Annotated in this window: 48 protein-coding genes and 1 pseudogene (2 of these 49 cut by a window edge); 29 read left to right on the top strand and 20 right to left on the bottom strand. The window is 70.8% G+C overall.

All coding sequences use genetic code 11. The annotated features are described in order from the left end of the window. Positions 1 to 362, top strand: partial view of a hypothetical protein gene (locus tag ACRRSS_RS36065; protein WP_435975145.1) — the final stretch only. The gene continues 649 nt to the left of window position 1, outside the view; 362 of the gene's 1011 nt are visible here — the last part of the coding sequence; the start codon falls outside the window, past its left edge; it ends in the stop codon at positions 360 to 362. Between the two features lie 27 nt (positions 363 to 389). On the opposite strand, the gene ACRRSS_RS36060 is transcribed toward ACRRSS_RS36065, so the two are convergent. Further along, on the bottom strand, positions 390 to 2450 hold the full coding sequence (locus tag ACRRSS_RS36060; protein WP_435975144.1) for a PhoX family protein: 2061 nt from the start codon (positions 2448 to 2450) through the stop codon (positions 390 to 392). Between the two features lie 967 nt (positions 2451 to 3417). On the opposite strand from ACRRSS_RS36060, the gene ACRRSS_RS36055 reads away from it, so the two are divergent. Then, positions 3418 to 4719, top strand: a complete 1302-nt coding sequence (locus ACRRSS_RS36055; RefSeq protein ID WP_435975143.1) for a VWA domain-containing protein — start codon at positions 3418 to 3420, stop codon at positions 4717 to 4719. Here the strand turns inward: ACRRSS_RS36055 and ACRRSS_RS36050 are convergent. Next, positions 4686 to 5813, bottom strand: a complete 1128-nt coding sequence (locus tag ACRRSS_RS36050) for a sensor histidine kinase (protein ID WP_435975142.1) — start codon at positions 5811 to 5813, stop codon at positions 4686 to 4688. The two genes, ACRRSS_RS36055 and ACRRSS_RS36050, sit on opposite strands and share 34 nt — an antisense overlap. Beyond that, entirely contained in the window at positions 5810 to 6466 is a 657-nt protein-coding gene (locus ACRRSS_RS36045) for a response regulator transcription factor (protein WP_435975141.1), read from the bottom strand. The genes ACRRSS_RS36050 and ACRRSS_RS36045 overlap by 4 nt, the downstream gene beginning before the upstream one ends. Positions 6467 to 6577: 111 nt before the next feature. Between ACRRSS_RS36045 and metG the strand changes: the two genes are divergently transcribed. Continuing rightward, a complete protein-coding gene (gene metG, locus ACRRSS_RS36040; RefSeq protein WP_435975140.1) occupies positions 6578 to 8191 on the top strand; it encodes a methionine--tRNA ligase in 1614 nt (537 codons plus the stop codon). 145 nt (positions 8192 to 8336) lie between these two features. After that, positions 8337 to 10193: an NlpC/P60 family protein gene (locus tag ACRRSS_RS36035; RefSeq protein ID WP_435975139.1), complete on the top strand. Its 1857-nt coding sequence runs from the start codon at positions 8337 to 8339 to the stop codon at positions 10191 to 10193. Between the two features lie 15 nt (positions 10194 to 10208). On the opposite strand, the gene ACRRSS_RS36030 is transcribed toward ACRRSS_RS36035, so the two are convergent. From ACRRSS_RS36030 to ACRRSS_RS36015, 4 genes are all read right to left on the bottom strand, one after another. After that, positions 10209 to 10559 carry a DoxX family protein gene (locus ACRRSS_RS36030; RefSeq protein WP_435975138.1) on the bottom strand — a complete coding sequence of 117 codons (351 nt, stop codon included), beginning with the start codon at positions 10557 to 10559 and terminating at the stop codon, positions 10209 to 10211. A gap of 96 nt (positions 10560 to 10655) precedes the next feature. Then, complete coding sequence (locus ACRRSS_RS36025; protein WP_435975137.1) at positions 10656 to 11252, bottom strand: Uma2 family endonuclease; 597 nt, start codon at positions 11250 to 11252, stop codon at positions 10656 to 10658. Between the two features lie 69 nt (positions 11253 to 11321). Then, the gene (locus ACRRSS_RS36020; RefSeq protein ID WP_435975136.1) at positions 11322 to 11588 is read right to left on the bottom strand and encodes a DUF397 domain-containing protein; all 267 of its coding nucleotides are present in this window, start codon (positions 11586 to 11588) and stop codon (positions 11322 to 11324) included. Then, entirely contained in the window at positions 11585 to 12460 is an 876-nt protein-coding gene (locus tag ACRRSS_RS36015) for a helix-turn-helix domain-containing protein (protein WP_435975135.1), read from the bottom strand. The genes ACRRSS_RS36020 and ACRRSS_RS36015 overlap by 4 nt, the downstream gene beginning before the upstream one ends. A 154-nt stretch (positions 12461 to 12614) precedes the next feature. On the opposite strand from ACRRSS_RS36015, the gene ACRRSS_RS36010 reads away from it, so the two are divergent. The 12 genes and pseudogenes from ACRRSS_RS36010 to ACRRSS_RS35955 all read left to right on the top strand — a co-directional run bounded on the left by ACRRSS_RS36010 (position 12615) and on the right by ACRRSS_RS35955 (position 25795). Beyond that, the gene (locus ACRRSS_RS36010) at positions 12615 to 13046 is read left to right on the top strand and encodes an ATP-binding protein (protein WP_435975134.1); all 432 of its coding nucleotides are present in this window, start codon (positions 12615 to 12617) and stop codon (positions 13044 to 13046) included. Positions 13047 to 13345: 299 nt separating this feature from the next. Further along, positions 13346 to 14245: a helix-turn-helix domain-containing protein gene (locus ACRRSS_RS36005; protein WP_435975133.1), complete on the top strand. Its 900-nt coding sequence runs from the start codon at positions 13346 to 13348 to the stop codon at positions 14243 to 14245. Between the two features lie 31 nt (positions 14246 to 14276). Next, complete coding sequence (locus ACRRSS_RS36000; protein WP_435975132.1) at positions 14277 to 15221, top strand: hypothetical protein; 945 nt, start codon at positions 14277 to 14279, stop codon at positions 15219 to 15221. Between the two features lie 690 nt (positions 15222 to 15911). Further along, complete coding sequence (locus ACRRSS_RS35995) at positions 15912 to 16355, top strand: hypothetical protein (protein ID WP_435975131.1); 444 nt, start codon at positions 15912 to 15914, stop codon at positions 16353 to 16355. Between the two features lie 164 nt (positions 16356 to 16519). Continuing rightward, positions 16520 to 17002, top strand: coding sequence for an SseB family protein (locus tag ACRRSS_RS35990; RefSeq protein WP_435975130.1), 483 nt, complete (start codon positions 16520 to 16522; stop codon positions 17000 to 17002). Beyond that, positions 16999 to 17646, top strand: coding sequence for a hypothetical protein (locus tag ACRRSS_RS35985; protein ID WP_435975129.1), 648 nt, complete (start codon positions 16999 to 17001; stop codon positions 17644 to 17646). The genes ACRRSS_RS35990 and ACRRSS_RS35985 overlap by 4 nt, the downstream gene beginning before the upstream one ends. Next, positions 17646 to 22277: pseudogene (locus ACRRSS_RS35980) on the top strand (putative T7SS-secreted protein). The gene ACRRSS_RS35985 and the pseudogene ACRRSS_RS35980 overlap by 1 nt, the downstream one beginning before the upstream one ends. A 17-nt stretch (positions 22278 to 22294) precedes the next feature. Then, positions 22295 to 22615: a hypothetical protein gene (locus ACRRSS_RS35975; RefSeq protein ID WP_435975128.1), complete on the top strand. Its 321-nt coding sequence runs from the start codon at positions 22295 to 22297 to the stop codon at positions 22613 to 22615. Positions 22616 to 23593: 978 nt separating this feature from the next. Beyond that, positions 23594 to 24034 carry a hypothetical protein gene (locus ACRRSS_RS35970; RefSeq protein ID WP_435975127.1) on the top strand — a complete coding sequence of 147 codons (441 nt, stop codon included), beginning with the start codon at positions 23594 to 23596 and terminating at the stop codon, positions 24032 to 24034. A gap of 140 nt (positions 24035 to 24174) precedes the next feature. Next, entirely contained in the window at positions 24175 to 24678 is a 504-nt protein-coding gene (locus ACRRSS_RS35965; RefSeq protein ID WP_435975126.1) for an Imm50 family immunity protein, read from the top strand. Beyond that, on the top strand, positions 24665 to 25108 hold the full coding sequence (locus ACRRSS_RS35960) for an Imm50 family immunity protein (protein ID WP_435975125.1): 444 nt from the start codon (positions 24665 to 24667) through the stop codon (positions 25106 to 25108). The genes ACRRSS_RS35965 and ACRRSS_RS35960 overlap by 14 nt, the downstream gene beginning before the upstream one ends. 153 nt (positions 25109 to 25261) lie before the next feature. Beyond that, on the top strand, positions 25262 to 25795 hold the full coding sequence (locus tag ACRRSS_RS35955; protein WP_435975124.1) for an SMI1/KNR4 family protein: 534 nt from the start codon (positions 25262 to 25264) through the stop codon (positions 25793 to 25795). Positions 25796 to 25966: 171 nt separating this feature from the next. On the opposite strand, the gene aspS is transcribed toward ACRRSS_RS35955, so the two are convergent. Further along, positions 25967 to 27763, bottom strand: a complete 1797-nt coding sequence (gene aspS / locus ACRRSS_RS35950; protein WP_435975123.1) for an aspartate--tRNA ligase — start codon at positions 27761 to 27763, stop codon at positions 25967 to 25969. Between the two features lie 172 nt (positions 27764 to 27935). Between aspS and ACRRSS_RS35945 the strand changes: the two genes are divergently transcribed. Beyond that, the gene (locus tag ACRRSS_RS35945) at positions 27936 to 30176 is read left to right on the top strand and encodes an ATP-binding SpoIIE family protein phosphatase (protein WP_435975122.1); all 2241 of its coding nucleotides are present in this window, start codon (positions 27936 to 27938) and stop codon (positions 30174 to 30176) included. Between the two features lie 112 nt (positions 30177 to 30288). Next, the gene (locus tag ACRRSS_RS35940) at positions 30289 to 31104 is read left to right on the top strand and encodes an MBL fold metallo-hydrolase (RefSeq protein WP_435975121.1); all 816 of its coding nucleotides are present in this window, start codon (positions 30289 to 30291) and stop codon (positions 31102 to 31104) included. Between the two features lie 19 nt (positions 31105 to 31123). Here ACRRSS_RS35940 and ACRRSS_RS35935 read toward each other — a convergent pair whose 3' ends face one another. The 3 genes from ACRRSS_RS35935 to ACRRSS_RS35925 form a co-directional block, all read right to left on the bottom strand. After that, positions 31124 to 32209 carry an AI-2E family transporter gene (locus tag ACRRSS_RS35935; protein ID WP_435975120.1) on the bottom strand — a complete coding sequence of 362 codons (1086 nt, stop codon included), beginning with the start codon at positions 32207 to 32209 and terminating at the stop codon, positions 31124 to 31126. Between the two features lie 235 nt (positions 32210 to 32444). After that, a complete protein-coding gene (locus ACRRSS_RS35930; protein ID WP_351894925.1) occupies positions 32445 to 33407 on the bottom strand; it encodes a pirin family protein in 963 nt (320 codons plus the stop codon). 115 nt (positions 33408 to 33522) lie between these two features. Beyond that, positions 33523 to 34014, bottom strand: a complete 492-nt coding sequence (locus ACRRSS_RS35925) for an SseB family protein (protein WP_435975119.1) — start codon at positions 34012 to 34014, stop codon at positions 33523 to 33525. Between the two features lie 348 nt (positions 34015 to 34362). On the opposite strand from ACRRSS_RS35925, the gene ACRRSS_RS35920 reads away from it, so the two are divergent. The 3 genes from ACRRSS_RS35920 to ACRRSS_RS35910 all read left to right on the top strand — a co-directional run bounded on the left by ACRRSS_RS35920 (position 34363) and on the right by ACRRSS_RS35910 (position 38094). Beyond that, entirely contained in the window at positions 34363 to 36192 is a 1830-nt protein-coding gene (locus tag ACRRSS_RS35920) for an acyl-CoA dehydrogenase (protein WP_435975118.1), read from the top strand. A 189-nt stretch (positions 36193 to 36381) separates the two neighbouring features. Further along, on the top strand, positions 36382 to 37689 hold the full coding sequence (locus ACRRSS_RS35915; protein WP_435975117.1) for a M18 family aminopeptidase: 1308 nt from the start codon (positions 36382 to 36384) through the stop codon (positions 37687 to 37689). 60 nt (positions 37690 to 37749) lie between these two features. Beyond that, entirely contained in the window at positions 37750 to 38094 is a 345-nt protein-coding gene (locus ACRRSS_RS35910; RefSeq protein ID WP_435975116.1) for a hypothetical protein, read from the top strand. Here ACRRSS_RS35910 and ACRRSS_RS35905 read toward each other — a convergent pair. After that, positions 38091 to 39899 carry an NHL domain-containing thioredoxin family protein gene (locus tag ACRRSS_RS35905; RefSeq protein WP_435975115.1) on the bottom strand — a complete coding sequence of 603 codons (1809 nt, stop codon included), beginning with the start codon at positions 39897 to 39899 and terminating at the stop codon, positions 38091 to 38093. The genes ACRRSS_RS35910 and ACRRSS_RS35905 overlap by 4 nt on opposite strands. 104 nt (positions 39900 to 40003) lie before the next feature. Between ACRRSS_RS35905 and ACRRSS_RS35900 the strand changes: the two genes are divergently transcribed. Continuing rightward, positions 40004 to 40495 carry an LURP-one-related/scramblase family protein gene (locus ACRRSS_RS35900; protein ID WP_435975114.1) on the top strand — a complete coding sequence of 164 codons (492 nt, stop codon included), beginning with the start codon at positions 40004 to 40006 and terminating at the stop codon, positions 40493 to 40495. Between the two features lie 16 nt (positions 40496 to 40511). Here ACRRSS_RS35900 and ACRRSS_RS35895 read toward each other — a convergent pair whose 3' ends face one another. Beyond that, positions 40512 to 41714, bottom strand: coding sequence for a trans-sulfuration enzyme family protein (locus ACRRSS_RS35895; RefSeq protein WP_435975113.1), 1203 nt, complete (start codon positions 41712 to 41714; stop codon positions 40512 to 40514). A gap of 63 nt (positions 41715 to 41777) precedes the next feature. Here ACRRSS_RS35895 and ACRRSS_RS35890 point away from each other — a divergent pair, with 63 nt between their 5' ends. Next, a complete protein-coding gene (locus tag ACRRSS_RS35890) occupies positions 41778 to 43346 on the top strand; it encodes a PLP-dependent aminotransferase family protein (protein ID WP_435975112.1) in 1569 nt (522 codons plus the stop codon). Positions 43347 to 43401: 55 nt separating this feature from the next. Beyond that, on the top strand, positions 43402 to 44010 hold the full coding sequence (locus tag ACRRSS_RS35885; RefSeq protein ID WP_435975111.1) for a hypothetical protein: 609 nt from the start codon (positions 43402 to 43404) through the stop codon (positions 44008 to 44010). A 102-nt stretch (positions 44011 to 44112) separates the two neighbouring features. On the opposite strand, the gene ACRRSS_RS35880 is transcribed toward ACRRSS_RS35885, so the two are convergent. Then, complete coding sequence (locus ACRRSS_RS35880; RefSeq protein WP_435975110.1) at positions 44113 to 44916, bottom strand: carbon-nitrogen family hydrolase; 804 nt, start codon at positions 44914 to 44916, stop codon at positions 44113 to 44115. A gap of 155 nt (positions 44917 to 45071) precedes the next feature. Here ACRRSS_RS35880 and ACRRSS_RS35875 point away from each other — a divergent pair, with 155 nt between their 5' ends. Further along, entirely contained in the window at positions 45072 to 45899 is an 828-nt protein-coding gene (locus ACRRSS_RS35875; protein WP_435975109.1) for a maleylpyruvate isomerase family mycothiol-dependent enzyme, read from the top strand. 55 nt (positions 45900 to 45954) lie between these two features. Here the strand turns inward: ACRRSS_RS35875 and ACRRSS_RS35870 are convergent, their stop codons facing one another. The 5 genes from ACRRSS_RS35870 to pdhA form a co-directional block, all read right to left on the bottom strand. Continuing rightward, a complete protein-coding gene (locus ACRRSS_RS35870) occupies positions 45955 to 47271 on the bottom strand; it encodes an MFS transporter (protein ID WP_435975108.1) in 1317 nt (438 codons plus the stop codon). After that, positions 47268 to 47909 (bottom strand): GntR family transcriptional regulator, encoded by a 642-nt coding sequence (locus tag ACRRSS_RS35865; protein ID WP_351894898.1) that lies wholly within the window; start codon positions 47907 to 47909, stop codon positions 47268 to 47270. Before ACRRSS_RS35865 ends, ACRRSS_RS35870 begins: the two co-directional genes overlap by 4 nt. A 199-nt stretch (positions 47910 to 48108) precedes the next feature. Next, positions 48109 to 49515, bottom strand: coding sequence for a dihydrolipoamide acetyltransferase family protein (locus ACRRSS_RS35860; protein WP_435975515.1), 1407 nt, complete (start codon positions 49513 to 49515; stop codon positions 48109 to 48111). Between the two features lie 31 nt (positions 49516 to 49546). Further along, complete coding sequence (locus ACRRSS_RS35855) at positions 49547 to 50527, bottom strand: alpha-ketoacid dehydrogenase subunit beta (RefSeq protein ID WP_351894895.1); 981 nt, start codon at positions 50525 to 50527, stop codon at positions 49547 to 49549. Positions 50528 to 50529: 2 nt separating this feature from the next. Then, positions 50530 to 51723 carry a pyruvate dehydrogenase (acetyl-transferring) E1 component subunit alpha gene (pdhA, locus tag ACRRSS_RS35850; RefSeq protein ID WP_351894893.1) on the bottom strand — a complete coding sequence of 398 codons (1194 nt, stop codon included), beginning with the start codon at positions 51721 to 51723 and terminating at the stop codon, positions 50530 to 50532. A 344-nt stretch (positions 51724 to 52067) separates the two neighbouring features. Here pdhA and ACRRSS_RS35845 point away from each other — a divergent pair, with 344 nt between their 5' ends. The 3 genes from ACRRSS_RS35845 (at position 52068) to ACRRSS_RS35835 (ending at position 54528) form a co-directional block, all read left to right on the top strand. Further along, complete coding sequence (locus ACRRSS_RS35845) at positions 52068 to 52727, top strand: response regulator (protein WP_030555738.1); 660 nt, start codon at positions 52068 to 52070, stop codon at positions 52725 to 52727. A gap of 142 nt (positions 52728 to 52869) precedes the next feature. Next, complete coding sequence (locus ACRRSS_RS35840; RefSeq protein ID WP_435975107.1) at positions 52870 to 53322, top strand: pyridoxamine 5'-phosphate oxidase family protein; 453 nt, start codon at positions 52870 to 52872, stop codon at positions 53320 to 53322. Between the two features lie 156 nt (positions 53323 to 53478). Next, positions 53479 to 54528, top strand: coding sequence for a phosphotransferase (locus tag ACRRSS_RS35835; RefSeq protein WP_435975514.1), 1050 nt, complete (start codon positions 53479 to 53481; stop codon positions 54526 to 54528). Between the two features lie 160 nt (positions 54529 to 54688). Here ACRRSS_RS35835 and ACRRSS_RS35830 read toward each other — a convergent pair whose 3' ends face one another. Then, the gene (locus ACRRSS_RS35830) at positions 54689 to 56305 is read right to left on the bottom strand and encodes a protein kinase domain-containing protein (protein WP_435975106.1); all 1617 of its coding nucleotides are present in this window, start codon (positions 56303 to 56305) and stop codon (positions 54689 to 54691) included. 277 nt (positions 56306 to 56582) lie between these two features. Between ACRRSS_RS35830 and ACRRSS_RS35825 the strand changes: the two genes are divergently transcribed. Continuing rightward, positions 56583 to 57671, top strand: the 5' portion of a protein-coding gene (locus tag ACRRSS_RS35825) for a protein kinase domain-containing protein (protein ID WP_435975105.1). It continues 564 nt past the right edge of the window; 1089 of the gene's 1653 nt are visible here — the first part of the coding sequence; the start codon lies at positions 56583 to 56585; the stop codon falls past the right edge of the window.

Genomic DNA, 57671 nt, shown 5'->3' with positions numbered 1-57671 from the left:
TGGCCCGGGTCGAGGAGTACCGGTACATCGCGGACGGCGCGCTCGGCCGGGGCCCGGTACGCGGCTTCGACCAGCACTGGAAGCACGAACTGGCGGTGACGGAACTGCGCCGCACGCACGCCCGGTGGATCGGCGGCAGGGACCCGGGCCGCCCGGTCGCGCCGGAGGAGGTCGGCGACCTCAACTTCCTCGTCCACGCGGCCTGCTACGCGGGCCAGGTGGAGATCGCCCGCGAACTGCTCGGGATGCTGGGCGTCCGGGCGGCCTGGGTGCCGTGGGCGTACACGGGGGACCCGGAGGAACAGTTCGTACGGTTCAGGGAGGGCCTGGGGGTGTCGGGCGGGAGCCCGGGGGCGGAGTGAGGCTCTCCGCCCCCGGTCCCTCGTGCGTCAGACGCCGATGTCGCGGCCGTCCGTGCGCCAGACGGCGACGACCGACGGGCGGACGATCCTGCCGGGTCCGTCGGGCCACTCCGACTTCGGGTTCTCGACGGAGGCCCCGTCGATCTCGCCCGGGTGCTGCACGGCCACCAGGACGCGGCGGTCCTGGATGATCGGGCCGCAGGTCTCGGCACCCTTGGGCACGGTCAGGAACTGCTTGAGCTCACCGCGCCGCTCGCCCTGCGTGGCCACGCCGAACAGACCGTCGTGCGAGCCGAGCTGGGCACCGTCGGTGGAGATCCACAGGTTGCCGTACGGGTCGAACGCCACGTTGTCCGGGCAGGAGATGGGGGAGACCTTCTCCTTGGGGTAGCCGGCGAAGTAGGTGGCCGGGTCGTTCGGGTCACCGGCGACGAGGAAGAGGCGCCAGGCGAAGCCGTCGGAGGACGGGTCGTCCCAGTTCTCGGCGAGTTCGAGGATCTGCCCGTGCTTGTTGAGGTTGCGCGGGTTGGCCTCGTCGGCACCCGGGTTGGTGCCCTTGCCGCGGTTGGTGTTGTTGGTGAGCGCGACGTAGACGCGACCGGTGCGCGGGGACGGCTCGACGTCCTCGGGGCGGTCCATCTTCGTCGCCCCGACCTTGTCACCGGCGAGGCGGGTGAAGACGTACACCTCGTCGGCGGTCATGCCGGGGACGTGCGAGACGTCGCCGGTGGCGAGCGGGATCCACACGCCGGAGCCGTCGAACTCGCCGTCGTTGGGGTGCTTGCCGGTGCCGTCGATCTCGGCCGCCGGGGAGTCGCCGGTCAGCTTGGCGACGTACAGCGTGCCCTCGTCGAGCAGCGTCAGGTTGTGCTCGCGGGCCGCCCGCGAGCCGCCCTTCCTCATCCGCTTGCTGGAGACGAACTTGTAGAAGTAGTCGAAGCGCTCGTCGTCGCCCATGTACACGACCGGACGGCCGTCGGCGGTGAGACGGGGCTGCGCGGCCTCGTGCTTGAAGCGGCCGAGCGCGGTGCGCTTGCGGGGCGTGGAGTCGGGGTCGTACGGGTCGAGCTCGACGACCCAGCCGAAGCGGTGGACCTCGTTGGGCTCCTGCGCGAGGTCGAAGCGCTTGTCGAACCGCTCCCACTTGCGCTCGGTGGCGCCGGTGCCGACGCCGTACCGCTTGTCCGTGGCGCTGGACCCGTTGGCGAAGTACTGGTTGAAGTTCTCCTCGCCGTGGAGGGTGGTGCCCCACGGGGTGGTGCCGCCGGCGCAGTTGTTGAGCGTGCCGAGGACCGTGCGGCCGGTCGGGTCGACGGAGGTCTTGAGCAGGTCGCTGCCGGCGGCCGGGCCGGTCACCCGGAACTCGCTCGTCGTGTGCAGACGCCGGTTCAGGTAGTGGCGGTTGACCGGGGTGAGCTTGCCGGAGCGGCGCTCCTCCTGGACGACGACGACCGAGAGGCCGTGCGCGGCCCAGGCGATCTCGACCTGCTCGCGGGTCGGGTTGGCGGCGTCGTAGCCGCGGAACATCAGGACTTCGTCGGTGTACTCGTGGTTGGCGACGAGGACCTGGCGGTCGCGCTCCTCGTCCAGCGGCAGCAGGGAGAGGAAGTCGTTGTTGTAACCGAACTGCCCGGCCTGGGCCTTCGCCGTCTGCTTCTCGGAGTCGAAGGCGGGGGCGCCGCGGAGGATGGGCTCGCCCCAGCGGATGACCACGTTCTGGGAGTAGCCGGAGGGGACGGTGACCTTGTCCGCGGTGTTGGGCGCGACCGGGGCGAAGCGGAGACCGCGGGCACCGTCGGTCTTGACGGGGCCGGGTCCGTGACCGTGACCGTTGCCGTGGGCGACGGCCTCCGGGGCCTCGCCGAGCACCGCGGCGCCGCCGACGGCGGAGGCGACGGTCACGACGGCGGCGGCGCGCAGCGCGGATCGACGGGAGAGGACACCGGCTATGACGTCACCGGCGTACTCGTTGTCACTGGTGTTGGGCACCTCGTGGAAGCAGGCGTCACCACACCGGTAACGGCAGGTGAGAGCGGAACGGCCGCCTCCGTGGGGGTTCGTGCTCAGCAGCGGCAGCAGTTTGCGCACTTCGTCCTCCTCCGGCGCACACTGCGCCGACATGCTGTCGGGATGTCTACGGCCGCGACGCTATGTGCGCACACCTGCACAGGGACTGCGACGGAGTGAACGCCGAATGAATCCCCGGCAACCGAGGGCTACCGGGGCGCCGGAGAGGGAGGAGGTGGCCGCTAACCTTACGTGTCCGCCCTGGCCAGGGATGAAATTCCCGAAACGCCCAGTACGGACATTCACACGCACCCATCTCATGCGAAAGGGTTCGCCCATGGGTATTCGGAGCATGCTGCGCAAGGTATTCGGCCGGGACCACGAGGAATCCCCGGCGACCTCCGTCCCGCCCCAGACGCGTGAGACCCCGTCCACGTCCCCGGACACCCCGGAGGCCGCGGCCCGCCGCGCGGCGGACGACCTGGTGGCGGCGTCGTTCGACAACCCGCAGATCCCCCGGGCACGCGCGAAGACACCTACGGCCGGGGAGAAGACGGCTGCGGCTGGGGCTGCGGCGGCTGCACCCGCGGCTGAGGTGACGGCACCTGCGGCTGAGGCGAAGACGGCTGAGGCTGGGGCCGGGGCTGCGACTGAGGTTGCTGAAGCGCCGGTTGCGGAAGCGCCGGTTGCGGCGGAGACGGTCGCCGCCGAGGCGGAGACGCCGGTCGTCGAGGCAGCGACGCCGGTTGTCGAGGCGGAGACGCCGGTTGTCGAGGCGGAGGCGCCTGCGGCTGAGGCCGAGGAAGCGCCGGTCGCGGCGGAGGCACCGGCCGAGGCGGAGGCGCCTGCGGCTGAGGCCGAGACCCCGGTTACCGGGACCGAGACGCCTGCCGCCGAGGCGGACGAGGAGCCGGTCGTTGAGACTGAGGCGCCTGTTGTCGAGGCGGAGGCGCCTGTTGTCGAGGCGGAGGCGCCTGTTGTCGAGGCTGAGGTCTCGGAGACGGAAGCCGAGGAGCCTGCCGAAGCCACCCCGGATGCCACGGCTGACGTGGCGGCCGAAGCCGACGCGGAGCCTGACGCGGCCGTCGAGGCGGCGCCCGTCGCCACCGTGGCCGACGCGGAGCCGGCGGCGGCCGAGCCGCAGACCGTGGAGTCGGCGGAGACGCCGGACACCGACGAGCCGACCGCGTCGGCCACCACGGTGGAGGCGACCGCCGTAGCGGTCACCGACACCGACGAGACGCCGGAGGCGGAGCCCGCGACGGCTCCCGTCGCGAAGACGCCCGCACCGGCTCCGGAGAAGGAGCAGGCGGAGGAGCAGGCGGAGGCGGAGCCCGTCGCCGTCGCTCCGGCGGAGGCGGCCGTGGCGGCCGTGGTGGCCGCAGACGCGACTCCCGCCGCCGACGCGACCCCCGCTCCCGCCCCGGCCGAGCCGGAGGCCGTCGTGGTCGAGGCGCCCGCCCCGGAACCGGAGCTCGCCGTCGCGGCGGCGGAGCCGCAGGCGCAGGCCGACGAGGCCGCCGCCGCGCTGCCCGAGCAGGCCGAGCAGGCCGAGCAGGCCGACGAGGTTCCGGCGCAGCCGGAAGCCGAGGCGGCCACGGAATCCGTGGAATCCGTGGAATCCGTGGAATCCGTGGAGGCCGTGGAATCCGTGGAGGCCGTGGCGGCCGAGGGCACCCCCGTCGGCACCCCCGCCCTCCCCCTCCCCCGGCTCAAGGCCGCCGCCCCGCACCTCGTCGACGCCTACAAGGCCGCCGGGGCCCAGCTCGGCAAGCAGGGGCTGACGGGCGCGCGAGCCGCCGTGTACCTGGTGGTGGACCGGTCCGGTTCGATGCGCGGGTACTTCAAGGACGGCTCGGTGCAGCGGCTCGCGGAGCAGGTCACCGCGCTCGCGGCGCACCTCGACGAGGACGCCACCGTCACGACGGTGTTCTTCTCCACGGACATCGACGGCACCGTCGACCTGACGCCGGCCTCCCTCACCCCCACCCGCGTGGAGGAGGTCAACGCCACCCTCGGTCGCCTGGGCCGTACCAACTACCACCGCGCCGTGGAGGAGGTACTCGCCCACCACGAGAAGGCGGACCCGGCGCGCCCCGCCCTGGTCGTCTTCCAGACGGACGGCGCGCCGGAGTCGAAGACCGCGGCCACGCAGGCGCTGGCCGAGTCGGCGGGACGTTCGCTGCACTGGCGGTTCGTGGCCTGGGGCGAGGAGGACAGCAAGGCCTTCGACTTCGTCCGGAAGCTCGACGCCACTCCTCGTACCGCCGCGTTCTTCGCGGGTACGACCCCGGTCGAGACCCCGCACGCCGCCTTCTACCGCGGGCTGCTCGCCGGTCTGGAGCTCTGAGGACGGGCCGTGGTGACGGTGACCGGCACGGTCACCGTCACCACGAGCCCGCCGCCCTCCTCCGCGTCCCGCGCCACCGCCCGCACGCTCCCGCCGTGCGCCACGGCGATCGACCGCACGATGGACAGTCCGAGCCCGGCGCCCGGCCCCATCCGGTCCCGGCCCTCGCCCCGCCGGAAGGGCTCGAAGAGTCCGTCGACGTCGTCGGCGGGGACGACGGGCCCGGTGTTGGTGACGGTCAGGACGCCACCGGACACCGCCACACGGACCTCGCCTCCCGGCACGTTGTAGGCGACCGCGTTCGCGACGAGGTTCCGTACGAGCTGCCCGAGCAGCACCCGGCTGCCCCGTACGACCCCGCCGCCGGCCGCCGCCACGACCGCGGCGCCGTACTCCTCCTCGACGACCTCGCCGAGCGGCACGTCCTCCCGTTCCGCGAGCCCCCGTTCGCTGCGGGCGAGGAGCAGCAGACCGTCGATGAGCCGTTCGCTGCGCCGGTTGGCGTCGAGCAGGACGTCCCGTACCGCGCAGTCGTCGTCGAGACCGACCTGGATGGCGACGCGCTGGGTGGCGAGGGGGGTGCGCAGTTCGTGGGAGGCGTTGGCGATGAACCGGCGCTGGCTGTCGAAGGCGGTCTCCAGGCGTCCGAGCAGCGCGTCGATGGTGTCGCCGAGTTCCTTGAGCTCGTCGTCGGGCCCGCTGACGGCGATCCGGTCGTGCAGGTTGCGTTCGGAGAGGCGGCGGGCGCGGGCGGTCATCTCGTGGACGGGCCGCAGGACGCGGCCGGCGGTCCACCAGCCGACGGCGACGGCGCAGCAGGCGGTGACGAGCAGGGCGAGGCAGGACCACAGGAGCATCTGTTCGCCGGCGGCGCGGCTGATGTCGTCGCCCAGCCGGTAGGCCTCCACGACCGCGGCGCCGTCCGTGCGGGACACGATCGCGTCCGTCGCCCAGTCCGTCCCGGCGAGGACGAGCAGGTTCACGACGAGCAGCAGCACCGTGCCGAGGACGAGGAAGGCACCTCCGTACACGAGCGCGATGCGGGTGCGGATGGTGGACCCGGCGCCCAGGTAGGCGTGGTGGGACGGGGTCACAGCCGGTACCCCACGCCCTGCACGGTCCCGATCAGACCCGGCTCGCCGAGCTTGGCGCGCAGCTTGCTCATGCAGACGCGTACGGCCCCGGTGAAGGGGTCGGCGTGGACGTCCCAGGCCCGGTCGAGGAGCTCTTCGGCGGAGACGACGGCGCCCTCGGCCTCCAGCAGGATCTGGAGGACGGAGAACTCCTTCGGGGAGAGGTCGAGGTCCCGCCCGTCGCGGCTCGCGGTCCGCCGGACGGTGTCGACGCGGAGCCCGTACCGCTCCAGGAGCGGGGGCAGCGGCGGCCGGGCGGAACGGCGTCGCAGGGCCCGTACGCGGGAGACCAGCTCGGGGAACTCGAAGGGCTTGCCGAGGTAGTCGTCGGCGCCGAGGTCCAGCCCCTCGACCCGGTCGTCGACGCCCGTGGCGGCGGTCAGCATGAGGATGCGGGTGGGGGAGCCGGCGGCGACGAGCCGCCGGGCGACGTCGTCGCCGTGCACGCGAGGCAGGTCGCGGTCGAGGACGAGGACGTCGTACGGGTGGAGGTCGAGGTGGTCGAGGGCGGCGTCGCCGCTGTGGACGGTGTCGACGGCGAAGCCGGCCCGCCGCAGGCCGACGGCGACGAGCGCGGCGAGGTCCCGCTCGTCCTCGGCTACGAGTACACGCATGCGGTCCATCCTCCCCAGCCCGCGCCCACCGCCGGGCCCCGCCCCCGGGCCACTCGCGCCCGGCGCGTATCGATGTGAGTGGATCTTCGTACGACCGTTAGGATTTCGACCATGGCGGCCACTGGATCCGAGAAGCAGGGGGCGAACGGCGTGAAGTCCTTCTACGTATCGACCCCCATTTACTACGTCAACGACGCTCCTCACCTGGGCCACGCCTATACGACCGTCGCAGGCGACGTGCTCACGCGCTGGCACCGTCAGCGCGGCGAGAAGGTGTGGTTCCTCACCGGCACGGACGAGCACGGTCAGAAGATCATGCGCACGGCCGAGGCGAACGACGTCACGCCCCAGGCCTGGTGCGACAAGCTCGTCGAGGAGGCGTGGAAGCCCCTCTGGGAGCACCTGAACATCGCGAACGACGACTTCATCCGCACCACGCAGAAGCGTCACACCGACCGCGTGCAGGAGTTCGTGCAGGACCTGTACGACAAGGACGAGATCTACAAGGGCGGGTACGAAGGCCCGTACTGCGTGGGCTGTGAGGAGTACAAGCTCCCCGGGGACCTCATCGAGGCCGAGGACGGCACGAAGCTGTGCGCCGTCCACAAGAAGCCGGTGGAGATCCTCAAGGAGGAGAACTACTTCTTCAAGCTGAGCGAGTACGGCCCGAAGCTCCTGGAGTTCTACGAGGCGAACCCGGGCTTCATCCAGCCGGAGTCGGCCCGCAACGAGGTCGTGAACTTCGTCAAGCAGGGCCTGGAGGACCTCTCCATCTCGCGCTCGACGTTCGACTGGGGCGTCCCGGTGCCGTGGGACGAGAAGCACGTCATCTACGTGTGGATCGACGCGCTCCTGAACTACGCGACGGCCGTCGGGTACAACGAGAACCCGGCGAAGTTCGACGAGACCTTCCCGGCGAACGTGCACCTCATCGGCAAGGACATCCTCCGCTTCCACGCGGTGATCTGGCCGGCGATGCTGATGGCGCAGGGCCTGCCGGTCCCCGGCCGGGTGGCCGCGAACGGCTGGCTGATGGTCGGCGGCGAGAAGATGTCGAAGTCGAACCTGACCGGCATCAAGCCGCAGGACCTGACCTCGCACTTCGGCGTGGACGCGTACCGCTGGTACTTCCTGCGGGCGATCGCGTTCGGCCAGGACGGCTCGTTCTCGTGGGAGGACTTCTCCGCCCGCTACACGAGCGAGCTGGCCAACGACTACGGCAACCTGGCCTCCCGCGTGGCCGCCATGGTCGGCAAGTACTTCGACGGCGCGCTGCCGGCCTCGGCGGCCGACGGCGAGGCGGAGAAGGCGGTCCACGAGGGCCTGGCCAAGGCCGTCGCGACGGCCGACGCGAAGATCGGCGAGGAGCTGGACTTCCAGGCCGGCATCCTGGCGATCTTCGACTTCGTGAAGCAGGTCAACGGCTACATCACGGAGCAGGAGCCCTGGAAGGTCGCGAAGGACGAGTCGGAGGAGGGCCGGGCGCGCCTGGCGACGATCCTCTACACGGCCGCCGAGTCCCTCCGCGCCGTCGCGGTCCTGCTGAACCCGATCATGCCGGACACCTCGCAGGCCCTGTGGGACTCCCTGGGCGCCGAGGCGTCCCTGGGCGCCCTGGCCGCGCAGCCGGTACAGGACGCGGCCACGTGGGGGCAGCTCCCGGCGGGCGCGACGGTGACGAAGGGCGCGGTGCTGTTCCCGCGCCTGGAGGAGAAGAAGGACTGAGTCCCTCCGCTCCTGTCCGTACGGCTGTGGCCGCCGCCCCGCCCGGGGCGGCGGCCACAGCCGCGTGAGCGCGCGGGTAGGGTCCCCCTTCTGATCATCAGACCGGCCGGTGAGGCCGGTCCGTCCGCGCCGGGGGGCCTCGACCATGTCCACATCCACGCCCGCTTCCGCATCCACGGGCGCGTCCACGCCCGCGGCCGGGTCCACGACCGCGCCGAGCCGCCGATCGGCTCTCGCCGTCCTCGCCGGAGTGGCGGCGGGCGGCTCGCTGCCGTTCGCCGCGGCCACCGCCGCCGTCGCCGCGCCGGCGGCGGCGGGAGCCACGACGGCCACGACGGCGGGGGGCACGACAGCCGCGCCGGCGGCCTCCGCCGCCCCCACGGTGCCCTCGGCGCCCGGCGGAAAGCTCCCGATGGTGGCCGACCCCGGCGACCCGTGGCACTTCGCCGCCCATCCGTCCGGCGCGCTGACCACCCGCGTCCTCCCCGGCACACCCGCCTGCCTGGAGGTGTCCGACGAGGGCGGGGTGCTCGCCGTCCTCACCACCGGCGCCAAGACGGTGACGGTCCGCGGACCGAAGCGCTGGTTCACGGAACAGAAGAAGCCCTTCACCGACCGCTTCCACCGCACACCGGACGAGGGCTGGGGCGTCTCCCCCGGCGGCGGCACCTGGTCCTCCCACAACGGCGTCGCCGCGAACTACTTCCTGGAGACCGGGCGGGCCGTCATCGCCCTCACCGATGACAACGCCAGCCGGCACGTCTTCCTCTCCGACCGCCAGGTCGGCGACTTCGACGCCTCCGCCCGCTTCTCCTTCGACACGGTCCCCACCGGCGCTCCCGTCTCACTGGCGCTCTCGTTCGGGGTCCAGGACGTCGACAACCACTACCGGGCGCGCCTCGAAGTGACCCCCGCCGGTGACGTACGCCTCGCCCTGGAGAAGGAACTCGCGGACGACACCACCACCTTGGGCGCCGCCGTCACGGTCGGCACCGGCTTCGCCGCCTTCGACCACTGGTGGGTGCAGGTGGAGAAGAACGGTCCCCTGATCCGGGCCCGCGCCTGGCGCGACGGCACGGACACGCCGGAGGGCTGGCGCCACACCGTGCGCGACCCAGAGCAGCGGCCGGACAAGGTCTTCGACTCCGGCGCCCTCGGAGTCCGCGCCTTCGCCTTCAAGGGGGCCACCGTGCCGCTGGAGGCGCGGATCTACGACTTCGTGGTCGCCTCCGCCGACTGGCCGGACCCGCCGGTGGTCTGCCACGACACCTGGGTACGGGTCCTGCCCGAGCCCTTCGACGGCAGCTGGTCCCCGGCGCTGGAGCAGCGGATCCGTACCTGGGCCGGGGACACCTCGCCCGACGCCCTCGCGTACGCCTCCATGTTCCGGCCCTACGCGCCCACCGTGACCGACCCCGCGCTCCAGGGCGCGCGGGTGCTTGGCACGTCCGGGTACAGCGATACGGACGGGGCCGGGCTGCGCTATGTCGGCGCCGACTTCCACGAGTACATGGGGCTCGCCTGGACCTTCCCCGCCAGCGGCGAGAGCACCGAGGTCCCGGATGCGAAGTGGAAGGGCAACCTCGACTGCTCGGGCTTCGTCCGCATGGTCTACGGCCACCACATGGGCATCCCCATGGTCCTCCACAAGCAGTACAACGGCCTGAACCTGCCCCGTGAGTCGAAGCGGCAGGCCACCTCCGGCCCCGGCACGGTCGTGGCCAAGGGCACCGACGCGCCGCCCTCGCTCGCCGCGCTGCGCGTCGGTGACGTGGTGTTCTTCGACGCGACCACCGACCCGGCGGACAAGGAGGCCACGGCCGGGGTCGTCGACCACACCGGCATCTATGTCGGCCGGGACCAGCACGGCGGACTCCGGTTCGTCTCCAGCCGCAGGACACCGAACGGCCCGACCATGGCCGACCTGGGGGCCAGGTCGATCCTGAACGGCGCGGCGACCGACCTGTACACGAAGTCCCTGCGGGTGATCCGCCGGTTCTGACGGCCCGCGCGACGGTCAGGCGACCACGAGGACCGCGACGACGGGCGCCATGTAGACCAACGGGAAGGGCACGTGGCCGTACGAGCGGGCCCGGAGCACGGTGACCACGGCTCCGGCGAAGTACAGGACGAGCCCGACGGCCGCCAAGGTCCCGACGAGGGGCACGAAGAACCCGACGACCAGCCCCACGGCGCCGGCGACCTTGGCGGCCCCGAGCCAGTTCCACCAGGCCCGGGGCACCCCGTACGCGGCGAGCGGCTCGACGACGAACTTCGCCCGGAGGAAGACCGACGCCCCGGAGAACCCGGCCATGAACGCGGCGACGGCGGTGACGACGACGGCGGTGGTGGTCATCTCGGCGAACATCTCGGGCTCCTCGTCCGGCACATGCCCGGCTCGACCGAGCCGGACACAGCACTGACGGAGCGGGGACGGGATGTGTGACGGCCCGCGCGAAGAACCTCAGCGAACCCAGTTCTTCAAGGGCTCCGTGTCCAGTTCCATCCCCACCGGCTCGGGCAGGGTGACCGTCTTGCCGAAGGGCACGGTCGCCACCATCTCGTACCGCTCCCCGTCGGGCTGGGAGTGGACCTTGACCTCGCACGTGGTCCTGTCGATCAGCAGGTACACGGGGATACCGGCCTCGGCGTAGGCACGCGGCTTCTCGACGCGGTCGCGCTGCCCGGTGTCCGAGTCGCCGGACGTGACCTCGACGGTCATAAGGACGCCGTCGGGGCCGGCCCACTCGCCCTGGCCGACGAAGGTGTCGCTCGGCGCGAGGCAGCCGTCGGGACGGGCGTTGCCCTTGCGGTACTTCTCGACCCTCAGGCCCTGGTCTGGGTAGAGCCACCGGTCCGCGTCGGCCTGGATGCACAGACGCGTCAGCCACTCGATGATGCGCCCGTGGCAGCCGTCCGGCGCGGCCTTCTCCACGATCCTCCCGTCGATGAACTCCAGACGCAGTGACTCGTCGACACGCTCACCGGCACGGGCAAGCTCTTCGAACCCCTCCTGCGTCAGGACACTCACGGCAGACTCCTCATGCCGACACCGTGGCATATGCCAAGAGCCCGGGACCGAGAGATCCGGGCTCTTCACACGTGTGGGTTACGGAAGCGGGTGGCGGGGTCAGCGGGCCTTCGCGTACGAGACGAAGCCCGCCCAGGCGCCGGGCAGGAACGCGAGCTGCGGGCCGTCGAGGCACTTGGAGTCGCGGACGTGGATGGTGGCGGGGGTGGTGGCGACCTCGACGCAGGACTCACCGTCGGTGCCGCTGCTGTAGGTGCTCTTGCGCCAGGCGACCTCGATGCAGGACTCACCGTCGTTGCCGCCGCTGTAGCTGCTCTTGAACCACGCCAAATCGGAGGCGTCCCCGGCGGAGGCCTTGCGGATCATGTCTCTCCCAGCAGTTGCTCGATGAGGGCCGACGACTCCCTGGGCGGGAGGGCCTGGGCTCGGATGGTGCCATATCGCAGCTCAAGGATGCGGAGCTGCCTCAGATCAGAAACAGGCCGACCGCTGAACGCTCCATCGGAGCGCCCCACCGCCGTGCCGTCCGCGAACTTCAACAGTTCGATCCTGCCGTCCAGTCCGGAATGCACCTCGCTGTGCGTCGGCATCACCTGGAGCGTGACGTTGCGCAATCGCCCCACCTCCAACAGACGTTCGAGCTGTCCCCGCCACACCATTGTGCCCCCGAGAGGGCGCCTCAGCGGCGCCTCTTCCAGCACGAAGCTGAGCGCAGGCGCAGGGTCCCGCTCGAAGACGGATCGTCGTGCCACACGAGCAGCCACCATGCGCTCCACATCGTCCCGCGAGTACGGAGGCTGCGCCGCCTCGATCGCGGCCCTGGCGTGCTCCGGCGTCTGCAGCAGACCGGCGATGATGTTGCACTCGTACACCCCGATCTCCACCGCGGTACCCTCCATCTTCGCCAACGCCCGCACCTTCTTCGGGTACCGGACCTTCGCCACGTCCTCCTTCATCGCCGAGAGCAGGCCACCCGCCCCCAGTACCTCGTCCGCCCTGTCCAGGAACTCGGGGCGCGGGATCCGCTTGCCGCTCTCGATCTTGTAGATGAGGTCCTCGCCGTAGCCCGTGGCCGTTCCCAGCTCGGCGGCCCGCATCCCCACCGCCTCCCTCCGCAGCCTCAACTGCCGACCCACGGTGGCGACCACGGCCACGCCCCAGTCGTCATCCGGGTCGACCTCCCACCCCGGTTCGTCCGCCTCGGTCTTGAGCCGCTGTGCCGCACCGTCCACCGACATTCCGCACCCTTCCCTCGCCCCTTCGTGGCGCGACGCCCCTACCCGTGAAGAGGGTCCGGACAGCCCGGACAGCAGTGGACAAGCTCCGGACAGTGGCTCTACGCATCGACGTCGTCACTGTTCACGGTAGCCAGGAGCGGCCACGCTCGGTGACGTGAATCAGCAGAACGTGACGCAAGTCCACGCGCCCACAAGCCACTTCAGCGTCCTCCTGTCCCCCACGCCCCGAGGGGCCCGGCTCGCCCGGCTGCTCGCCGTCGCGTGGATGCGGGATCACGAGATGCCGTACGGCGTGACGGAGGCGGCGACCCAGGTCGTCGCCGAGCTCGCCGCGAACGCCGCGACGCACGGCCGGGTCGCCGGCCGGAGCTTCCGGCTCGCACTCCTGTCACGGCCGGGCGCCCTCCGCGTCGAGGTGACGGACACCCGGGGCGAGCGCCTCCCGCACGTCCAACCGGCCTGCGCCGAGGGTGACTCCGGACGGGGACTGGTCCTGGTCGAGGCACTGGCCGACCGATGGGGCGTCGAGCCCGGTCCCGTACCGCGGAAGACCGTCTGGGCGGAACTCGACCTGCCACACCGCTGACCGATCCTGACCTGCGCAAAGGGCGTGGTCACCGGATCCCGTGATCCCGGCCTCCGGCCGGGTGGACGGTCTCCCAAGAAACGACCACCGGGAGAAAGAAACCCAACCAAGCCCCACCCCTCCTCCCGCTGGGGCCGGTCTCACTCGCGAGGGTGAATATGCCCAACTCGGCTGGCTTTGTAGTGGGTTGCTTGATCTACGCTCTGCCCAACAGATCCGGACGCAGACATGCGTCGGCCCTCGCCGGGACGGCAATCCCAATGCGAGGGCCTGACCACCACGGAAGAGATCGCTTCCCGATGGCTATCGAAAACCCTAGCGCGCAGGCCCTTGCCACGTCCCGCAGCGGCTCGAAGAACCACCCTTCCCGGGGTACTTCCTGCGGAGTGGTGCACGAGAACACGCATCACTCCACTCACTTCACGGTGGTCGGCAACCACCTCGCGCAGCACACCGACCTCTCGCTGACGGCGATCGGACTCGCGACCCACATCCAGTCGCTGCCGGCCGGATCGCCCGTGGACATCAGGTCGCTGGCCCGGCGCTTCCCGGAGGGGACGACGCGGATCGCCGCCGCTCTGCGCGAGCTGGAGGCCCACGGCTACCTGCGGCGCACCAAGGAACGCACGGCGGCCGGGCGGGTCGTGACTCGCACGGTCTCCTGCAACCGACCCGGCCGCACGGGCGGCGGCCCACGCCGCACGAGCGCCCCGTCGCCCCGTCCCGCCAAGCGCGACGACCCCCCTTCGAGGCCCGAGGCGGGACCTCCACCACGCCGACGCGAGCAGCGCGAACCCCGCCGACGGACCTCCCTGCCGGCCGTTCCGCAACCCGCCTACCTCACACCCGACCAGCTCCAGACGGCCATCGGCGTCCTCTCCGGCCTCCGTCGCACGGACCCCCGCCTGCTGATCTCCGCGAGCGAAGCCGAGCACCTCGCGCCAGGCGTCGTGACCTGGCTGGAACGCGAGTTCACACCCGAGTCCGTCCACCGCGCACTGACCACCGCCCTCCCGCCGGAACCCCTCCGACGCCCCGCCGCCCTCTTGGCCCACCGCCTGACGGCCCAGCTCCCACCCCTACCGCCGTTCCGCACCCCGGAGGACCCTGCCGCCCGCCACCCCCTCCAGAACTGCGACACATGCGACCGCGCGTACCGCGCCCCAGAACCCGGCACCTGCGGCGGCTGCCGCACCTGACCAACCCGCCGACCCCGCCCTGAGGAACCCCGTGGTCAACCCACCGCACGAAGCGATGCACCACATCTTCCGGCACGATCTCCACCTCTTCAGCCGCCTGAAAGACGTGCTGGATCTCCCCCTGCCGGCCGTCGTCGACGCGGTCGTCCTGCCCAACGACCTCACCGAGACCCGACCGGTCGAACGCCGCGTCGACCCCCTGCTGCGGCTCGTCAGCGCCAAGGACGGCTCCCTCCTCCTCGCCATCGAGGTCCAGGGCAAGAAGGACCCGTCCAAGCCCGCGAGCTGGGCGTACTACGTCTCGTACCTGTGGACGAAGTACGCGCTGCCGACCGCGCTGCTGGTCGTCTGCCAGGACCGCGCCACGGCGGAATGGGCCGCCCGGCCCACCGCCAGCGGACCGGCGTACATGCCGACCCTCAGCATCCGGCCCATCGTCGTGGGTCCGCACAACATGCCCGTCATCACCGATCCGGTCAGGGCGGGCGAGGACCTCGCGCTGGCCACCCTGGCGGCCATCACGCACGCGGGCGATCCGGACATCGGTGCCATGCTGAAAGCACTGTCCACCGCTCTGCGGGACGTTCCCGAGAGCGTCGCCGACCCGATCATCGAATTCACCGCACAAGGGCTGAGCAAGCGCCCGGCCCAAGACCTCTGGAGGACGCTGGTGGCCGTGGACCTCTCCTTCTACAAGTCGTACCTCTCGGAGGAGATCCGAGACGAGGGCCGGACCGAGGGCCGTGCCGAGGGGCGTGCCGAGGGGCGTGCCGAGGGGCGTGCCGAGGGGCGTGCCGAGGGGCGTGCCCAGGCCAGTGCCGACGCCATACTGCTGGTCCTGGAGCAGCGCGGCATCGCCGTACCCGACGACATCCGCGACCGCGTCACCGGCTGCGACGACCCCGAGACGCTGCGCGCCTGGCTGTTGCGCGCCGTCACGGCGGACTCGGCCGAGGAGATCTTCGCGGACGAGTAGGACCGGCGAACGCACGGAGGGGCCTGGGACGAGCGCCGTCCCCAGGCCCCTTTCCCGCTTCCCGCTTCCCGCTTCCCGCTTCCCGCTTCCTGGAGCCGCCACCGGGCGGATACGGGGCCGGTTCGGGCGTGGCCAAAGCGGCCACGCCTTCGTTGCTCGCGTGAACGCACGCATGGCAGCATGCCCGGGTGAGTGACAACGGGGACGAAATACCGAGGCCTCGGCAGGTTTCGAGACTGTCGGAGTTGGCGGACGCACACGTCGAAGCGGTGCGTCCGGATACGGAGGCGGTTCCGGAGGACCCGCCCGCGCCGGCCGTACCGCAGGCGGAGCGCGCCGACGACATCGCGCTGGATCGCTGTCTCTCAGGACCCCTGGGTCTGGCGTCGGCCGACAACCCGGTGGCCTACGTCCACCATGCCCAGACGTGGCACGACCCTTTGCCCGAACGGCGGAGGAGTCGAGTAGGAAGATGCCGAGGAAATCGATTCGCGGAACTGAACATCTCGTCTCATTTCAGTGGCTTCGACCTCGGGGACATCACGTGCGAGGGGGAAAGCGGGGCAGAGGGGTCGGCCGGTCGTGTCCCTGCTCAGGCGGTTGTCGGTCCCGCTCACGAACTTGAGAACGAGGCCGTCTCACGTCTTCCCGCAGGGGACGGGGCGAGGAGAAGGACGGAAACTCGCACTCATGGTTGAGCCGACACGGGAAGCCTGGCTGAGCCGCATGGCCGTCACCGGCCTGACGATCTCCGGTGATCCGGCGCCTGAGGACGTTCCCTCTGTTGGTGAGGCGATGCGGAGCGTTGCCAACTGGGAGGTCCGGCCTGTCGTCGAGATTCCCTTGAGTCATCCGAACGCTCTCCAGGAGGTGGACCGGAAGTGGTACGTCCACGCTGTGCGGAGTGGGCTGCTCGGGGATGACCGCCCCTTTCTGCTGAGCAGCCCCGGATCCGGATCGTCCACATTCGGTTGGGCTGTGGTGAAGTGGGCGCCCGGCGCGGAGCCGGCGCAGCGCCTCGCGCGGGACGAGGAGGGGCTCGATCTCCTCGCGATGTCGCTGGACGGGACAGTGGTCTGTGCCGTGACCGAAGAGGAATACGACTACTGGATCGTCGTCCAGCAGCTTCGGTAGGAATGCGCGAGGGCCCGGAACCGGGCCGATCCCAACCCTGTTCGAGGCCGATGGGTTCGGACACGCCTTCGTTGCTCGCGTGAACGCACGCATGGCAGCATGCCCGGGTGAGTGACAACGGGGACGAAATACCGAGGCCTCGGCAGGTTTCGAGACTGTCGGAGTTGGCGGACGCACACGTCGAAGCGGTGCGTCCGGATACGGAGGCGGTTCCGGAGGACCCGCCCGCGCCGGCCGTACCGCAGGCGGAGCGCGCCGACGACATCGCGGCGGCCCGGCGGGAGTTCGCGCGGGTGCTGGGTGAATTCCGGCGCACCGCCGTCCTGGTGCCGTTCGACGACCAGGACAGTCTGTGGACGGCGGACGTCAACGGGGTGCGGTGGATCTGCGCGTTCTCGGACGAGGAGGCGCTGGCCCGGTTCGCGGAGGCACGGGGAGACGCGGGGCGGGAGTGGACGTACCGGACGATCCTGGGCGCGCGGCTCCTTGACGTGATGGTGCCGATGCTGCCCGGTCCGGGCGGTGTCGCGCTGGACGCGGGCAGTACGGACGGCATGCTCTTTCCGCCGGTGGCGGGGATCGTGCCGGACGAGGTGGCGGTGGATCTCGGCGAAACAGCTGATCTCGGGGGAACGGGGACGCGATGAGTGGGGACAAGCCAGATCTGGCGGCGCCGGCGGCGGCGCTGACGGAGATAGCGCAGGGCATCGACCTGGCGCATGCCGAGCTGAAGGAGCTCGGCATGATCGGCGAGGCGTCGACGGGTCGTGGATTCTCCGACCTGTCCCTGTCCGGGCTGGAGTTGGGGCACGGCGGCCTGACGTCGGAGTTCGAGACGTTCTGCAACCGCTGGGAGTGGGGCGTCCGCGCGCTGGCGATACGGGGGAACGGCTTCGCGCAGGGCGTCGGCCTGTCGGCGGGCTCGTTCGCGGAGCAGGAGCAGTACATCAAGGACTCGATCAAGATCGGGGCGAACTCCCTCAACGGCAACCCGCACCTGTCCGAGGACGAGGTGAAGGGGATGCGCTGGGACACCATCCGTGACCAGCACATGTGGGACGACGCCGACTGGAGCGAGGAGTCGTTCAGCGAGGCCCACGGGGAGGTCAGGCAGACCTGGAAGAACACCGGCTACGACGTCATGGACGCGCAGCTGGACTCGATGGAGCGCCAGGGGCTGATCGACCCGGCGGTACGCGACCGCCTGGACGGTCAGCTCAAGGACGACCTCGACCCGGACGAGGCGACCGTCGAACAGGCCGAGCAGCCGCGCTGGGGGGAGAACCGCTGATGGTGGACTGGGGAGGTCTGGTCGACAAGGGGATCGACAAGATCGGTGACGGCATCGACAAGGGCAAGCAGCTCGTCGGTGAGGGCGTCGACTATGTGACCGACAAGGCCGGCCAGGGCCTGGACAAGGTCGGGGCGCACGACTGGGCGGATTCGGTCGAGGACTGGGGCGACGAGACCGCTTCGTCGCTCGGCGCGACGGTCGGGGAACAGCAGCTCGGGCAGACCGAGGAAGCGAACGAGCTGATCCACGGCAAGCCGGAGAAGATCGCCGAGGCGGTGAAGAACCTCCGGGACTTCCAGAAGGCGTTCGACCTGGTCGGCAGCGGCATGAAGAAGCTCGACTCCGGTCACTGGAAGGGTGAGGCGGCCGACACGTTCCGGGAGAAGTTCCAGACGCTGCCGGCCGACTGGCTGCACGCGGCGGACGCGATGGAGAACGCGGCCAAGGCACTGGAGACGTACTCCAAGGCGGTCGTGAGCGCGCAGGGCAAGGCGCGTGAGGCGATAGCCCTCTACAAGGAGGGCGACAAGGACTCCAGGACGGCCGCCGACACGTACAACAAGAAGGTCGACGCCTACAACGCGGCCCGCACCGGGGACAGTCCGCTGCCCGACCCCGGGGAGTTCTCCGACCCCGGCAAGGCCAAGCGGCAGCGCGCCCGGGAGATCCTGAGCGACGCCCGCAAGGCCCGCGACGAGGCGGGGGACACCGCGAAGGCGGCGGTGACCACCGCGCTCGCCCACGCGCCCAAGGAACCGACGGGGCGCGAGCGGGCCAAGCTGGAGCTGATGGACTACGGCATGGGCCAGGGCATCGAACTGGCCCACTTCGGCGGCGGCGTCGTCAAGGGCGCGGCCGGCCTGGTCAACTTCGTCCGCTCGGTGAACCCCGCGGACCCGTACAACCTGACCCACCCGGCGGAGTACTACAAGGGCGTCAACATGACGCTCGCCGGTCTGGTGTCCACGGCGGCGAACCCGGACCGGGCGCTGAAGAACGCCTGGGACGCGGCGAAGGGCGACCCGTCGGAGTTCCTCGGCCGACTGGTGCCGGAGATCCTCGGCACCAAGGGCGCGGGCGTCCTGCGCAGCGGGCTGCGCGTCGGTCTGAACGGCAGCAAGCACCTGCCCGACGGGAAGAAGCCGCCCGGCAGCCGCGGGGACCACGAGAAGGACCCGGACAGCAACGGCAAGAAGTGCGGTGAGACGGTCTGCAAGAAGGACCCGATCGACATCGCGACGGGCCGGATGCTGCTGCCGCAGACGGACATCACCCTGCCCGGTTCGCTGCCCGTGGTCTTCCGGCGCACCTTCGACTCCTCGCGTCGCTCGGGACGCTGGTTCGGCCCGGCGTGGTCGTCGACGGTGGACCAGCGGCTGGAGATCGACGCGGAGGGCGTGGTCTTCAGCTGCGACGAGGGCAGCCTCCTCGCCTACCCGCACCCGGCCCCCGGCGTCCCGGTCATGCCCACGCACGGCCGGCAGTGGCCGCTCGACCGGGTCGGGGACGGCTACACGGTCACCGACCCCGACACCGGCACGGTCCGGCACTTCGCCGACCACGACGGCGAACTCGCCCTCCTGGCGCAGATCGACGACCGCAACGGCCGCTGGATCGCCTTCGAGCACGACGAGTCGGGCGCCCCGACGGCGATCGTCCACCACGGCGGCTACCACCTGAAGCTCACCACGGCCGAGGGCCGGGTCACGGCCCTCCACCTCGCGGGAGCGGCGCCGGACGGCTCCGACCAGGAGATCCTCCGCTACGGCTACACGGCCGGCCACCTGACCGAGGTCACGAACTCCTCGGGCCGCCCGCTGCGCTTCGGCTGCGACGAGCACGGCCGCATCACGTCGTGGACGGACACGAACGGCAGCCGTTTCGACTACGTCTACGACGACCGGGACCGCTGCACGTACCAGTCAGGCACGAACGGACACCTCGAAGCCACCTTCACCTGGGACGACGTCGACCCGACGACGGGCCTGCGCCTGACCACCCTGACCGACGGCATGGGGAACACCGAGCGCCACCTGATCAACGACCGCGCGCAGGTCGTCGCAGAGATCGACGCGCTGGGCGCGGTCACCCGCTTCGAGTACGACCGGCACAACCGGCTGCTGTCCCGGACGGATCCGCTGGGGCACGTCAGCTCCTTCACCTACGACGAGCAGGGCCGCCTGACGCTCCTTGAGCGACCGGACGGCCGGCAGGCGCGGGCCGAATACGACGCCAGCGGATTCCCGATACGCATCACCGGCACCGACGGTAACGTCACCCGCCAGACCTTCGACGAGCGCGGCAACCGCACGTCGGTGACGGGCCCCTCCGGCGCACGGACCGAGTTCGCGTACGACGAGTCGGGCCGGCTCACGTCGGTGACGGACCCGCTCGGCGCCGTCACGCGGCTGGTCCTGGACGCCCGGGGGCTCCCCGTCGAGGTCACCGACCCGCTGGGGGCCACGACCCGGTACGAGCACGACGCCTTCGGCCGTACGGTCCAGGTCACCGACCCCCTCGGCGCGACCGCACGACTGGAGTGGACGGTCGAAGGCCGCCCGTCCCTGCGCACCGCGCCCGACGGCACGACGTAATCCTGGACGTACGACGGCGAGGGCAACTGCCTCAGCCACACCGACGCGATGGGCGCCACGACCCACTTCACCTACACCGACTTCGACCTGCCGACTTCCCGAACTGGCCCGGACGGAGTCCGCTACGAGTTCTCCCACGACACGAACCTGCGGCTGACGCGGGTGACCAACCCGCAGGGGCTGACGTGGGACTACACCTACGACGCGGCGGGCCGGGTGGTCGCCGAGACAGACTTCGACGACCGAGCGCTGAGGTACGGCTACGACGCGGCGGGCCTTCTGACTTCCCGTGCCAACGGGCTCGGCCAGACGATCTGGTACGAACGCGACGCTCTCGGTCGGGTTGCCCGCAAGGACGTGGCAGGGGCGGTCAGCACTTACGAGTACGACGTCTTCGACCAGCTGGCGGCGGCAACCGGCCCTGACGCGACTCTGCAGCGCCTCCGGGACCGCTACGGCCGGCTCGTCTCCGAGACCGTGAACGGTCGTACGCTCTCGTTCGCGCTCGACGCCATGGGGCGACGCACGGGGCGGACGACGCCGGGCGGTTCGAAGAGCACATGGTCGTACGACGCGGCGGGCAGGCGTACGGAACTCACCTCCTCAGGTCGGACGGTGGCCTTCACTCACGACGCTCTCGGCCGTGAGACGGCCCGGCACATCGCTGATTTCGCTGTCCTGGCCTCTTCGTTCGACGCGATGGGCCGCCTCACCGATCAGGGTGTCACCGACGGCTCGGGGCGGCGCCTCCAGCATCGGGAGTACACCTATCGCGCGGACGGCGGACTCGTCGGCATCAGCGACGCGCTCTCCGGGGTCCGGCGTTTCGACCTGGATTCGTCCGGCCGTGTCACGGCCGTCCACGCACGCGACTGGACGGAACGGTACGCCTACGACGAAGCCGGCAACCAGACGGAAGCCACATGGTCAGCCGCCCATCCGTCCCACTCCTCGACTGGCACGCGTGCCTATCAAGGCACTCGGATCACCAGCGCGGGCGCAGTCCGCTACGAACACGACGGCCAGGGCCGGATCGTCCTACGTCAGAAGAACCGTCTCTCCCGCAAGCCCGACACCTGGCGCTACAAGTGGGACGCGGAGGACCGTCTCACCGCGGTGACGACACCGGACGGCACGGTCTGGCGGTACGCGTACGATCCTCTGGGCCGTCGCATATCCAAGCAATCTCCCCTGGAAACCGTTTACTTCACCTGGGACGGGGCCACTCTCTGCGAGCAGACGACCCAGGACATCACCCTCACCTGGGACCACGCGGACCTACGCCCCCTCGCCCAGACGGAACGTCGAACCGACTCCACGGACGAACGCTTCTTCGCGATCGTCACCGACCTGATCGGCACCCCGACAGAACTCGTCGACGAATCAGGCAACGTGGCCTGGCGCACCCGCGCCACGCTCTGGGGTACGACGACCTGGGTCCGCGACGCCACGGCTTACACGCCGCTTCGCTTCCCGGGCCAGTACTTCGACCGTGAATCGGAACTCCACTACAACTTCTTCCGCTACTACGACCCGGAATCAGCCCGCTACCTCACTCCAGACCCCCTGGGCCTGACCCCGGCCGACAACCCGGTGGCGTACGTCCGCAATCCGCATACGTGGAGCGACCCACTAGGCCTGGCGCCCGAAGGATGCCCTCCCCGAATTGAAGGCGGAGGGTGGGATATGCGAGGCCGGAATCCAATGGACATTATTCCAGATGACGCACAAATGCGTCACTTGACTCCCGACCCCAATGGCGGAGCGCAAAAGGGAGTCGAATACAAGTGGAATGACCCAGTTACTGGAAATACCGTTCGCCTCCGCGTGCATGACGAAGACAAAACCGCACCCGCTGATTCCAACTCCGCCAAGGGCGACATCTATCGAGTATCAATCGCGGGACGCTACCAGGACGAGGCAGGAACCCTCTACCATCGCAACGTTCACAAAGACACGAGCCCCCACTACAATCCCGAAGCGGCGAATGACACACATATTCCGTGGCCAACTTCGTACCCGCTTCCCTATTGACGTGTAAGGTGACCCGCGTGCCCCTCCCTTCTTCCCAGCTTCTCGAATTCGTGCGAAACCTCACTACCCCCGACTCAAAATCCCGCGAGTTGGCGGCAGATCGGGTCACCGATTCAGTGTCCAACTACTCGCCGATCGACGGGCGAATCCTCACGGGCATCCTCGTGGCAGCCGCAGTATGCGAAAGCGACCCGGATGCTTTGGAATCCCAGCTGAACGCGATCATCCAGCTCGGATCCCTGGCGGAACCGGAAATGGTCGCGGGTTTGCGAGTCCTTGACGTCGAGGGCCTTCCCGGCGAACTCGGCGACTACGTGAGGGATATTTTGGAGGATTAGATACTTCGACCGATGGGCCTGGGGCCCGAGGATCCCAGGCCCTTCAGGTCCAGGTCTGACCACGATCCTCGGAGACAGGACCCTGACCGTGGCCAACGCCCTCACACGTCTGCTTGAGATCTGCCCGGCGCCGAGCGAGCTCCGGCGCAAGGATTGGGACGAGGTCGAGCGCAGCCTCGGGGTCGAGCTTCCCGCCGACTACGAGGAACTCATTCGCGTCTACGGGGGAGGCAACCGGGACGACCACCCTGTACCTCCTCGAACCGGGCTGCCCCAACGGCCACTACGACCTCGTCGACTGGGCGAAGAATCAGGCCGAAGACTTGGAAGACCTGTGGGAGTTCGAGAAGAAGCCGCCGGGGCTGGAGATCGAGAGGTCCCGAGTCATTCCATGGGCAACCACAGACAACGGAGAATGCCTCTACTGGCACGCTCGACCCGACCTTGACCAGGACCAATGGACCGTCATGGTGAACGAGGCTCGCGGTGACCGGTGGGAGCATTTCTCCGTATCCTGCACGCAGTTCCTCGCTTCCGCCCTTGACAGAGAGCTGCAGTCGAACATCCTTTCATCCTTGTTCCCCCGCACCACACACGAATTCCGCCAGCTCAGCCCGGTATGACGACGCGGCCGGCCGCCGCACGGAACTGACCTCCTCGGGCCGGACGCCGGCCTTCACCCACGACACCCTCGGGCGTGAGACAGTCCGCCACATCGCCGACTTCGCCATCCTGACCTCGTCGTTCGACACGATGGGCCGACCCACTGACCAGGAACCGGCGGTTCTGGCCACCGCCTCCACCACCGGGCGTACACGCACCACGCGCACGGGCGGCCTCATCGGCATCACCGATGCGCGCTCGCCGTCCGTAGGCGCTTCAACCTGGACCTGGCAGGCCGCGTCACAGCCGCCCACGCCCCGGCCCACTCGGGGACAGGCTCGTCACCTTCTTCCCGATAGGAAAGAGCTGCAGCCCGTGATCAAGATGAGCTTCACAGTGCGCCCCGAACAGGGCGACCCCAGTGACTTCGACCTCGGGGACATCACGTGTGAGGGGGAGAGCGGAGCGGCGGGGTCGGCCGGACACGTCCCCGACCAGGGGATGATGATCTACCTGTCGGTTCCCCTCCTTCTCGACTCGCTCCGCCCCCTCTTCACCGGGGAGAGGAAGGCGGTGTCGTTCGTGGGTACCGACACGTCGTTCCGGCTCGACTTCAGACGCGACCGCAAGGGGGTCGTCACGGTTTCGGCGAAGGGGACCGTGCTGGGGAAGTGCGGTCTCGAAGAGCTCGCGGACGCGGTGCTCCGTCCAACTGTGGAGCTCGCGGAGAAGGACCTTTGGAACCTTCCCGCAGGGGACGGCGCGCGCAGTGACTACTTCTCCTCCTTGGAGAGGTTCCGCGCGTCGCTCGCGTGAAGCTCCCACGGCAAGCAGAAGGGGCCCCGAATCGGTAGGGATTCCGGGCCCTTCGGACGAGCAGGTGGTGTTACATCCGAATGGCCACTCAACGATACTCGCAAGGGCCCGCATTCCCGGCACAGAGAAGAACTATTACCATGACCGATAGCCTGACCCTGGTGAATCCTGAGAGCCTCGTAAGCCTGTACGGAGAGATCCCACCTCTCGAAAGGTTTCGCTTGCGCTCCATCAACCTGAACTGGCTGGGACCAACGGTCATTCTTCGTTTGGACCTTTCCAGCTTCCCCTCCGTGGTGCCTCTGGAATGGGAGGGTGCGGATGTCGACACTGTCCAGTGCCATCTGCAGTTCCTCGCGGTGGCAGATTTCTCCCTGACGAAGTGGGACCCGCCCGCCCACTCGTCCGCCCTCCACACGACGTCCCTGGGCGAAAAGCAAAGGATGCGGGTGCGGGTGACTGATGCCGGAGTGGATCTCAATTTCACCAGTAGCCAGTTCACACGGGTGGGACATGTGAGCGCCTTCAAGATCAAGGCTGACGGCACGGACGGAAGCCCTCACCTATTTCTTCAGAAGCTTGACAGCATGCACTATGACACCATTCCGGAAACCGACGAAAAGACCTTCCATGGGCGACTCTGACTGGACAGCGATCATCAATTCAGCAGAGGAGATCACGAGCGTCTACGCAACACCCCCGAACCTGAACGAGTGCGCTCTTTATTATGTACAGATCGATGAAAGAAGCACATCGGTAACGCTGGCTTTCGAGACCTCGATCCTCCCCTCGAACCCACCCCTCTCATGGGCGGACAGAGAGTACAACACAGTCGAGTTCTACTTGAAGTTCGCGGGCGTGAAGGAACTCCAGATCACCGGCTGGGACTTCACCGCACGCGACGCAGCAGTCACCTTCACCTCTTTCGGCGAGGGCATCCGGGTTTCCGTCGGTGCGACAGGTTCGCACCTCGCCTTCACGGCGGACATGTCTCTCCTGACCCGAACACGCCCCTATCTCTCCTCACGTGCGAGCTGCGGCAGCCCTGCGCATGGCCAAGACGACAGAAAATGAAGAAAGACCAGGGTCCGAAGAACTTTCGTGCCCCCTCCGTCGCATGAATGCCGACTTGGACTCGCGCATGAATGGACATGCCGACGGAATAATCATCCGCACGCGGGGCCGGTCCTCTTCTGCTCCCATCAAGAAGAGAGGTGTATCCACTCCATGACGAACGGTCTTGCGCGCCTTTCTGTAATCGTGCCAGCTCCGAGCGAGCCCCGCCAGAAAAATTGGGACGAGGTCGAGCGCATGATCGGGTTGGAGCTTCCCGCTGACTACAAGGAGTTCATCCACGTCTACGGGGGCAGCAACTGGGACGACTATCTATACGTCCTCGAGCCCGGCTGTCCGAACGAGAACTACGACTTCCTCGAATGGGCAGAGCACCAGCCCGAAGACCTGCAAGACTTGTGGGAATTCGAGAAGAAGCCAGCGGAACTGGAGGTCGAAGGCTCACAGGTCATCCCCTGGGCGACCACGGACAACGGGGAATGTCTTTACTGGCTGGTTCGGCCCGGCCTCGATCCGAACCAATGGGCTGTCATGGTCAACGAGGTACGCGGCAGCCAATGGGAGCACTTCTCCGTATCCTGCACGCAATTCCTCGCATCCACTCTCACCGGGGAAGTGCGCTCGGAAATCCTCTCATCCTCGTATCCTCTCTCCGCACACGAGTTCCGCAGGCTCCAAACGGTATGACGAACCGGGGCCTGCCGGATGTGCCTCCGAACGCCGACGCAGGCCGCCCGCCCCGGTGGATCGTCGCAAGACGTGGCTGACGGTTCACAGCGACGGCAGCGGGTGGCCCTGCATGCGAGAGGGGCCCGGAATCCAGACGGATTCCGGGCCCCTCTCGCATACGACCGAGGCTTACTGCTCCGTCTTCTCCGACGGCTTCTCCGTCGCCTTCTCCACCGGCTTGCGCAGCTGGATGTTCAGCTCGCGCAGGCGGGCCTCGTCCAGCTCCGTCGGGGCGCCCATCAGGAGGTCCTGGGCGTTGCCGTTGAGCGGGAAGGCGATGGTCTCGCGGATGTTGGGCTCGTCGGCGAGGAGCATGACGATGCGGTCGACGCCCGGGGCGATGCCGCCGTGCGGCGGGGCGCCGTATTCGAAGGCGCGGAGCATGCCCGCGAACTCGTGCTCGACGGTCTCCTTCGAGTAGCCCGCGATCTCGAAGGCCTTGAACATGATCTCGGGCTCGTGGTTCCGGATGGCGCCGGAGGAGAGCTCGATGCCGTTGCAGACGATGTCGTACTGCCAGCCGAGGACGTCCAGCGGGTCCTGGGTCTCCAGCGCCTCAAGGCCGCCCTGCGGCATGGAGAACGGGTTGTGCGAGAAGTCGATCTTGCCGGTCTCCTCGTCCCGCTCGTACATCGGGAAGTCCACGATCCACGCGAAGCGGAAGACGTTCTCCTCGAACTGGCCGGCGCGCTTGGCGGCCTCGACCCGGACCGGGCCCATGATCTTGGAGACCTCGTCGAACTCGCCCGCGCCGAAGAAGATCGCGTGGCCGGGCTCCAGGCCGAGGCGCTCGGTGAGGACCTTGACGTTCTCCTCGGTGAGGAACTTGGCGATCGGGCCGGTCAGGGCGTTGCCCTCGCCGACGCGGACCCAGGCCAGGCCCTTCGCGCCGAGGGAGACCGCGAAGTCGCCGAGGCCGTCGAAGAACTTGCGCGGCTGGTCACCGGTGTCCGGGACGGCGAGCGCGCGGACGTGCTTGCCGGCGAAGGCCTTGAACTCGGAGTTCTCGAAGACGTCGGTGATGTCGACGAGTTCGAGGGAGGTGCGCAGGTCGGGCTTGTCGTTGCCGTACTTGAGCATCGACTCGCGGAACGGGATCCGCGGGAACGGCGAGGTGACGTGGCGCCCGCCGCCGAACTCCTCGAAGAGCTCCGTCATGAGCTTCTCGATCGGCTGGAAGACGTCCTCCTGCTCGACGAAGCTCATCTCGACGTCGAGCTGGTAGAACTCGCCCGGCGAACGGTCGGCGCGGGCGTCCTCGTCGCGGAAGCAGGGCGCGATCTGGAAGTACCGGTCGAAGCCGGAGATCATCAGCAGCTGCTTGAACTGCTGCGGCGCCTGCGGCAGCGCGTAGAACTTGCCCGGGTTCAGGCGGGACGGGACGACGAAGTCGCGGGCGCCCTCGGGGGAGGTCGCGGCGAGGATCGGGGTCGCCATCTCGTTGAAGCCGAGGGCCACCATCTTGGAGCGGATGGAGGCGATGACGGCGGAGCGCAGCATGATGTTGCGGTGCATGCGCTCGCGGCGCAGGTCGAGGAAGCGGTACTCCAGGCGCCGCTCCTCGTTGACGCCGTCGTCGGCGTTGATGGTGAAGGGGATCTGCTTGGCGGCGCCCAGGACCTCGACCGTGGCGGCCTCGATCTCGATGTCGCCGGTGGCGAGCTCCGGGTTGACGTTCTCCGCGCCACGCGAGACGACCTTGCCGTCCACGCGGACGACGGTCTCCTTGGTCAGCTTGTCCAGCACCTCGGCGGCGGCGGTGCCGGGCCGGGCGACGAGCTGCGTGATGCCGTAGTGGTCGCGCAGATCGATGAAGAGGATGCCGCCCAGGTCGCGCCGATTGTGCAGCCAGCCGCTCAGCCGGACGTCGGTGCCGACGTCAGAGGCGCGGAGCTCGCCGCAGGTGTGGGACCTGTACCGATGCATCGTCGTTCATCCAGTCTTCGGGATCTGTGGGTCGTGGGCCGCCGCCCGGTGGCCCCTGTCACGGATGTCACAGGACACGCGGGCAGACCCACCCAGAGTACCGGCCGGGCCAAGATCGCTTTTCGAATACTCTCGGTGGCGATCTGCTGTCCGATATTCATAAAGTGGGGCAATGCGCACCGAGGACGTCCTGGCCGCGATCGCGACCGGCCTGTGGCGCTGGGACAACGCGTCCGGGATCGTCTCGCTCGACGCCGAGGCCGCCCGGCTGCTCGGGCTGCCCGCCGAGCCCGTACGGCTGACCGAGGCGGCCGTGCGCTCCCGTTTTCATCCGGTCGACTGGAACGAGATCGACGGGGTCGTGAACCTCGCCGTCGCCGAGGGGACCCTCGCCGAGGCCCGGCTGCGGATCATGGACGGCCACGGCCGGGTGATCCGTACCGTACGCAGCCGTTCCAAGCCCCTCATCCAGGGCGACGACTACCAGCTCGTCGGCACGCTCCAGGAAGTCGCCGAGCAGCAGCCGGGGACCGCCGCCCGCACCCCCATCACAGGTGACTGGCGCCGCTCCCGCGAGGCGTTCCTGCTGGACGCGGGGCGGGCGCTCGCGGAGGCGCGGTCGACGGCCGAGGTGCTGCGGGTGGCCGCCTCGCTGTCGATGCCGGGCTTCTCGCCGGACGGGCTCGCGGTCTTCGGCGTGGCGGGCGACCGGCTCACCGTCATCGGCCACCACGGGCACAGCGAGGGCGACGAGGGGCCGTTCTCGTCGATGTCTCTCGACACCGACTACCCGGCGGCCGAGGCCGCCCGCACCGGCCGGGCGATCTACCTGCCGACACCGGACGAGTACCTGCGCCGCTTCCCCATGACCTGGCCGCTCGCGCAGCGCTTCGGGCGCCGCTCCTGGGCCTTCGTGCCGCTGGTCGTCGCCGGCCGCACCATGGGGGCCTGGATGGCGGCCTTCAAACACCCGGTGGCGTTCACGCCCGACGAGCGTTCGGTGCTCACCACGGTGGCGCGGATGCTCGCGCAGGCCCTCGCACGCGCGGGCGTGGCCGAGTCCGAGCGGGAACTGTCGCTCGGACTCCAGCGGACGATGATGCCGGTCCTCGGGCCCGGCATCCCCGGCATCCAGGTCGCCGCCCGGTACGTGCCGACCGGCGGCGGGCTCCAGGTCGGCGGCGACTGGTACGACATGATCCGGCTGCCCGGCGGCACCACCCGCACCGGCGGGCGCGGCTCCGGACGCATCGCCCTCGTCATCGGCGACGTCCAGGGCCACGACGTGCGGGCGGCGGGGCTCATGGGGCAGCTGCGGATCGCCCTGCGCGCGTACGCCTCCGAGGGCCACCGGCCGGACGCGGTCCTCTCCCGCGCCTCCCGCTTCCTGTACGGGATCACCGACGGCGACGACGGGGAGGGCGAGGCCGGTCCGCGCTTCGCCACCTGCCTCTACCTGGAGGTCGACCTGGAGACGGGGACGGTCGACATCGCGCGGGCCGGGCATCCGGACCCGGCGGTGCGGATGAACGACGGAACGGTTCTCCTCCGGCCCACCGCCGGTGGCCTCCCGCTCGGCATCGACCCCGACACCGACTACCCCACCACCCGGCTCACCCTCGAACCCGGCGAGACCCTGATGATCTGCACCGACGGCCTCCTGGAGACCGGCGGGCACGACCTCGACACCGGCTGGGAGCGGGTCAGGAAGCTCCTGGAGTCCCACGACGGCGAGGACCTGGAGCAGCTCGCCGACACGCTCGTGGAGGCCGTCCACGGGCCCGGCTCCCACCACACGACCGGACCGCTCGCCGACCGCCGCGAGGACGACATCGCCGTCCTGCTGCTCTCCCGCCGGCCCGCCGGCGGGAGGTCCGAGGCCCCGCGCCGCACGCTGATGACGATCGCCCAGGCGGAGCCGGAACGGATCGCGGAGGCGCGCGAGCAGGTACGGCAGCTGCTGCACGACTGGGCGGACGGGGACCAGCTCGACTCGGCGGTCCTCATGGTCTCCGAGATGGTCACCAACGTCCTCGTCCACACGGACGGCGACGCGCTCCTCGTCGCGGAGGTCGCCTGCGGCGAGAAGTCGCGGCGGCTGCGCGTCGAGGTCTCCGACAACAGCGACGAACTGCCGCACAGACGCCACCCGGGCGAGATGGCGTCGAGCGGCCGCGGCCTGGTCCTGATGGAGATGCTGGCGGACGCGTGGGGGGTGGACCCGCGCGGCGAGGGCAAGGCGATCTGGTTCGAACTGAACGAACCGAGGTCGGAGGGCACGGACGGCGGGACCGGGACTGGCACCGGGACCGGGACCGGGACTGTGACTGACGCTGGCACTGCCACTGGGACTGGGACCGGGACCGGGACTGGCACCGGGGTCGGCAGCGGGGTCGGCAGCCGCTTCGGGTAGTCCTGAAGCGGCCCGGTGGGCGCGGCCCGGGGGGTGCGGCCCGATGGGCGCGGGCCCTCCTTCGGGCGCAGACTGGTGTCGTACGGCCGCCAGGGGGACCTGGGAGCGCGCCATGGACACCCACAAGGTCGGCAGCGACACCACCGTGCTGGCCGACAGCCTCGACGTAGCGGGGATCGGGCACCTGCCCGCCAACGCCTACGTCGTCACCGCCACCGAGCCCGTCGTCGTCGACACCGGTCTCTCCCTCCCCGACCGCGATTTCGTCGAGGCGCTCGGTGAGGTCGTCGACCCGGCCGACGTGCGCTGGATCTGGCTCACGCACCCCGACCGCGACCACACCGGCGGCATCTTCGACCTCCTCGACGCCGCCCCGCACGCGCGCGTGGTCACGACGTTCCTCGGCTGCGGGATCATGTCGACCGAACGGCCACTGCCGATGGACCGGGTGTACTTCCTCAACCCCGGCGAGTCCCTCGACGTCGGTGACCGGGCGTTGCACGCCTTCCGGCCGCCCCTCTTCGACAACCCCTCCACCGTCGGCTTCTACGACGACCGGACCCGGATCTGCTTCAGCTCCGACTGCTTCGGCGGGCCCATGCCGAGCGCCGAGATCGCGGAGAGCGGGCACGCGAGCGACCTCAAGCCGGAGGACCTGCGCGCGGCCCAGCTGCTCTGGGCGACGATCGACAGCCCGTGGGTGCACCTGGTGGACGCGGAGAAGTACCGGGCGACCATCGCGCCGCTGCGGGAGATGAACCCGGAGATCGTGCTGTGCACGCATCTGCCGCCCGCCGTGCGGATGACGGACCGGATGCTGGAGACGATCGCGTCGGCCCCGGACTCCGACCCGTTCGTGGGACCCGACCAGGCGGCCCTGGAGCAGCTCCTGGCCTCCTTCGAGCCGGGCGGTCTGACCCCGGCCTGACGGGGGGAGAAGAGGTCTTCTAGCCGCTCGCCCCCGGACCCGGCCGCGGTTCCGGTTCCCCGCGCGGTGCCCCGTACCGGGCGCGCAGCTCGACCAGGACCCCGGTCGCGGCGGCGGTCAGGGGCACCGCGAGCAGCATGCCCAGAATGCCCGCGACGGACGCCCCGGCCGTGATGGCCAGCAGGACCGCGGCCGGGTGCATCTGCACGGTGCGGCTCTGGACGAGCGGCTGGAGGACGTTGCCTTCGAGGACCTGTACGGCCAGGACGATGCCGAGGACCCACAGGGCGATGACGAACCCCCGGTCGGCGAGGGCGACGAGGACGGCGACCGCGCCGGAGAGGAAGGCGCCGAGGTACGGGATGTAGGCCGTGACGAAGACGAGCGCGGCGAGCCCGACGGCGCCGGGCACCTCCAGGACGAGCAGTCCGACGCCGATGAGGACCGCGTCGACGAGGGCGACGAAGGTGGTGCCGCGCATGTATCCCTCGACGGCCCGGAAGGCGCGTCGCGCCATTCCCTCCACGGTGTCGCCGGTGTCGCCGGGGGCGAGCGTGCGCAGGGCGCCGGCGGCCCGGTCGGAGTCCCGCAGGAAGAAGAAGATGAGGATCAGGGCGAGGACGGCGGTGGCGATCACCTCGCCGACGACGCTGATCCCGGTGATCACTCCGGAGGCGGCGGTCCCGCCGAAGCGTTTGAGGAGGCCCTCGGCGTTCGCGGCGAGGTCGTCGAGTGAGGTCCCGGCCGCGCCGAAGTGCTTCGCGATGTCGCCGGCGGCCTGGCGCAGCGAGGCGACGATCTGGTCGCCGGTCTCGATGAGCGCGAGCACGACGATGTACGTGGCGCCGCCGACGACCGCGAGGACGGCGACGACGGTGAGGGCGGCGGCGAGCGACTTCCGGACCTTCATCCGCTGGAGCCGGCGGTGGAGCGGCCCGAGGAGGGCGGTGCCGAGGATCGCGAGCAGGACGGGGGTGACGACGGTCTTGAAGACGACGCAGAGCCAGATCCCGACGGCCGCGACCCCGGCGGCGAGCAGCAGGACGGCACACCAGGCGGCGACCCGGCGGGCGGGTTCGGGAAGGAGCGCTCGGGTCGTCTGCACGTGACCACCGGACCACGCTCCTCGGCGTGTCGTCGCGCGCTGACGACCGTACGGGTGACGGGGCGTCAGCACCGCTCGTACGGGGCCGTGGGGACGCGCATGTCGTGCACTCCGGACACGGACACGCGTACGGGGCCGGGTACGCGTACGGGGCCGGGCATGGTGCCCGGCCCCGTACGGCGTCCGCCGTCACACGTCCACGGCGTCCGCCGCTACGCGCTCACCGTGTCCGTCGTCACTCGCCCATCCCGTGGACCGCCGGGATCGTCCCGAGACGGCCCGCCTGGAAGTCCTCGAAGGCCTGGCGCAGTTCGGCCTGGGTGTTCATGACGAACGGGCCGTAGTGGGCCATCGGCTCGCGGATCGGCCGGCCGCCGAGGAGGACGACCTCCAGGTCGGGGGTGTTCCCGTCCTGCTTCTCGTCGGCGCGGACGGTGAGCGCGCCGCCCTTGCCGAAGACGGCGGTCTGGCCCAGGTGCACGGGCCGCCGCTCCGCGCCGACGGTGCCGCGGCCGGCCATGACGTACGCGAGGCCGTTGAAGTCCTCGCGCCACGGCAGGCTGATCTCGGCGCCGGGTCGCAGGGTCGCGTGGATCATCGTGATGGGGGTGTGGGTGATGCCCGGCCCGTCGTGGCCGTCGAGCTCGCCCGCGATGACGCGGAGCAGCGCGCCGCCGTCGGGGGAGGTGAGCAGCTGGACCTGGCCGCCGCGGATGTCCTGGTAGCGGGGGGCCATCATCTTGTCGGCGGCGGGCAGGTTCACCCACAGCTGGAGGCCGTGGAAGAGGCCGCCGCTGACGACGAGGGACTCCGGCGGGGCCTCGATGTGGAGGAGGCCCGCGCCGGCCGTCATCCACTGGGTGTCGCCGTTGGTGATGGTGCCGCCGCCACCGTTGGAGTCCTGGTGGTCGAAGACCCCGTCGACGATGTAGGTGACGGTCTCGAAGCCTCGGTGGGGGTGCCAGGGCGTGCCCTTGGGCTCTCCGGGCGCGTACTCCACCTCACCCATCTGGTCCATCATGATGAACGGGTCGAGGTACTGGTAGTTGATCCCGGCGAACGCGCGGCGCACCGGGAAGCCCTCGCCCTCGAAGCCCTGGGGGGCCGTGGTCACGGCCAGGACGGGGCGGGAGACGGCGTCGGCGGGGGCGGCGACGCGCGGCAGGGTGAGCGGGTTCTCGACAGTCACAGCGGGCATGGTGGGCCTCCTTGTGCGACCAGTTTAGTTGAACGATGAACTTTCTGCCACCCAGAACACGGAACGCCCGGGAGGAATTCCTCCCGGGCGTTCTCCCACACTCCTCCAGCCTGCGTCAGCCGTACATCCGCCGCATGGCGAAGTCGACCATCTGCTCCACGGCCTTCGCGTCGAAGACCATGCGGTGGTCCCCCTCCATGTCGAGGACGAAGCCGTAGCCGGTCGGCAGCAGGTCGATCACCTCGGCGCCGGTGATCACGAAGTACTTCGACTCCTTGCCCGCGTACCGCCGCAGCTCCTTGAGCGAGGTGAACATCGGGATGACCGGCTGCTGGGTGTTGTGCAGGGCCAGGAAGCCGGGGTTGTCGCCACGCGGGCAGTAGACCTTGGAGGTCGCGAAGATCTGCTGGAAGTCCTCGGGCGCGAGCGTGCCCGTCGTGAAGGCGCGTACGGCGTCGGCGAGGGAGGGCGGCGAGGGCTCGGGGTAGAGCGGGGGCTGCTGCCCGTAGCCGCCCTGCATCCCCCCTTGCATACCGCCCTGCATACCGCCCTGCTGCGGCGGGGCGTACTGCTGCTGCGCACCCGGATTCTGCTCGTAGCCGTACATGGGGCCAGCCTATCGACCCACCGACTCCGGCAGCACTGCCCACGGACGGCCGAATCCCGGGACCACGAACGGCCGAACGCCGGAACCGCGGACGGCCGAATCCCGGGACCACGAACGGCCGACGGCCGGGACCACGGGTGGCCGGATTCCCGGGACACGGGCCGCCAGGGGCACATGCCCCGGGCCCTTTTCCTGCGGCTCGTGTCACAGATGGCCCGGTAGGGGTTGCCCTTATTACCCACGGGTAGCATCATCGTAGAGAAGCGTGGGCTACTCACTGGTAGTACGAGTGCCGACACCTTCGCGTATCAGGACATCCGCCTCCCCGAGCCTTACGGAGCCGTCGCCATGGGGCACTACAAGTCGAATCTCCGCGACATCGAGTTCAACCTCTTCGAGGTGCTCGGCCGCGACAAGGTGTACGGCACCGGTCCGTTCGAGGAGATGGACGTCGAGACCGCCAAGAGCATCCTCGACGAGATCCGCCGCCTCGCCGAGAACGAGCTCGCGGAGTCCTTCGCCGACGCCGACCGCAACCCGCCGGTCTTCGACCCGGAGACCAACACCGCCCCGGTCCCGGCCAGCTTCAAGAAGTCGTACAACGCCTTCATGGAGTCCGAGTACTGGCGCCTCGGCATCCCCGAGGGCATCGGCGGCACCGTCTCCCCGCGCTCCCTGATCTGGGCGTACGCGGAGCTGCTCCTCGGCTCGAACCCGGCCATCTGGATGTACTCCTCCGGCCCGGCGTTCGCCGGCATCCTCTACACCGAGGGCAACGAGGCGCAGAAGAAGGCCGCGCAGATCGCCGTCGAGCGCCGCTGGGGCTCCACGATGGTCCTGACCGAGCCCGACGCCGGTTCGGACGTCGGCGCCGGCCGCACCAAGGCCACGCAGCAGGAGGACGGCTCCTGGCACATCGAGGGCGTGAAGCGCTTCATCACGTCCGGTGAGCACGACATGGAGGAGAACATCCTCCACTACGTCCTCGCCCGCCCCGAGGGTGCCGGCCCCGGCACCAAGGGCCTCTCCCTCTTCCTCGTCCCGAAGTACGAGTTCGACTGGGAGACCGGCGAGCTGGGCGCCCGCAACGGCGTCTACGCCACCAACGTCGAGCACAAGATGGGCCTCAAGGCCTCCAACACGTGCGAGATGACCTTCGGCGACCAGCACCCCGCCAAGGGCTGGCTGATCGGCGACAAGCACGACGGCATCCGCCAGATGTTCCTCATCATCGAGTTCGCCCGCATGATGGTCGGCACGAAGGCGATCTCCACCCTCTCCACCGGCTACCTCAACGCCCTGGAGTACGCCAAGGAGCGCGTCCAGGGCACCGACCTGGCCAACTTCATGGACAAGGCCGCCCCCAAGGTCACCATCACGCACCACCCCGACGTCCGCCGCTCGCTGATGACGCAGAAGGCGTACGCGGAGGGCATGCGCAGCCTCGTCCTCTACACGGCCTCCGTGCAGGACGAGATCGCGATCAAGGCGTCGGCCGGCGAGGACGCCAAGGCGCTGCACGGCCTGAACGACCTGCTGCTGCCGATCGTCAAGGGCTACGGCTCCGAGAAGGGCTACGAGCAGCTCGCGCAGTCGCTCCAGACCTTCGGCGGCTCGGGCTTCCTCCAGGAGTACCCGATCGAGCAGTACATCCGCGACGCCAAGATCGACACCCTCTACGAGGGCACCACGGCCATCCAGGGCCAGGACTTCTTCTTCCGCAAGATCGTCCGTGACCAGGGCGCCGCCCTGAACACGCTCTCCGAGGAGATCAAGAAGTTCCTCGCGGTCGGCACCGGCGGCGAGGAGCTGGCCGGCGCCCGCGACGCGCTCGCCAAGGCCGCCGTCGACCTCGAAGGCATCGTCGGCACGATGATCACCGACCTCACCGCCACCGGCGAGGACGTCAGGAACATCTACAAGGTCGGCCTCAACACCACCCGCCTGCTGCTCGCCTCCGGCGACGTCGTCGTCGGCTACCTGCTCCTCAAGGGCGCGGCCGTCGCCGCCGAGAAGCTGGCCGCGGGCGCCACGGGCAAGGATGTCGCCTTCTACCAGGGCAAGATCGCGGCCGCGAAGTTCTTCGCCGCCAACATCCTGCCCAACGTCACCGCCGAGCGCGCCCTCGCCGAGGCCGTCGACGGCTCGCTCATGGACCTGGACGAGGCCGCGTTCTAAGGAACGCCTCTCGGCCATGCAAGGAACGGCCCGTCCCCGGGGAGGGGGGCGGGCCGTTCTGTATTTTTTCGGGGCTCCTTCCCCTCCGGGGCGCTGGAGTCGGGGGGACAGGGCCGACCGTGCTTGAGCCGCCCGTTCCTTTTGCGGGGCCCCGTATTCGTATTCCGGTCCCTGCGTAAGGTGGAACCCATGAGCAGCGCAGCTTCCCGTCCCACCGCCGGCCCCTTCGACCGCGGACACACCGACGACCTCATGGCCTTCCTGACGGCCTCGCCCTCGCCGTACCACGCGGTCGCGAGCGCCGCCTCACGCCTTGAGAAGGCCGGTTTCCGCCGGGTCGAGGAGACCGCGGCCTGGGACGGGACGAGCGGCGGGAAGTACGTGATCCGCGGCGGCGCGATCATCGCCTGGTACGTGCCGGAGGACGCCGCCGCCCACACCCCGTACCGCATCGTCGGCGCCCACACCGACTCCCCCAACCTGCGCGTGAAGCCGCGGCCCGACATGGGCGCGCACGGCTGGCGGCAGGTGGCCGTGGAGGTCTACGGCGGCACCCTCCTCAACACGTGGCTCGACCGCGACCTCGGCCTCGCCGGGCGCCTCACCCTGCGCGACGGCAGCCACCACCTCGTCAACGTGGACCGGCCGCTGCTGCGCGTCCCGCAGCTCGCCATCCACCTCGACCGGGGGGCCAACGACGGCCTGAAGCTGGAGCGGCAGCGCCACATGCAGCCCGTCTGGGGCATCGGCAAGGTACACGAGGGCGACCTGATCTCCTTCGTCGCCGCCGAGGCCGGGGTCGACGCCGAGGACGTGACCGGCTGGGACCTGATGGTGCACGCCGTCGAGGCCCCCGCCTACCTGGGCCGGGACCGCGAACTGCTGGCCGGCCCGCGCATGGACAACCTGCTCTCCGTGCACGCCGCCGTCGCCGCGCTCGCCTCCCTCGCGGGCCGCGACGACCTCCCGTACATCCCGGTCCTCGCCGCCTTCGACCACGAGGAGAACGGCTCCGAGGCCGACACCGGAGCCCAGGGCCCCCTCCTCGGCAACGTCCTGGAGCGCTCGGTGTACGCGCGCGGCGGCTCCTACGAGGACCGGGCGCGGGCCTTCGCCGGCACCGTCTGCCTCTCCTCCGACACCGGCCACGCCGTCCACCCGAACTACGCGGAGCGCCACGACCCGACGCACCACCCGCGCGTCAACGGCGGCCCGATCCTCAAGGTGAACGTCAACCAGCGGTACGCCACCGACGGCAGCGGCCGCGCGGTCTTCGCCGCCGCCTGCGAGAAGGCGGGGGTGCCCTGGCAGTCGTTCGTCTCCAACAACGACATGCCCTGCGGCACCACGATCGGCCCGATCACCGCCGCCCGCCACGGCATCAGCACCGTCGACATCGGCGTCGCGATCCTCTCCATGCACAGCGCCCGCGAACTGTGCGGCGCGGAGGACCCGTACCTCCTCGCCAACGCGCTGGTCGCCTTCCTGGAGGGCTGAGCCGGAGCGGTCGCCGGCCGCGAAACATCGGCGAAAGCCCCCGGTCGGCAGGCTCGTCCCATGCATCGTCACGAGGGCCCCTCCCGGGGGAAGTTCGCCGCAGGTCTCACCGTCGCCGTCGTGCTCGCCACGGCGGCGGCGGGCGTTCTGATCGGCGCGTACGACGAACGGCCCCCGTGGGGCACGGACATCGCGTACGAGGGGGGCTTCGTCCAGGCCTCCCGCATCCGCGGGTACGACGTGGACGGCTCGCGCACCAAGGCGCTGCTCGCCGGGGAGTGCGCGCTCATGGAGCGGCAGGGGAGGGGCGGCGACCGGGCCGCCCACGACCCGGCGGCGTGGGTGGCCGGGTGCCTGGACGGGGCCGCGGGGCGTCCGTCCAGGAACCAGGGGATCGTCCGTTAGGCGGTCTCGTCCATGCCCGCGAGGATCAGCGGCAGGCGGCCCGTTCCGGCTTCCGTGATCTTCACCGGTACGCCCCAGTCCTGCTGGTGGACGTGGCAGGCCGGGTACTCGTTGGCCGGGTCGTCGTCGCAGGACGCGGCCATCGCCGAGACGTGCAGGACGCCCTCGGTGAGCTCCGGGTTCAGGTCGAGCTCACGGAAGAGGTCGGTGCCCGTGCCCTCGCCGCCGAGCAACAGCTCGGGCGGGGTGGAGGAGACCAGGAGGCGGGTCGAGGGGCCGTACCGGTCGTCCAGCTTCTGACCGGTCGGGGCCCGGAAGACGACGTCCAGGCGGAGGCGGCCGGGGGCGACCTCGGTGGCCTCGCGCTTGGTGCGGTGGGCGACCGCCTCGACCTGGACGGCCTCCTCGGGGAGGCGCAGCCGGGTCAGCCGGTGCCGGGCGGACTCGACGACCACGATGTCGCCGTCGACGAGGACCGCGTCGCTGGGCTCGCGCAGGTCGGTGGCGAGGGTGCTGACCTCGCCGGTGGCGGGGTCGTAGCGGCGCAGGGCGTGGTTGTACGTGTCGCTGACGGCGACCGAGCCGTCGGGCAGGGCGGTGACGCCCAGCGGGTGCTGGAGCAGCGCCTGGCCGGCGGCGCCGTCACGGTGCCCGAAGTCGAAGAGGCCGGTGCCGACGGCGGTGTGCACGGTGTACGCCTCGCCGTCCCGCTCGATCCAGCGCAGGGCGCTGGTCTCGGAGTCGGCGATCCACAGCCGGTCCTCGGTGGCGGCGAGCCCGGACGGCTGCGCGAACCAGGCCTCGGCGACGGGTCCGTCGACGAGCCCCTCGTTGGTGGTGCCGGCCGCGACCTCGACGGTCCGCGTGACCGGGTCGTACGTCCACAGCTGGTGGACGCCGGCCATGGCGATCCACACCTTGCCCTGCCACCAGGCGACGTCCCACGGCGAGGACAGGTCGACCTCCAGGGCGGGCCCGGAGGTGGCGGATCCCTGCCACCACTGCTTCCCGGTGCCTGCGACCCGCTCGATGCCGCCGGTCTCCGGGTCGAGGACGCGCAGCGAGTGGTTCACGGTGTCGGCGACGACGACCGTGCCGTCGGGCAGCCGGGCGAGGCCCTGCGGCTCCCGGAAGACGCCTTCGCCGATGCGCCGCACGACGGTCTCGCCGTCGGCGGCGAGCTCGACGAGCTGGTGCCGGGTGGTGTCGGAGACCAGGAGGTTCCCGGAGGGCAGCAGGATCGCCTTGCCGGGGAAGCGCAGGTCGGTGGCGACGGGCTCGGGCGCCACGTACGGCCCGTCGCCGCGCCGCAGCGTCCCCTTGGCCTCGTGCTCGGCCTCCAGCTCCTCGACGAGGGTCCGGATCGCGTTGGCGTGCCCCTCACCGGCGTGCTGGGCGACGATGTACCCCTCGGGATCGATGACGACGAGCGTCGGCCACGCGCGGACGGCGTACTGCTTCCAGGTCGCGAGCTCCGGGTCGTCCAGCACGGGGTGGTGGACCTCGTACCGCTCGACGGCGTCGACGACGGCCTGGTGCTCGGCCTCGTGCACGAACTTCGGCGAGTGCACACCGACGATGACGAGCGTGTCCCGGTGCTTCTCCTCCAGGTCACGCAGCTCGTCGAGCACGTGCAGGCAGTTCACACAGCAGAAGGTCCAAAAATCGAGCAGAACGATCTTTCCTCGCAGGTCGGCGAGGGTGAGGTCGTCTCCTCCCGTGTTCAGCCAGCCGCCCTTGCCGATCAGCTCGGGGGCACGGACACGGGCGCGGCGGGTGGGGGTCGCGGGCGCGGCATCGTTCATGTTTCAAGGGTGCCATCCCGGCCGGACCGCGATCGGGACGGGGCCCCGCTCCTTCACTCGCCCCGGCAGGTGAGAAGCGCTTCCCGTGGGGCAGGCATACCGGTGTGAAATATCTCGTACGGGACAAGATCTTCGCGATCGGTGACGACTACTGGATCGAGGACGAGCAGGGTCGGCATGCCTTCCTCGTCGACGGCAAGGCCATGCGGCTGCGCGACACCCTGGAGCTGAAGGACCCCGGAGGGCAGGTGTTGATCACCCTGCGCCAGAAGATGCTCAGCCTGCGGGACGCCATGACGATCGAGCGGGACGAGCGGCCGCTCGCGACCGTCCGCCGCAAGCGTCTGTCGCTGCTGCGCAACCACTACCGGGTGACGCTCGTCGAGGGGACGGAGCTGGACGTCAGCGGCCGGATCCTGGACCGGGAGTTCACCGTCGAGTACGAGGGCGAGCTCCTGGCCCACATCTCCCGCCAGTGGTTCCACGTGCGGGAGACGTACGCGGTGAACGTGGTCCGGGAGGACGCCGACGCCGCGCTGCTCGTGGCCGTGGCGGTGTGCGTGATCCGGATGGCCGAGCGGGAGAGGGAGGACTGACCCGGGACGGCGGTGCCTAGCCGGCCTTGTGGAGCGCCTGCTCCAGGTCCTCCCACAGGTCCTCGACGTGCTCGATGCCGACCGAGATCCTGACCGTGCCCGGGCCGATCCCGGCCGCCGCCAGGGCCGCCTCGTCGAGCTGGTGGTGGGAGGTGGAGGCCGGGTGCATCACCAGGGTCTTCACGTCGCCGAGGGAGACGCTGAGGGAGGCGAGCCGCACCGCCTCCACGAAGGTACGGCCCGCCTCCCGGCCGCCCGCGAGGTCGACGGAGACCACCCCGCCGCCGCCCCGGGGCAGCAGCCGCGCGGCGATCTCCCGGTCCGGGTGGCTCGCCAGGGCCGGGTGGCGCACGGCCGCGACCGCCGGGTGCGCGGCGAGCCGGGCCGCCAGGTCGGCGGCGCTCGCGCACTGGCGCTCCACGCGCAGGGAGAGGGTCTGCATGCCGCGCAGGGTGAGCCACGCGGCGAACGGGTCGGTGGAGGCGCCCTGTTCGACGGAGTGACGGCGGACCCTGCGGAACAGCTCGTCGTCCTTGAAGACGGCGGCGCCCCCGAGTACGTCCGCGTGCCCGGCCAGGTACTTGGTGGCGGAGTGGATGACGACGTCGGCGCCGTGCTCCAGCGGCCGGCAGAGCAGCGGGGAGGCGAAGGTGTTGTCGACGGCGACCGGGACCCCGGCCTCGGCGGCGACGGCGGCGAGCGCGGGCAGGTCGGAGACGCGGGTGGTCGGGTTGGCGATGGTCTCCAGGTAGAGGAGCCGGGTCTGGGGGCGCAGGGCGGCCCGCACCTCCTCCGGGTCGGTGCCGGAGACGTACGTGACGTCGACGCCCCAGCGGTCGGCGAGGTCGGTGAGGACCGCGTACGTGCCGCCGTACAGGCAGGTCTGGGCGATGACGTGGTCGCCGCTGCCGAGGAGGCCGAGGAGGACGGCGTTCACGGCGCCCATGCCGGAGGCGAAGGAGAGGCCGGCGGCGCCGCCTTCGAGGCGGGCGACGGCGTCCTCCAGGGTGCGGACGGTGGGGTTGCCGAGGCGGGCGTAGAGGAAGGCGTTCCCGGAGGTGAAGGCGGTGGCGAGGGCGTCGGCGGAGTCGAAGGCGAAGACGTGGCCCTGGTGGAGCGGGACGCCGAGGGGCCTGCTGCCCGTGACCTCGACCTGCGGCGGGTGGACGGCGAGGGTCTCGGGGCGGGGGGAGTTCGCGGCGGAGGGCGTGTGGCTCATGGGTTCAGTCTGTGGACGGGCCGTTTGCGTTCCCAGGTCCAATCACGGCAGATTGGTTCGGCGATGAAGCCAATCGAGCAGGTGCCGGACGCGCACGAAGCCCCCGAGGCGCTGGACGACCTCGTCTCCCGGCTCGGCCGCTGGTCGGCCGGGCGTGGACCGCTGTACCTGCTGCTCGCGGCCCGGCTGCGCCGTCTGGTCGACGAGGGGGCGCTGCCGCCGGGCACGCTCCTGCCGCCGGACCGGCGGCTGGCGAAGGCCCTGGCCGTGGGCCGTACGACGGTGGTCGCCGCCTACGACGCCCTGCGCCAGGAGGGGCGGCTGGTACGGCGGCAGGGCAGCGGGACCAGGGTCGCCCCGGCCGCGCTCGCACCGGAGGCGCCCCGGGTGACGGAGACGTCGAACCCGCTGTTCCTGCATCTCCTGGAGGCGCCGGACGACGTGATCCTGCTGAGCTGCGCGGCCCCGGCGCAGCCGCCGCCCGAGCTGACGGAGGCGTACCGCACGCTCGTCCTGCCGGTCGGGGACCTGGGCTACCACCCGGCCGGGCTCGGGGCGCTGCGGGAGGCGGTGGCGGAGCGGTACACGGCGCGGGGGGTGCCGACCGGGCCGGGGCAGATCCTGGTCACCACCGGCGCGCAGCAGGGGCTTTCGCTGCTCACCCGGCTGTTCCTCGCGCCGGGGGACGGGGTGCTGGTGGAGGCGCCGACGTATCCGGGGGCGCTCGACCTCTTCCGGGAGGCGGCGGCGGTTCCGCTGCCGGTGGCGGTGGGCCCGGACGGGCTCGACGTGGCGGAGGCGGTGCGGGTGATGGAGCGTCATCGCCCGGCCCTCGCCTATGTGGTGGCGCGGTTCCAGAACCCGACGGGGACGGTGCTGCCGCCGCTCGCGGGACGCCGGCTGGTCGAGGCGGCGAACGCGCTGGGGGTGCCGCTCGTCGACGACGAGGTGCTCGCGGACCTGGGGTTCGAAACGGAGGTCGGGGGCGGCGGGGGGCTCTCGGGGACGGAGTTTCCGGCGGCGGGGCGCGGCGGTGGCGCCCTCGCGGCCCCGGAGTCCGGCGTCGGCGGGCGGGGCGGCGGGCTCTCCTCGTACGGTGACGTGATCGCGGTCGGCTCGCTCAGCAAGGTCGTGTGGGGCGGCCTGCGTATCGGCTGGGTGCGGGGCCCGGCGCCCCTCGTCGCCCGGCTCGCCCGGCTGAAGGCACTGCACGACCTGGGGTGCGACGTGCCGTCCCAACTGGTCGCGGCCCGTCTCCTCGGCGACTTCGCGCCCGTCCTGGCCGCCCGTCTGCGGACCGTCCGCGCGGGCCACGACCATCTCCGTGCCGAACTCGCCCGGTTGCTGCCCTCCTGGTCGTGCGCGCCGACGACCGGCGGGCAGACCGTCTGGGTGCGGCTCCCCCACGGCGACGGCGTCTCCTTCGCCCAGCTCGCCCTCCGTCACGGGGTGGCCGTCCTGCCGGGCTCGACGACCGACGCCCTCGGCGGCAGCGTCCGTCACCTCCGGCTCCATTTCCTCGCGCCGCCCGAGGTGCTGACGGAGGCGGTCCGCCGACTGGCCGCGGCCTGGGGTGAGTACGTGCCGGGCCCGGCGGACGGCCCGGGGGCCCTCCATGCCATCGTCGTCTGACGCGACGACACGTCGGAGCCGGCCGGCCGCTCCGGCCTGGGACCCAGGGGGCGCCATGCACACCACCGTCACACCGTTCTCGCTGCACCCCTGGCAGGAGGGGAGGAAGTACGAGCGGCGGGCGGGCTGGCGCGGCACGTCGGCCGAGTTCGGCGAGATCACGGTGGAGGCGCCGCTGCGTCAGACGGTGCCGGAGGTGGTGGTGTCGGAGCTGCGGGGCGGAGCGGTGCCGCCGGTCTCGTACGAGGCGCGGGGCATCCACACGGACGTGATCCGGCTGCCGACGCTGAACCGGGCGACCCTCCGCGTCGGCGACGCCCTGGTCTCCATGAACCGCAACCGCTTCGGCGCCACCGCCGGACAGCGCGGACTCCACCTGAGGTACGGCGGCGACCGGTACCGGCTCCGGGCCCTGGACCGGCGCTCCTGGGTGCTCGCCCGGGAGGCGGACGCCGAGGACCCGGGGGTCACCGTCACGGTGCGCGGTACCGGGCGCGGGAAGCGGCGGCGGCTGGACGTCGGGGTGGCGGGCCGGGCGGGCGGGGCCGACCTGGCCCTGGCGCTGATCTTCGCGGGGGTGGACCGCGCGGCGCTCACCCGGGGCGGGGCGGTGCGCGCGGGCCTGTCCCGGGTCACGCGGCTGTGGGCGGAGGCCAACTCCTGACCCCCGTGGCGGACGGCCTGCGCGCCGTCGGCTCCGCGACGCCGACCGTGGCGGACGGGCTGCGCGCGGCCGGCTCCGCGATGCCGACCGTGGCGGACGGGCTCAGCCCCGCCGGCTCGCCGGGGGCGCGATGCCGAGGACCCGGTCCTTCAGGGCCGGGAACTGTTCGCGGGTCGTGGTGACCTTCTCCGGGTCGAGGACGGCCCGGAGGATCTCCTCGTCCGGGCCCGCCTCGGCGAGGGTCTCGCCCCAGGGGTCGACGACGATCGAGTGGCCGGCCTGTTCGACGCCCGCGTGGGTGCCCGCCGTACCGCAGGCGAGGACGTACGCCTGGTTCTCGACGGCGCGGGCCCGGGCCAGCAGGCTCCAGTGGGCGCGGCGGCGGGCTGGCCAGCCGGCCGGGACGACGAAGGCCTGGGCGCCCGCGTCGACGAGGCCGCGGAAGAGTTCGGGGAAGCGCAGGTCGTAGCAGGTGCCGACGCCGACGGTGAGGTGCGGCAGGTCGACGGTGACGAGGTCCTCCCCGGCGGCCATCATCACCGCCTCGCCCTTGTCGAAGCCGAAGCGGTGGATCTTGCGGTAGGAGGCGGCGAGTTCGCCGTCGGGGGAGAGGACGAGCGAGGTGTTGTAGAGGGCGCCGCCCTCGGCCTCGACGAAGGAGCCGGCGTGCAGCCAGACCCCGGCGTCGCGGGCGGCGGCGGCCATCGCCCGGTGGGTGGGCCCGTTGAGGGGCTCGGACTCGGCGGCGAAGAGGTCGGACGCGAAGGCGCCGACGGTCCACAGTTCGGGCAGGACGACGAGGTCGGCGCGGCCGGATTCCTCCCGGACGAGGCGCGCCGCTCGGGCGCGACGGTCGTCGACCGGTTCGTCCGGGTCTACCGCGATCTGGATCAGCGAGGCGCGCACACTACCACCGTCCTGGCATTCGAGCCGTCAACACCGGCCTACGATCGTCACACGAAAGCACTGCCGGGGTGCCTTCGGGCAGCGTAACTTAGCGTCCGAGCCTCCCACCCAGTCGTGTTTGCAGCCCGCGCACCGAAGAACCGCCGAGGGGTCCCGTGACCGTCCATCCCAGCCTGCAGAACTACGCCGACGCCTGGACCCACTCCATCGAGGCGATAGCCGAGCTGGTGCAGCCCCTCGTGGAGGGCGAGTGGAACCGGCCGACACCGTGCCCCGGCTGGTCGGTTCGGGACATCGTCTCCCATGTGATCGGCATGGAGACGGAGATGCTCGGCGACCCGCGGCCGATTCACTCCCTGCCGCGCGATCTCTACCACGTACGCAGCGACTTCGCGCGGTACATGGAGGTCCAGGTCGATGTGCGGCGGCACCACACGGCGCCGGAGATGACCTCGGAGCTGGAGTACATCCTGATCCGCCGGGCCCGGCAGCTCCGTAACGAGAACCGATCCCCCGAGCATCTGATCCGCGCTCCCCTGGGCGCCGAGCAGTCCCTGGAACTCGCCTACCGGATGCGCGCCTTCGACGTCTGGGTGCACGAGCAGGACCTGCGGGCGGCGCTCGGCGTGCCGGGCAACCTGGACTCGGCGGGCGCGCACGTGACGCGGGACGTGCTCCTCGAAGCGCTGCCCAAGGTGGTCGCGAAGGACGCGGGGGCGCCGGCCTCCTCGGCGGTCGTCGTGGACGTCAGCGGCCCGGTGGAGTTCCTGCGGACGGTGCGGGTCGACGCGGAGGGCCGGGGTTCGATAGACGGCGCGCCCTCGCTCGGCCCGGCGGTGACGCTGGCGACGGACTGGGAGACCTTCGTGCGCCTGGCCTGTGGCCGGGTCCGGCCGGCCGACGTGGCCGACCGGGTCAAGACGGAGGGCGACGAGGAGCTGGCGCGGGCGATCCTCGACAACTTCGCGGTGACGCCCCGCTGAGGCCGGGTGGCTCCTCGCCGGGGCCCGTGCGGGCCGAGGCCTTCGCGTCGGGTCCTCACACGGGGACGTGTACGGCCTCCACGCGGCTGGCGACGAGCCGTTCCCGTTCCCTGCGGTGGGTGCGGGCCTTGAGGCGCAGAATCTGGACGATCCCGAGGGCCTCCAGGACGAACACGGAGGAGAACGCGATCCGGTAGTTGTCGCCGGTCGCGTCGAGCAGCACGCCGACGGCGAACAGCGTCGTCATCGAGGCGACGAAGCCTCCCATGTTGACGATGCCGGAGGCGGTGCCCTGGCGCTCCGGCGGGTTGGCCGGGCGGGCGAAGTCGAAGCCGATCATCGAGGCCGGTCCGCAGGCGCCGAGGACCAGGCAGAGGGTGACGAGCAGCCACATCGGCGCGTGGTCACCGGGGTAAGCCAGGGTGGTCGCCCACAGCAGGGCGGTCGCGGCGACCGTCCCGAGGGCGAGCGGGGCGCGCGCCGTGTGGTGGCGGGCGATGATCTGCCCGTACGCGAGGCCGACCACCATGTTCGAGAGGACGACCAGGGTGAGCAGGCTCCCCGCGGTCGACCGGGACAGGCCCTGCGCCTCGACGAGGTACGGGAGACCCCACAGGAGCAGGAAGACCATCGCGGGGAACTGGGTGGTGAAGTGCACCCACATGCCGAGCCGGGTGCCGGGTTCCCGCCAGGACTCGGCGATCTGACGGCGTACGTACGCGGCGCCCGCGTGGGTGGCCGGCTGGGGCTCGTACCCCTCGGGGTGGTCCTTGAGGAAGAACAGCAGCAGGACGAGGACGACGACGCCCGCGAGGGAGCTGCCGACGAAGGTGGTCGTCCAGCCGAGTCCGTGCAGGGCGCGGGCGATGAAGACGGTGGAGACGAGGTTGCCGGCCATGCCGAAGAGGGCGGCGACCTGGCCGATGAGCGGCCCGCGGCGGGCGGGGAACCAGCGGCTGCCGAGCCGCAGGACGCTGATGAAGGTCATGGCGTCGCCGCAGCCCAGGAGGGCGCGGGAGGCGAGCGCGGTGCCGTACGAGGGGGAGAGCGCGAAGCCCAGCTGGCCGAGGGTGAACAGGACGACGCCGAGGACGAGGACCTTCTTGGTGCCGAGCCGGTCGACCATGAGCCCGACGGGTATCTGCATGCCCGCGTAGACGAGCAGCTGGAGTATGGAGAAGGTGGAGAGCGCGGAGGCGTTGACGTCGAAGCGCTCGGCGGCGTCGAGTCCGGCGACGCCGAGGGACGTGCGGAAGATGACGGCGACGAAGTAGACGGCGACGCCGACGCCCCAGACGAGGGCGGCGCGGCGACCACCGGGCGGGTCTCCGGGGAGGGTGACGGCGGAGCCGTATCCGTTGCGGCCGCTCACCGGTCCTCACCCCGGACCAGGACCTTGACCCAGCTGAGGTGCTGGCGCACGCAGAGCGCGGCGCCCTCGGTGTCGCCGGCTCTTATGCGGTCGAGGATCTCGGCGTGCTCGGTGATGTTCTTGGCGACGCGGTCGGGCTGGGACTGCATCACGGCGACGCCCATCCGCAGCTGCCGGTCGCGGAGCTGGTCGTAGAGGCGGGAGAGGATCTGGTTTCCGGCGTGCTGCACGATCTCGGCGTGGAAGCACCGGTCGGTGACGGCGACCTCCGCCAGGTCGCCGGCCGCGGCCCGCCGCTTCTGCTCCTCCAGGAGCTCTTCGAGCCGCTCGATGAGGGAGGCGGGGGCGGGGACGGCCCGGCGGACGGCGAACTCCTCGACGAGCAGACGGGTTTCGACGACGTCGGCGATCTCCTGCGCGGAGACGGCGAGGACGAGGGCGCCCTTCTTCGGGTAGAGCTTGAGCAGCCCTTCCATCTCCAGCTTGAGCAGCGCCTCGCGGACGGGGGTCCGCGACACCCCCACGGCCAGGGCGAGCTCTCCCTCGGTGAGGAGGGTGCCCCCTTCGTAACGGCGGTCGAGCACCGCCTGCTTGACGTGCATGTAGACGCGGTCGGCGGCAGGGGGTGCTGAGGGCATGCGTACAGCTTAGATACAACAAAGGTGCAAGGGCAGCCCTGTCCATGATGCGGAACACGGCGGATACGGCGACACCCGGCCGGGGGGGGTGCCCCCGGCCGGGTGTTTCACGTGAAACGTGGCGACTCGGGCGTTACGCCCGGGTGATGAGCCGCTTCGGCTGCTCTCACGCCCGGGTGATGAGCCGCTTCGGCTGCTCTTACGCCCAGGTGATGAACCGCTTCGGCTGCTCCAGGACCGCGGCGACGTCCGCCAGGAACTTGGAGCCGAGCTCGCCGTCGACCAGACGGTGGTCGAAGGAGAGGGCCAGCGTCGTGACCTGGCGGGCCTTCACCTTGCCCTTGTGGACCCACGGCTGGAGCTTGATCGCACCGACCGCGAGGATCGCGGACTCGCCGGGGTTCAGGATGGGCGTACCGGTGTCGACGCCGAAGACGCCGACGTTGGTGATGGTGAAGGTGCCGCCCTGCATCGCCGCCGGGGTCGTCTTCCCCTCGCGGGCGGTCGAGACCAGCTCGCTCAGCGACGCCGAGAGCTCGGGCAGGGTCTGCGCGTGCGCGTCCTTGATGTTCGGCACGAGCAGGCCGCGCGGGGTGGCCGCGGCGATGCCCAGGTTCACGTAGTGCTTGAGGACGATCTCCTGTGCCGCCTCGTCCCAGGCCGCGTTGATCTCCGGGTTGCGCTTGACCGCGACCAGGACGGCCTTGGCGATGAGGAGCAGCGGGTTGACCCGCAGGCCCGCCATGTCCTTGTCGGACTTGAGCTCCTCGACCAGCTTCATCGTGCGCGTGATGTCGAAGGTCACGAACTCGGTGACGTGCGGGGCGGTGAAGGCCGAACCGACCATCGCCGCCGCCGTGGCCTTCCGTACGCCCTTGACGGGCACACGGGTCTCCCGGGCGTCGGCCGACACGAGAGCCTGCGCGACGGGCGCGGGCGCCGCGACCGGGGCGGGAGCCGCCACGGGCGCCGGGGTCTCGACGGCCGGTGCGGGCGCCGGAGCGGCCGCCGCGTGGACGTCCTCCCGGGTGATGATGCCGTCCGGGCCGGTCGGGGTGACCGTCGTGAGGTCCACGCCGAGGTCCTTGGCGAGCTTCCGGACCGGCGGCTTGGCCAGCGGCCGGGCACCGGCCGGCGCGTGCCCGTTGAGCTGCTCCGGTACGGAGGCGAGGACCGGGGCGGCCGGAACAGCCGCCGGGGCGGTGCCCGCCGGGGCCTTGCGCGGGCGGCGCTTGGTGGAGGTCGCGGCCACGCCGTACCCGACGAGGACCGGCGTACGGCCCTTGGGCTCGTCGTCCTCGTCCGCCGGGGCGGCCGGAGCCGCCACGACCGGAGCCGCCGCCGGGGCGGCCTGGGCCACCGGGGCCTCGGCCTCGTCGGCGGCGCCGCCGACGTTCACCGAGATGATGACCTGGCCGACGTCGACCGTCGTCCCCTCGGGGAAGAGCAGCTCGTGGACCGTGCCGTCGAAGGGGCTCGGCAGCTCGACGGCCGCCTTGGCCGTCTCGACCTCACACACGACCTGCCCGTCGGTGACGGTGTCACCGGGCTGGACGTACCACTTGAGGATCTCGGCCTCGGTCAGGCCCTCGCCCACGTCGGGCATCTTGAATTCGCGGATCGTCACGGTGCTCTCCTCAGTACGCCAGCGAGCGGTCGACGGCGTCGAGCACGCGGTCGAGACCCGGCAGGTACTCCTCCTCCAGGCGCGCCGGCGGGTACGGCGCGTGGTAGCCGCCGACCCGCAGGACGGGGGCCTCCAGGTGGTAGAAGCAGCGCTCCGTGATCCGGGCGGCGATCTCCGCGCCGGAACCGTAGAACACCGGGGCCTCGTGGACGACGACGAGGCGGCGGGTCTTCTCGACCGACCGCTGGATGGCGTCGAAGTCGATCGGGGACATCGAGCGGAGGTCCAGGACCTCGATCGACCTGCCCTCCTCCTCGGCGGCCGCGGCGGCCTCCAGGCAGACCTTCACCATCGGGCCGTAGGCGGCCAGCGTGAGGGCGGTGCCCTCGCGCGCCACCCGGGCCTTGTGGAGCTCGCCGGGGATGGCCTCGGTGTCGACCTCGCCCTTGTCCCAGTAGCGGCGCTTGGGCTCGAAGAAGATGACCGGGTCGTCGCTCTGGATGGCCTGCTGGAGCATCCAGTAGGCGTCCGAGGAGTTGGACGGCGAGACGACCTTGAGGCCCGGGACGTGCGCGAAGAGCGCCTCGGGGGACTCGGAGTGGTGCTCGACCGCGCCGATGCCGCCGCCGTACGGGATGCGGATGACGACGGGCATCTTGACCTTGCCGAGCGCACGGGCGTGCATCTTGGCGAGCTGCGTGACGATCTGGTCGTACGCGGGGAAGACGAAACCGTCGAACTGGATCTCGACGACCGGCCGGTAGCCGCGCAGGGCGAGACCGATCGCGGTGCCGACGATGCCGGACTCGGCGAGCGGGGTGTCGATCACCCGGTCCTCGCCGAAGTCCTTCTGCAGACCGTCGGTGACGCGGAAGACGCCGCCGAGCTTGCCGACGTCCTCACCCATGATGAGGACCTTGGGGTCGGTCTCCAGCGCCTTGCGGAGCGACTCGTTGAGCGCCTTGGCGAGGGGAAGCTTCTGTGCAGCCATGGTTACTTGACCTCGCCATCCGCGAAGGACGCCTGGTAGGCGGCGAACTGCGCGCGCTCCTCGTCGACGAGCGCGTGCCCGTCCGCGTAGACGTTCTCGAAGATCGCCATGTCGTCCGGGTCGGGCATGTTGCGCACGCCCTCACGGACACGCTTGCCGAGCGCCTCGCTCTCCACCTCGAGCTCCTCGAAGAAGGCGGCGTCGGCGTGGCCCTCGCGCTCCAGGTACGCCTTGAGGCGCAGGATCGGGTCCTTGGCCTCCCAGGCCTCCCGCTCCTCGTCCCGGCGGTACTTCGTCGGGTCGTCGGAGGTGGTGTGGGCACCCATGCGGTAGGTGAAGGCCTCGACGAGGGTCGGGCCCTCGCCGCGGCGGGCTCGCTCCAGGGCGGAGCGGGTCACCGCGAGGCAGGCCAGGACGTCGTTGCCGTCGACCCGGACGCCGGGGAAGCCGAAGCCTCGGGCGCGCTGGTAGAGCGGGACGCGGGTCTGCCTCTCGGTGGGCTCGGAGATCGCCCACTGGTTGTTCTGGCAGAAGAACACGACGGGGGCGTTGTAGACCGCGGAGAACGTGAACGCCTCGTTCACGTCGCCCTGGCTGGACGCTCCGTCACCGAAGTACGCGATCACGGCGGAATCCGCGCCGTCCTTGGCGATACCCATCGCGTAACCCGTGGCGTGCAGGGTCTGGGAGCCGATGACGATCGTGTACAGGTGGAAATTGTTGCTGTTGGGATCCCAGCCACCGTGGTTCACACCGCGGAACATTCCCAGCAGATTCGTCGGGTCGACACCACGGACCCACGCGACACCGTGTTCGCGATAGGTGGGAAAGACGTAGTCGTCGTCCCGCAGGGCCCTGCCGGAACCGATCTGGGCCGCCTCCTGGCCGAGCAGCGAGGCCCACAGGCCCAGCTCGCCCTGGCGCTGCAGCGAGGTGGCCTCGGCGTCGAAACGACGGGTGAGGACCATGTCGCGGTAGAGGCCGCGCAGCTCCTCGGCGCTCAGGTCGATGTCGTAATCGGGGTGCTGGACGCGCTCTCCCTCGGGCGTCAGCAGCTGGACGAGCTCGGGCTCCGTCGCTCCCGCCTCGGCGCGCGTGCTCGTCTTCTTGGTGGTGCTGGTGCTCGCGCTTGCGGTGCGCTTGGTGCCGCTGCTGCGTCGCGTCGTCTTGCGCGCTGCAGTGCTCTCCACGGTCACGTGCGTGCTCCTCCGTCGGTCCGGCCCCCGGGTTCGCCGGGCAAGGCCAGTGCGGCTCTCCGCCTTATCCGTACCCTTCGCACGGGGTGGGTGCGACGCGGCCGGGGTCGGGCGTGACAGGTGCCCCGGCGAGCGCCCTGTCATAGGCACGTTACCCACAGCGTGGCATTCCCGCGAAACCCCACTTGACCTGCGATTTTGCTTGGATTTCCAAGTAAATCGAGAAAAGCGGGAACAGCGGCTGGTCAGCGCGTTGGGCAACGGCCGTGAGGGCCGCCGGAACATGCGGCACGTTATCCCGCGCACCCCGGGCGCGGGAAGAGCCAATATGTGAGACTGACTGCGTGCGCGAAGAAGGAAAAATCCGGGTATTTCTGCTGGACGACCACGAAGTCGTCCGGCGCGGCGTCCACGAGCTGCTCTCCGTGGAGGACGACATCGAGGTGGTCGGAGAGGCCGGCACGGCGGCGGACGCGCTGGTCAGGATCCCTGCGACCCGTCCCGACGTCGCGGTGCTCGACGTCCGGCTGCCGGACGGCAGCGGGGTCGAGGTCTGCCGCGAGATCCGTTCGCGGGACGAGGACATCAAATGTCTGATGCTGACCTCGTACGCGGATGACGAGGCGCTCTTCGACGCGATCATGGCCGGGGCCTCGGGGTACGTCCTCAAGGCCATCAGGGGCAACGAGCTGCTGAACGCGGTGCGGGACGTGGCGGCCGGCAAGTCGCTCCTCGACCCGGTGGCGACGGCCCGCGTCCTGGAGCGGCTGCGCGACGGCAACAACCCGAAGAGGGACGACAAGCTCGCGAACCTGACGGAGCAGGAGCGCAAGATCCTGGACCTGATCGGCGAGGGCCTGACCAACCGGGTCATCGGCGAGCGGCTCCACCTCGCGGAGAAGACCATCAAGAACTACGTCTCCAGCCTCCTGTCGAAACTGGGCATGGAGCGGCGCTCGCAGGCCGCGGCGTACGTGGCGCGCCTCCAGGCGGAACGCCACTGACGCCACCCCGGAGCCGCGAGCCCGTGCCTCACCCGTACGGGCCAGAGCGCGGCCGACGGCACCGTTTCGGGACCTACGTCCCCGCGAAACCGGGGCAGGGGCCCCTTTTCCGACAGGGTGCCGGTGGCGGAGAGTGGAAGCCATGTCCACCGAGGAGATCCGCGCCATCGAGTTGCTCGGCCGCGTGTCGTACGGCCGCGTGGCGACGAGCATGCGAGCGATGCCGTTCGTCGCCCCCGCCCGGCACATCGTGTCCGACAACCGCGTCCTGCTCCGGCTGCACCGGGGGCTCGGCTACCACCGCGCCTGCAACGGCAGCGTCGTCGCCTACGGCGCGGACAACTTCAACTCCGGCTCCGAGCACCTCTGGTCGGTGCAGTTCACCGGCACCGCCGAGATCGTCGAGCCCACCGACGAGGAGCTCGCGGCCTTCGGCACCGAGCCGGAGCTGGTGGACGGCGAGCCCTTCAGCCCGGTCTACATGCGGATCGAACCGCAGTTCGTGACGGTGCACGCGCTCGACTACGCGAGCGAGACCCCGGCGACCCGGCTCGCCCCCCACTCCGTCCGGCGACACCTCCACCACGTAGCGTGATCTAACATCTGGCGGGTGCCGCGCTCATCTGAAACGCTCACCCCGCCAGACGCCCCACCCGGCGTCCTCCGGGGTGCTGCCGCCCGGCCCGCCCCGGCCACCCGGATCTCCGCCGCCCGGCCCGCGCCGCCCGCCCGGCCCCTCGGAGCCCGGCCCGTGCCGCCCGCCCGGCCCGTCGGTGCACCGCCCGCGCCGCCCGTCGGCGCCCTGCTGCGCCGCCACCGGCACGCCGGAGAGCCGCTCTCCTGCGTGCCCGTCACCGAGGGGCTGCTCAACCGCGGCTTCCGCCTCTCCACCACCCGTGGCACCTACTTCCTCAAGCAGCACCTGGACGCCCCCACCGCCGACCGCGCCACCATCACCCGCCAGCACCGCGCCACCCAGCGGCTGCACGCCCTCGGGCTGCCCGTCGCCCCGCCGCTGCCCGATGCCAGGGGCCGCACGGTCGCCGTCGTCGACGGCCACTGCTACGCCCTGCACCCCTGGATCGACGGCCGCCACCGTGACGGCACCCAGCTCTCCACCGGCTGCTCCCGACGCCTCGGCACCCTCCTCGGGCAGGTCCACACCGCCCTGGACCGGGTGATGGAGCCCTCGGGGCCGAACGGCACCCCCGGAACCGCCGACGACGGCGTCTGCGCGAGCGCCGACCTCCTGGACACCTTCCGGGCCATCGATGAACTGATCCGCCTCGCCCGCGCGCACCGCCCCCGCGACAGCTTCGACGCGCTCGCCGAGCACCGGCTCAGGGAGCGGCGCCGGCTGCTCGCCCAGCACGCGCACCACCGGCCGCCGCCCGCCGCGGCGGCGGGCTGGGTGCACGGCGACTTCCACCCGCTGAACCTGCTCTACCGGGGCGCGGAGCCCGCCGCGATCGTCGACTGGGACCGGCTCGGGCTCCGCCCGAGGGCCGAGGAGGCGGTCAGGGCGGCCGCCATCTTCTTCGTACGGCCGGGGGGTGAGCTCGCCCTGGAGAAGGTGCGGGCCTACGCGCGCGCGTACCGGCGGGCGACGGGCGCCGACCGCGCCGAGCTGGCGGCGGCGGCGCACCGGGTGTGGTGGGAGCGGCTCAACGACTTCTGGACCCTTCGCTGGCGCTACCAGCTGCACGACCGAAGGGCCGACCCGCAGTTCCCCGCGGTGTCGGCCCTGGCGGTCTGGTGGACGCGTGAGTACGAGGCGGTACGCGACGCGTTCGCGGGCTGAGGCCCGTACCGCCCCTGGTCGGCCGGGAGCTGAGGCCCAGGCGACCCTGCTCGGCCGGGAGCTGAGGCCGGTATCGCCCCTGGTCGGCCGGGAGCTGAGGCCGGTCTCGCCCCTGCTCGGCCCGGCCCGGCCACGGGGTCGGCCCGGCCCGGCCACGGGGTCAGCCCGTCTCGGCGTCGTTGCCCGTCGGAGGAGTGTCCGGGTCGCCGTTGTTACCCCCGGTGGGGTCCGTGGGCGGCGCCGTCGTCGTCGTGCCCGTGGGCTCCGTCGGCGGGTCCGTCGGCTCCGTCGGCTCGGTGGCCGGATCGGTGGGCGGCTCGGTCGTCCTCGTCGGCTCGCCCGTGGGGTCGGCCGACGTCGGCGGGTCGGTCGGCGGCGGGGTCGTGGGCGGGGGCGTCCACGGTGCCTGGGTGGAGCCGCCGTCCGAGGTGCCCGGGTCTCGCGTGGGCTCTTCGGAGGGCTCCTCGGACGGTGTGGGCTTCTCGGAGGCGGTGGACGGCGAGTTGCTGACGGTCGGCGTCGTGCCGCCCGTGTTCCCGTCGTTCTGGCCCGCCTTGTCGAGGGCGAAGACGACGCCGGCGACGACCGCGATCACGGCGAGCGCGGCGAAGAGCCACACCTTGCCGCGGCGGCCGTTCCCGTCCTGGCCGCCGTACGAGCCGTCCTGGCCGTAGCCGCCGTTGCCGCCCGCACCGCCGTACCCGCCGACGCCACCGTCGTCCGGGTTCCGCGGGGGAAGGATCGGGCCCTGCGCGGTCTCCCCGTGCATGGGGTGGCCCATCGCGGTCGTCGCGGCCATGCCACCGACCGGGGTGTGCCCGCCCTCGTGCATCTCGACCGGCCCGGTGTTCCACGTGCCGGTGTGGCCGCCCTGCTGCTGGAGCATCTGGAGGCCGTACTGGATGAGGCCGCGCATCTCCTCGGCGCTCTGGAACCGGTCGTCCGGGTCCTTCGCGAGGGAGCGCATCACCAGGCCGTCGAGCTCCGGCGGCACGGACTGCGTGACGTCGGACGGCGGGATCGGCGCGTCCTGGACGTGCTGGTACACGACGGACAGCGGGGTCTCGCCGGTGAACGGGGGCCGCAGCGCGAGGAGTTCGTAGAGGAGGCAGCCCGTCGCGTACAGGTCGGAGCGGTGGTCGACGGCCTTGCCGAGCGCCTGCTCGGGGGAGAGGTACTGCGGGGTGCCCATGACCATGCCGGTCTGCGTCATCGTCGACTGCGCGCCGTGCAGGGCACGGGCGATGCCGAAGTCCATGACCTTGACGGCGCCGCCGTGGGTGATGATCACGTTCGCCGGCTTGATGTCGCGGTGCACGATGCCGTGCTGGTGCGAGTAGGCCAGCGCCTCCAGGACGCCGGAGACGATGATGAGCGCCTGCTCGGGCCCGGGCGCCTCGGCGCTGAGCAGCAGGTCGCGGATGGTGCGGCCCTCGACCAGCTCCATCACGATGTACGGCACGGGCCGGCCGGCCACGATGTCCTCGCCGGAGTCGTACACGGCGACGATGGCGTGGTGGTTGAGCCCGGCGACGGACTGTGCCTCGCGGGTGAAGCGGGCCTTGGAGACCGGGTCCTCGGCGAGATCCGCGCGGAGGAGCTTGACGGCGACGGTGCGCCCGAGGCGCACGTCCTCCGCGGCGAACACCTCCGCCATGCCGCCGCGACCCAGACGGTGCGTCAGCCGGTAGCGGCCGTCGCCGACGACGCCGCCGACGCCCCAGGACTCCGCCGACGCGTCCGGCACACCTCCGCCTGCTCCGGATTCGGGTGCCATCAGTCCTCGCCGTCGTCTGTCGTGCCGTGTCCAGTCGTCACGCTACAGGCTCCGTACGACATCACGGTCCGAGATGGACCGGCCATCCAACCCCTTCCATGTACACCTGTGCAAATTCGATGGGATTCCTCCGTCACTTCGTGAACGCCACGGGGGAGCTTCCTGTGCGGAGGGTCACGGAACGGGCACCCGGCTTGACGTGTCACTGCCCTCGGGCAGACTTGGCCAGGAAAATCCGGATCAACGCTGCCACGCGCGCGTAATGGGGGAAGCACAGATGAGCCAGGACGGCGCACAGGGCCGCTATGCGGGCGGTTCGGTCGCGGGCGGCCGGTACCAGCTGCGCGACCTTCTCGGCGAGGGCGGCATGGCGTCGGTGTACCTGGCCTACGACAGCGCGCTCGACCGGCAGGTCGCCATCAAGACGCTGCACACCGAGCTCGGCCGTGAGCAGTCCTTCCGCGAGCGGTTCCGCCGTGAGGCGCAGGCGGTCGCGAAGCTGTCGCACACCAACATCGTCTCGGTCTTCGACACCGGCGAGGACAACCTCGACGGCTCCGTCATGCCGTACATCGTCATGGAGTACGTGGAGGGGCAGCCGCTCGGCTCGGTCCTCGCCGCCGACATCCAGCAGTACGGCGCGATGCCGGCCGACAAGGCGCTGAGGGTCACGTCCGACGTGCTCGCCGCCCTCGAGGTCAGCCACGAGATGGGCCTGGTCCACCGCGACATCAAGCCCGGCAACGTGATGACGACCAAGCGCGGCGTGGTCAAGGTCATGGACTTCGGCATCGCGCGGGCCATGCAGTCCGGGGTCACGTCGATGACGCAGACCGGCATGGTCGTCGGCACCCCGCAGTACCTCTCCCCCGAGCAGGCCCTCGGGCGCCCGGTGGACGCCCGCTCCGACCTCTACTCGGTCGGCATCATGCTCTTCCAGCTGCTGACGGGCCGGCTGCCCTTCGACGCGGACTCCCCGCTGGCCATCGCGTACGCGCACGTGCAGGAGGAGCCGGTCGCCCCGTCCTCCGTCAACCGTTCGGTGACGCCGGCGATGGACGCGCTCGTCGCCCGCGCGCTGCGAAAGAACCCGAACGAGCGGTTCCCGAGCGCGGCGGCGATGCGCGACGAGTGCCTGCGGGTGCTCTCCGCCGGCCAGACCGGTGCCCCGGTGATCATCCAGGGCGGTCCGGTGAGCAGCGGCGCGGGCGTCGGCTCCGCGGTCTTCCCGCCCGTCGGCACAACCCCGCCGCCCGGCCCCCACGGCGTGCACCAGCCCTACCAGCCGCCGACCCCGCAGCCGGGGCCGTACGGCCACGCGACCCCCGCGCCCGCCCCGTCCTACGGCTACCCGCAGCAGGCGCCG

It is taken from the genome of Streptomyces sp. Qhu_M48, assembly GCF_051305195.1.
Lineage (GTDB): Bacteria > Actinomycetota > Actinomycetes > Streptomycetales > Streptomycetaceae > Streptomyces.
The sequence above is the reverse complement of the archived record's forward strand: the minus strand, read 5'-3'. Positions and strand labels throughout refer to the sequence as shown.

Bases quoted from the DNA above. Each gene is read 5' to 3' on its own strand.
- ACRRSS_RS36045 (WP_435975141.1), bottom strand. From the start codon at position 6,466: ATGCGTGTACTCGTAGCCGAGGACGAGCGGGACCTCGCCGCGCTCGTC.
- metG (WP_435975140.1), top strand. From the start codon at position 6,578: ATGGCGGCCACTGGATCCGAGAAGCAGGGGGCGAACGGCGTGAAGTCC.
- ACRRSS_RS36035 (WP_435975139.1), top strand. From the start codon at position 8,337: ATGTCCACATCCACGCCCGCTTCCGCATCCACGGGCGCGTCCACGCCC.
- ACRRSS_RS36030 (WP_435975138.1), bottom strand. From the start codon at position 10,559: ATGTTCGCCGAGATGACCACCACCGCCGTCGTCGTCACCGCCGTCGCC.
- ACRRSS_RS36025 (WP_435975137.1), bottom strand. From the start codon at position 11,252: ATGCCACGGTGTCGGCATGAGGAGTCTGCCGTGAGTGTCCTGACGCAG.
- ACRRSS_RS36020 (WP_435975136.1), bottom strand. From the start codon at position 11,588: ATGATCCGCAAGGCCTCCGCCGGGGACGCCTCCGATTTGGCGTGGTTC.
- ACRRSS_RS36015 (WP_435975135.1), bottom strand. From the start codon at position 12,460: ATGTCGGTGGACGGTGCGGCACAGCGGCTCAAGACCGAGGCGGACGAA.
- ACRRSS_RS36005 (WP_435975133.1), top strand. From the start codon at position 13,346: ATGGCTATCGAAAACCCTAGCGCGCAGGCCCTTGCCACGTCCCGCAGC.
- ACRRSS_RS35995 (WP_435975131.1), top strand. From the start codon at position 15,912: ATGGTTGAGCCGACACGGGAAGCCTGGCTGAGCCGCATGGCCGTCACC.
- ACRRSS_RS35985 (WP_435975129.1), top strand. From the start codon at position 16,999: ATGAGTGGGGACAAGCCAGATCTGGCGGCGCCGGCGGCGGCGCTGACG.
- ACRRSS_RS35965 (WP_435975126.1), top strand. From the start codon at position 24,175: ATGACCGATAGCCTGACCCTGGTGAATCCTGAGAGCCTCGTAAGCCTG.
- ACRRSS_RS35960 (WP_435975125.1), top strand. From the start codon at position 24,665: ATGGGCGACTCTGACTGGACAGCGATCATCAATTCAGCAGAGGAGATC.
- ACRRSS_RS35955 (WP_435975124.1), top strand. From the start codon at position 25,262: ATGACGAACGGTCTTGCGCGCCTTTCTGTAATCGTGCCAGCTCCGAGC.
- aspS (WP_435975123.1), bottom strand. From the start codon at position 27,763: ATGCATCGGTACAGGTCCCACACCTGCGGCGAGCTCCGCGCCTCTGAC.
- ACRRSS_RS35945 (WP_435975122.1), top strand. From the start codon at position 27,936: ATGCGCACCGAGGACGTCCTGGCCGCGATCGCGACCGGCCTGTGGCGC.
- ACRRSS_RS35940 (WP_435975121.1), top strand. From the start codon at position 30,289: ATGGACACCCACAAGGTCGGCAGCGACACCACCGTGCTGGCCGACAGC.
- ACRRSS_RS35930 (WP_351894925.1), bottom strand. From the start codon at position 33,407: ATGCCCGCTGTGACTGTCGAGAACCCGCTCACCCTGCCGCGCGTCGCC.
- ACRRSS_RS35925 (WP_435975119.1), bottom strand. From the start codon at position 34,014: ATGTACGGCTACGAGCAGAATCCGGGTGCGCAGCAGCAGTACGCCCCG.
- ACRRSS_RS35920 (WP_435975118.1), top strand. From the start codon at position 34,363: ATGGGGCACTACAAGTCGAATCTCCGCGACATCGAGTTCAACCTCTTC.
- ACRRSS_RS35915 (WP_435975117.1), top strand. From the start codon at position 36,382: ATGAGCAGCGCAGCTTCCCGTCCCACCGCCGGCCCCTTCGACCGCGGA.
- ACRRSS_RS35910 (WP_435975116.1), top strand. From the start codon at position 37,750: ATGCATCGTCACGAGGGCCCCTCCCGGGGGAAGTTCGCCGCAGGTCTC.
- ACRRSS_RS35905 (WP_435975115.1), bottom strand. From the start codon at position 39,899: ATGAACGATGCCGCGCCCGCGACCCCCACCCGCCGCGCCCGTGTCCGT.
- ACRRSS_RS35895 (WP_435975113.1), bottom strand. From the start codon at position 41,714: ATGAGCCACACGCCCTCCGCCGCGAACTCCCCCCGCCCCGAGACCCTC.
- ACRRSS_RS35890 (WP_435975112.1), top strand. From the start codon at position 41,778: ATGAAGCCAATCGAGCAGGTGCCGGACGCGCACGAAGCCCCCGAGGCG.
- ACRRSS_RS35885 (WP_435975111.1), top strand. From the start codon at position 43,402: ATGCACACCACCGTCACACCGTTCTCGCTGCACCCCTGGCAGGAGGGG.
- ACRRSS_RS35865 (WP_351894898.1), bottom strand. From the start codon at position 47,909: ATGCCCTCAGCACCCCCTGCCGCCGACCGCGTCTACATGCACGTCAAG.
- ACRRSS_RS35860 (WP_435975515.1), bottom strand. From the start codon at position 49,515: ATGCCCGACGTGGGCGAGGGCCTGACCGAGGCCGAGATCCTCAAGTGG.
- ACRRSS_RS35855 (WP_351894895.1), bottom strand. From the start codon at position 50,527: ATGGCTGCACAGAAGCTTCCCCTCGCCAAGGCGCTCAACGAGTCGCTC.
- ACRRSS_RS35840 (WP_435975107.1), top strand. From the start codon at position 52,870: ATGTCCACCGAGGAGATCCGCGCCATCGAGTTGCTCGGCCGCGTGTCG.
- ACRRSS_RS35830 (WP_435975106.1), bottom strand. From the start codon at position 56,305: ATGGCACCCGAATCCGGAGCAGGCGGAGGTGTGCCGGACGCGTCGGCG.